Origin of the sequence: Agrobacterium sp. ST15.13.015 (genome assembly GCF_027871645.1) — a bacterium.
GTDB classification, from domain to species: Bacteria; Pseudomonadota; Alphaproteobacteria; order Rhizobiales; family Rhizobiaceae; genus Agrobacterium; species Agrobacterium leguminum.
On record NZ_JAQAHF010000015.1, the window covers coordinates 1 to 56,596 of the forward strand.

The 56,596-nt window shown below is 58.0% G+C and carries 56 protein-coding genes and 6 pseudogenes (1 of these 62 cut by a window edge); 30 read left to right on the plus strand and 32 right to left on the minus strand.

Annotated features, from left to right (window positions below; genetic code table 11):
* Both PIB16_RS20825 and PIB16_RS20830 read left to right on the plus strand, forming a co-directional pair.
* On the plus strand, positions 1-326 hold a 326-nt coding region (locus PIB16_RS20825; RefSeq protein WP_271046302.1), incomplete at its 5' end, for a hypothetical protein.
* A gap of 13 nt (positions 327-339) precedes the next feature.
* Positions 340-582 carry a hypothetical protein gene (locus PIB16_RS20830; RefSeq protein ID WP_139102958.1) on the plus strand — a complete coding sequence of 81 codons (243 nt, stop codon included), beginning with the start codon at positions 340-342 and terminating at the stop codon, positions 580-582.
* Positions 583-661: 79 nt separating this feature from the next.
* On the opposite strand, the gene PIB16_RS20835 is transcribed toward PIB16_RS20830, so the two are convergent.
* The 6 genes from PIB16_RS20835 to PIB16_RS20860 form a co-directional block, all read right to left on the minus strand.
* A complete protein-coding gene (locus PIB16_RS20835; protein ID WP_065654876.1) occupies positions 662-1,195 on the minus strand; it encodes a hypothetical protein in 534 nt (177 codons plus the stop codon).
* Positions 1,158-1,466 carry a hypothetical protein gene (locus PIB16_RS20840; protein ID WP_158662940.1) on the minus strand — a complete coding sequence of 103 codons (309 nt, stop codon included), beginning with the start codon at positions 1,464-1,466 and terminating at the stop codon, positions 1,158-1,160. Before PIB16_RS20840 ends, PIB16_RS20835 begins: the two co-directional genes overlap by 38 nt.
* Positions 1,467-1,836: 370 nt before the next feature.
* The gene (locus PIB16_RS20845; RefSeq protein WP_104679844.1) at positions 1,837-2,226 is read right to left on the minus strand and encodes a response regulator; all 390 of its coding nucleotides are present in this window, start codon (positions 2,224-2,226) and stop codon (positions 1,837-1,839) included.
* A complete protein-coding gene (locus PIB16_RS20850) occupies positions 2,223-4,535 on the minus strand; it encodes a GAF domain-containing protein (RefSeq protein ID WP_065654878.1) in 2,313 nt (770 codons plus the stop codon). Before PIB16_RS20850 ends, PIB16_RS20845 begins: the two co-directional genes overlap by 4 nt.
* 9 nt (positions 4,536-4,544) lie before the next feature.
* Entirely contained in the window at positions 4,545-4,991 is a 447-nt protein-coding gene (locus PIB16_RS20855) for a response regulator (RefSeq protein ID WP_065654879.1), read from the minus strand.
* An 11-nt stretch (positions 4,992-5,002) separates the two neighbouring features.
* On the minus strand, positions 5,003-6,112 hold the full coding sequence (locus PIB16_RS20860; RefSeq protein ID WP_065654880.1) for a PAS domain-containing protein: 1,110 nt from the start codon (positions 6,110-6,112) through the stop codon (positions 5,003-5,005).
* A gap of 68 nt (positions 6,113-6,180) precedes the next feature.
* Here PIB16_RS20860 and PIB16_RS20865 point away from each other — a divergent pair, with 68 nt between their 5' ends.
* From PIB16_RS20865 to PIB16_RS20880, 4 genes are all read left to right on the plus strand, one after another.
* Positions 6,181-6,309, plus strand: a complete 129-nt coding sequence (locus PIB16_RS20865; protein ID WP_271046303.1) for a hypothetical protein — start codon at positions 6,181-6,183, stop codon at positions 6,307-6,309.
* A gap of 87 nt (positions 6,310-6,396) precedes the next feature.
* Complete coding sequence (locus tag PIB16_RS20870; protein ID WP_065654882.1) at positions 6,397-6,687, plus strand: hypothetical protein; 291 nt, start codon at positions 6,397-6,399, stop codon at positions 6,685-6,687.
* A gap of 166 nt (positions 6,688-6,853) precedes the next feature.
* The gene (locus PIB16_RS20875) at positions 6,854-7,327 is read left to right on the plus strand and encodes an Hsp20 family protein (protein ID WP_065654883.1); all 474 of its coding nucleotides are present in this window, start codon (positions 6,854-6,856) and stop codon (positions 7,325-7,327) included.
* Positions 7,328-7,405: 78 nt separating this feature from the next.
* Positions 7,406-7,705, plus strand: coding sequence for a DUF982 domain-containing protein (locus PIB16_RS20880; protein ID WP_081307784.1), 300 nt, complete (start codon positions 7,406-7,408; stop codon positions 7,703-7,705).
* Positions 7,706-8,217: 512 nt separating this feature from the next.
* Here the strand turns inward: PIB16_RS20880 and PIB16_RS20885 are convergent.
* Entirely contained in the window at positions 8,218-9,135 is a 918-nt protein-coding gene (locus PIB16_RS20885; RefSeq protein ID WP_065654958.1) for a LysR family transcriptional regulator, read from the minus strand.
* 119 nt (positions 9,136-9,254) lie between these two features.
* On the opposite strand from PIB16_RS20885, the gene PIB16_RS20890 reads away from it, so the two are divergent.
* Entirely contained in the window at positions 9,255-10,121 is an 867-nt protein-coding gene (locus tag PIB16_RS20890; protein ID WP_065654884.1) for an aldo/keto reductase family oxidoreductase, read from the plus strand.
* An 82-nt stretch (positions 10,122-10,203) separates the two neighbouring features.
* Here the strand turns inward: PIB16_RS20890 and PIB16_RS20895 are convergent, their stop codons facing one another.
* Entirely contained in the window at positions 10,204-11,217 is a 1,014-nt protein-coding gene (locus tag PIB16_RS20895) for a LacI family DNA-binding transcriptional regulator (protein ID WP_065654885.1), read from the minus strand.
* Positions 11,218-11,336: 119 nt separating this feature from the next.
* Here PIB16_RS20895 and iolG point away from each other — a divergent pair, with 119 nt between their 5' ends.
* Genes iolG through PIB16_RS20915 form a run of 4 tightly spaced genes read left to right on the plus strand, consistent with a single transcriptional unit; the run spans position 11,337 to position 15,542 of the window.
* Positions 11,337-12,344 (plus strand): inositol 2-dehydrogenase, encoded by a 1,008-nt coding sequence (iolG, locus tag PIB16_RS20900; protein ID WP_065654886.1) that lies wholly within the window; start codon positions 11,337-11,339, stop codon positions 12,342-12,344.
* Positions 12,345-12,362: 18 nt separating this feature from the next.
* The gene (gene iolE, locus PIB16_RS20905) at positions 12,363-13,277 is read left to right on the plus strand and encodes a myo-inosose-2 dehydratase (RefSeq protein WP_065654887.1); all 915 of its coding nucleotides are present in this window, start codon (positions 12,363-12,365) and stop codon (positions 13,275-13,277) included.
* A gap of 14 nt (positions 13,278-13,291) precedes the next feature.
* On the plus strand, positions 13,292-14,464 hold the full coding sequence (locus tag PIB16_RS20910) for a Gfo/Idh/MocA family protein (RefSeq protein WP_174000427.1): 1,173 nt from the start codon (positions 13,292-13,294) through the stop codon (positions 14,462-14,464).
* A 31-nt stretch (positions 14,465-14,495) separates the two neighbouring features.
* Complete coding sequence (locus tag PIB16_RS20915; protein ID WP_065654889.1) at positions 14,496-15,542, plus strand: Gfo/Idh/MocA family protein; 1,047 nt, start codon at positions 14,496-14,498, stop codon at positions 15,540-15,542.
* A 142-nt stretch (positions 15,543-15,684) separates the two neighbouring features.
* Here PIB16_RS20915 and PIB16_RS20920 read toward each other — a convergent pair whose 3' ends face one another.
* Positions 15,685-16,479 (minus strand): SDR family NAD(P)-dependent oxidoreductase, encoded by a 795-nt coding sequence (locus PIB16_RS20920; protein ID WP_065654890.1) that lies wholly within the window; start codon positions 16,477-16,479, stop codon positions 15,685-15,687.
* A 10-nt stretch (positions 16,480-16,489) separates the two neighbouring features.
* The gene (locus PIB16_RS20925; protein WP_065654891.1) at positions 16,490-17,659 is read right to left on the minus strand and encodes a zinc-dependent alcohol dehydrogenase; all 1,170 of its coding nucleotides are present in this window, start codon (positions 17,657-17,659) and stop codon (positions 16,490-16,492) included.
* Positions 17,660-17,841: 182 nt separating this feature from the next.
* Here PIB16_RS20925 and PIB16_RS20930 point away from each other — a divergent pair, with 182 nt between their 5' ends.
* Both PIB16_RS20930 and PIB16_RS20935 read left to right on the plus strand, forming a co-directional pair.
* On the plus strand, positions 17,842-18,039 hold the full coding sequence (locus PIB16_RS20930; RefSeq protein ID WP_065654892.1) for a hypothetical protein: 198 nt from the start codon (positions 17,842-17,844) through the stop codon (positions 18,037-18,039).
* A 23-nt stretch (positions 18,040-18,062) separates the two neighbouring features.
* Positions 18,063-18,268, plus strand: a pseudogene (locus PIB16_RS20935) (sigma factor-like helix-turn-helix DNA-binding protein); the annotation flags it as partial.
* Here the strand turns inward: PIB16_RS20935 and treZ are convergent.
* Both treZ and glgA read right to left on the minus strand, forming a co-directional pair.
* A complete protein-coding gene (gene treZ / locus PIB16_RS20940) occupies positions 18,248-20,053 on the minus strand; it encodes a malto-oligosyltrehalose trehalohydrolase (RefSeq protein ID WP_236761332.1) in 1,806 nt (601 codons plus the stop codon). The pseudogene PIB16_RS20935 and the gene treZ sit on opposite strands and share 21 nt — an antisense overlap.
* Complete coding sequence (gene glgA, locus PIB16_RS20945) at positions 20,053-21,606, minus strand: glycogen synthase GlgA (RefSeq protein ID WP_065654893.1); 1,554 nt, start codon at positions 21,604-21,606, stop codon at positions 20,053-20,055. The genes treZ and glgA overlap by 1 nt, the downstream gene beginning before the upstream one ends.
* Positions 21,607-22,329: 723 nt before the next feature.
* On the opposite strand from glgA, the gene PIB16_RS20950 reads away from it, so the two are divergent.
* Entirely contained in the window at positions 22,330-22,509 is a 180-nt protein-coding gene (locus PIB16_RS20950; RefSeq protein ID WP_065654894.1) for a hypothetical protein, read from the plus strand.
* A 128-nt stretch (positions 22,510-22,637) separates the two neighbouring features.
* Positions 22,638-24,408: pseudogene (locus tag PIB16_RS20955) on the plus strand (thiamine pyrophosphate-binding protein).
* Between the two features lie 266 nt (positions 24,409-24,674).
* Here PIB16_RS20955 and PIB16_RS26800 read toward each other — a convergent pair.
* From PIB16_RS26800 to PIB16_RS21010, 11 genes and pseudogenes are all read right to left on the minus strand, one after another.
* A pseudogene (locus PIB16_RS26800) lies at positions 24,675-24,827 on the minus strand (isoprenylcysteine carboxylmethyltransferase family protein); the annotation flags it as partial.
* A gap of 388 nt (positions 24,828-25,215) precedes the next feature.
* Positions 25,216-25,914, minus strand: a complete 699-nt coding sequence (gene gst, locus PIB16_RS20965) for a glutathione S-transferase (RefSeq protein WP_065654960.1) — start codon at positions 25,912-25,914, stop codon at positions 25,216-25,218.
* A gap of 163 nt (positions 25,915-26,077) precedes the next feature.
* Entirely contained in the window at positions 26,078-27,835 is a 1,758-nt protein-coding gene (gene ggt / locus PIB16_RS20970; protein ID WP_271046304.1) for a gamma-glutamyltransferase, read from the minus strand.
* A gap of 307 nt (positions 27,836-28,142) precedes the next feature.
* Positions 28,143-29,024, minus strand: a complete 882-nt coding sequence (locus PIB16_RS20975; RefSeq protein ID WP_081307780.1) for a carbohydrate ABC transporter permease — start codon at positions 29,022-29,024, stop codon at positions 28,143-28,145.
* The gene (locus tag PIB16_RS20980; RefSeq protein ID WP_065654897.1) at positions 29,021-30,109 is read right to left on the minus strand and encodes a carbohydrate ABC transporter permease; all 1,089 of its coding nucleotides are present in this window, start codon (positions 30,107-30,109) and stop codon (positions 29,021-29,023) included. Before PIB16_RS20980 ends, PIB16_RS20975 begins: the two co-directional genes overlap by 4 nt.
* Positions 30,110-30,122: 13 nt before the next feature.
* The gene (locus PIB16_RS20985; protein WP_104679853.1) at positions 30,123-31,391 is read right to left on the minus strand and encodes a sugar ABC transporter substrate-binding protein; all 1,269 of its coding nucleotides are present in this window, start codon (positions 31,389-31,391) and stop codon (positions 30,123-30,125) included.
* An 83-nt stretch (positions 31,392-31,474) separates the two neighbouring features.
* Positions 31,475-31,842: pseudogene (locus tag PIB16_RS20990) on the minus strand (EAL domain-containing protein); the annotation flags it as partial.
* Between the two features lie 26 nt (positions 31,843-31,868).
* Entirely contained in the window at positions 31,869-32,174 is a 306-nt protein-coding gene (locus tag PIB16_RS20995) for a hypothetical protein (RefSeq protein ID WP_065654962.1), read from the minus strand.
* 120 nt (positions 32,175-32,294) lie between these two features.
* Positions 32,295-32,687, minus strand: a complete 393-nt coding sequence (locus tag PIB16_RS21000; RefSeq protein WP_078052893.1) for a GFA family protein — start codon at positions 32,685-32,687, stop codon at positions 32,295-32,297.
* Between the two features lie 84 nt (positions 32,688-32,771).
* Positions 32,772-33,134, minus strand: coding sequence for a hypothetical protein (locus tag PIB16_RS21005; protein ID WP_065654901.1), 363 nt, complete (start codon positions 33,132-33,134; stop codon positions 32,772-32,774).
* A gap of 36 nt (positions 33,135-33,170) precedes the next feature.
* Positions 33,171-33,383: a hypothetical protein gene (locus tag PIB16_RS21010; RefSeq protein WP_139102961.1), complete on the minus strand. Its 213-nt coding sequence runs from the start codon at positions 33,381-33,383 to the stop codon at positions 33,171-33,173.
* Between PIB16_RS21010 and PIB16_RS21015 the strand changes: the two genes are divergently transcribed.
* Positions 33,370-35,058, plus strand: a complete 1,689-nt coding sequence (locus PIB16_RS21015; RefSeq protein WP_065654903.1) for a dihydroxyacetone kinase family protein — start codon at positions 33,370-33,372, stop codon at positions 35,056-35,058. The two genes, PIB16_RS21010 and PIB16_RS21015, sit on opposite strands and share 14 nt — an antisense overlap.
* Positions 35,059-35,113: 55 nt before the next feature.
* On the opposite strand, the gene PIB16_RS21020 is transcribed toward PIB16_RS21015, so the two are convergent.
* Positions 35,114-35,572 carry an Lrp/AsnC family transcriptional regulator gene (locus tag PIB16_RS21020; protein WP_003521846.1) on the minus strand — a complete coding sequence of 153 codons (459 nt, stop codon included), beginning with the start codon at positions 35,570-35,572 and terminating at the stop codon, positions 35,114-35,116.
* 123 nt (positions 35,573-35,695) lie between these two features.
* On the opposite strand from PIB16_RS21020, the gene PIB16_RS21025 reads away from it, so the two are divergent.
* The 3 genes from PIB16_RS21025 to PIB16_RS21035 all read left to right on the plus strand — a co-directional run bounded on the left by PIB16_RS21025 (position 35,696) and on the right by PIB16_RS21035 (position 39,181).
* The gene (locus PIB16_RS21025; RefSeq protein WP_065654904.1) at positions 35,696-36,979 is read left to right on the plus strand and encodes a cystathionine gamma-synthase family protein; all 1,284 of its coding nucleotides are present in this window, start codon (positions 35,696-35,698) and stop codon (positions 36,977-36,979) included.
* A 175-nt stretch (positions 36,980-37,154) separates the two neighbouring features.
* On the plus strand, positions 37,155-38,552 hold the full coding sequence (locus PIB16_RS21030; RefSeq protein WP_065654905.1) for a cache domain-containing protein: 1,398 nt from the start codon (positions 37,155-37,157) through the stop codon (positions 38,550-38,552).
* Complete coding sequence (locus PIB16_RS21035; protein WP_059761235.1) at positions 38,549-39,181, plus strand: response regulator; 633 nt, start codon at positions 38,549-38,551, stop codon at positions 39,179-39,181. The genes PIB16_RS21030 and PIB16_RS21035 overlap by 4 nt, the downstream gene beginning before the upstream one ends.
* A 63-nt stretch (positions 39,182-39,244) precedes the next feature.
* Here the strand turns inward: PIB16_RS21035 and PIB16_RS21040 are convergent, their stop codons facing one another.
* The 6 genes from PIB16_RS21040 to PIB16_RS21065 form a co-directional block, all read right to left on the minus strand.
* Positions 39,245-40,357, minus strand: a complete 1,113-nt coding sequence (locus PIB16_RS21040) for a TRAP transporter substrate-binding protein (protein WP_065654906.1) — start codon at positions 40,355-40,357, stop codon at positions 39,245-39,247.
* Positions 40,358-40,425: 68 nt separating this feature from the next.
* Complete coding sequence (locus tag PIB16_RS21045) at positions 40,426-41,931, minus strand: TRAP transporter large permease (protein ID WP_065654907.1); 1,506 nt, start codon at positions 41,929-41,931, stop codon at positions 40,426-40,428.
* Positions 41,932-41,949: 18 nt separating this feature from the next.
* The gene (locus PIB16_RS21050) at positions 41,950-42,498 is read right to left on the minus strand and encodes a TRAP transporter small permease subunit (protein WP_065654908.1); all 549 of its coding nucleotides are present in this window, start codon (positions 42,496-42,498) and stop codon (positions 41,950-41,952) included.
* Positions 42,499-42,718: 220 nt separating this feature from the next.
* The gene (locus PIB16_RS21055; RefSeq protein ID WP_065654909.1) at positions 42,719-43,648 is read right to left on the minus strand and encodes an MYG1 family protein; all 930 of its coding nucleotides are present in this window, start codon (positions 43,646-43,648) and stop codon (positions 42,719-42,721) included.
* Positions 43,649-43,805: 157 nt separating this feature from the next.
* Entirely contained in the window at positions 43,806-44,024 is a 219-nt protein-coding gene (locus tag PIB16_RS26805; protein WP_423748618.1) for a hypothetical protein, read from the minus strand.
* 58 nt (positions 44,025-44,082) lie between these two features.
* Positions 44,083-45,327 (minus strand): MFS transporter, encoded by a 1,245-nt coding sequence (locus PIB16_RS21065; RefSeq protein ID WP_065654911.1) that lies wholly within the window; start codon positions 45,325-45,327, stop codon positions 44,083-44,085.
* A 92-nt stretch (positions 45,328-45,419) separates the two neighbouring features.
* Here PIB16_RS21065 and PIB16_RS21070 point away from each other — a divergent pair, with 92 nt between their 5' ends.
* Entirely contained in the window at positions 45,420-46,277 is an 858-nt protein-coding gene (locus PIB16_RS21070; RefSeq protein ID WP_065654912.1) for a LysR family transcriptional regulator, read from the plus strand.
* Positions 46,278-46,378: 101 nt separating this feature from the next.
* Positions 46,379-47,302 (plus strand): dihydrodipicolinate synthase family protein, encoded by a 924-nt coding sequence (locus tag PIB16_RS21075; protein ID WP_020812371.1) that lies wholly within the window; start codon positions 46,379-46,381, stop codon positions 47,300-47,302.
* Between the two features lie 62 nt (positions 47,303-47,364).
* Here PIB16_RS21075 and PIB16_RS21080 read toward each other — a convergent pair whose 3' ends face one another.
* Positions 47,365-48,498, minus strand: a complete 1,134-nt coding sequence (locus PIB16_RS21080) for an ROK family transcriptional regulator (RefSeq protein ID WP_065654913.1) — start codon at positions 48,496-48,498, stop codon at positions 47,365-47,367.
* Between the two features lie 288 nt (positions 48,499-48,786).
* Between PIB16_RS21080 and PIB16_RS21085 the strand changes: the two genes are divergently transcribed.
* From PIB16_RS21085 to PIB16_RS21100, 4 genes are all read left to right on the plus strand, one after another.
* The gene (locus PIB16_RS21085; protein ID WP_065654914.1) at positions 48,787-49,779 is read left to right on the plus strand and encodes an ABC transporter substrate-binding protein; all 993 of its coding nucleotides are present in this window, start codon (positions 48,787-48,789) and stop codon (positions 49,777-49,779) included.
* A gap of 102 nt (positions 49,780-49,881) precedes the next feature.
* Positions 49,882-50,979, plus strand: coding sequence for an ABC transporter ATP-binding protein (locus PIB16_RS21090; RefSeq protein WP_233282700.1), 1,098 nt, complete (start codon positions 49,882-49,884; stop codon positions 50,977-50,979).
* Positions 50,976-52,661 carry an ABC transporter permease gene (locus PIB16_RS21095; protein ID WP_065654915.1) on the plus strand — a complete coding sequence of 562 codons (1,686 nt, stop codon included), beginning with the start codon at positions 50,976-50,978 and terminating at the stop codon, positions 52,659-52,661. Before PIB16_RS21090 ends, PIB16_RS21095 begins: the two co-directional genes overlap by 4 nt.
* An 81-nt stretch (positions 52,662-52,742) precedes the next feature.
* Entirely contained in the window at positions 52,743-53,705 is a 963-nt protein-coding gene (locus PIB16_RS21100; protein WP_065654916.1) for a hypothetical protein, read from the plus strand.
* Positions 53,706-53,758: 53 nt separating this feature from the next.
* On the opposite strand, the gene PIB16_RS21105 is transcribed toward PIB16_RS21100, so the two are convergent.
* On the minus strand, positions 53,759-54,058 hold the full coding sequence (locus PIB16_RS21105; RefSeq protein ID WP_065654917.1) for a response regulator transcription factor: 300 nt from the start codon (positions 54,056-54,058) through the stop codon (positions 53,759-53,761).
* 62 nt (positions 54,059-54,120) lie between these two features.
* On the opposite strand from PIB16_RS21105, the pseudogene PIB16_RS21110 reads away from it, so the two are divergent.
* The 5 genes and pseudogenes from PIB16_RS21110 to PIB16_RS21130 form a co-directional block, all read left to right on the plus strand.
* Positions 54,121-54,288: pseudogene (locus PIB16_RS21110) on the plus strand (phenazine biosynthesis protein PhzF); the annotation flags it as partial.
* A gap of 28 nt (positions 54,289-54,316) precedes the next feature.
* A complete protein-coding gene (locus PIB16_RS21115) occupies positions 54,317-54,913 on the plus strand; it encodes an NUDIX domain-containing protein (protein ID WP_065654964.1) in 597 nt (198 codons plus the stop codon).
* A 186-nt stretch (positions 54,914-55,099) separates the two neighbouring features.
* Positions 55,100-55,723: pseudogene (locus PIB16_RS21120) on the plus strand (LysR family transcriptional regulator); the annotation flags it as partial.
* Between the two features lie 44 nt (positions 55,724-55,767).
* Complete coding sequence (locus PIB16_RS21125) at positions 55,768-56,379, plus strand: carbon-nitrogen hydrolase family protein (protein ID WP_271046314.1); 612 nt, start codon at positions 55,768-55,770, stop codon at positions 56,377-56,379.
* A gap of 15 nt (positions 56,380-56,394) precedes the next feature.
* A protein-coding gene (locus PIB16_RS21130; protein WP_003521976.1) for an RraA family protein crosses the window boundary here: on the plus strand, positions 56,395-56,596 show its 5' portion. 464 nt of this gene lie beyond the right edge of the window; 202 of the gene's 666 nt are visible here — the first part of the coding sequence; the start codon lies at positions 56,395-56,397; the stop codon falls past the right edge of the window.

The window sequence follows — 56,596 nt, forward strand, 5'->3', positions numbered from 1 at the left end:
GTATCGAAGCGGCTTTCTTCAATCGAAATGATTTGCAGCACCGCACTGCCGCCCGGTTTCAGGCATCTTTTCAGCGTTTCGAAATAGCTCGGCCAATAGGCCTCGCCGACTTGTCCTGTCTGCCACGGAGCTTTCCGTGGTGCAGTTTCTTTCCATTCGGCTCCTTCCCGGAAAGCCAATATTATTCGGACGCCGACCTGGTCGTGCTAAACGCCGCCGCGACGCGCGCCATGGCGCTCAAGATGGAAGTTGTCACGACCCTACCGGAGGAACTTTTCCTGCTCCAAACCATGGGTGCGCGAGACGGTGCGTGGTTGGATGTCTAATTCTCGACTGTAGTTGTCGCGCAAGCAGCGCTGGACGTTTCGTCAGCGGCTGCGACGCAAAGCCCATCGCGATATGCTGGCCGATATTAAGGAGCGTCAGGACCAGCAGGCCAAGCCGACGATAAAGAGTAACAGCGACAAGAATGGCTACGTCAAGCATGCCCGTAGGCCGGGCCGACAGACGGATATCATGAGCGATTCAACGGTGATTGCAGAACGAAAGAAGGCGCTGTTGCCACCCGATGCTGCCGAATAGCGCATCGATAAATTGTCTCAAAGCGAAAGCCGGAGGGGTGTATCTACCACCCGCCCCGATCTGACAAGTCTCCGTGGATTCAGGCCCCCGCAACCACTGAGACTTGAATATTTGACCATTCAAGTCGTTTAACAGAAAGCTCTTCGGCATAAGCCTCAAGGAGCTTTTTTTGTTTGTGCTTCATGTCCAGTTCGCCGTCGCGCGGCTTCTCCAGGTAATCATGCTGCTTGAGTGCCTCGAACTGTTTTTCCAGGATCGTTGCCGCTTCCATCGCGGCGAGGATCGACGCCATGCGACCGTGGACCTGAAGCGATGCCTGCTGATGGCCGGGGGTCTTGCCGATCACCACCTTCTGGATGAACTGGCGCACGATATTGATGAAGGGCTGCTTCGTCTCCGTGTCGGCGTGTTCGCGTAGGTAATAGAAGGCAGAGTTGATGACCAACTCGACGGCGTCCGGGCTGACCTCGGCCTTCAGCTTCTTGATCTTCTCCCCGAAATCTTCCTCCGCCGGCGCCTGCTTCAGCCGCGCCTCGAGGCCGGCACGGCGTTCCTCAAGCGTATCGAGCGTATCGTTAAGGGCAGCCAGACGGGGCCGCCCCCTCGGCCGCACGATCGCTGATCTGCTGGATGATCTGGCGCTGTTCCTGTTCGGCACCTTTCAACTCCCTGGAAATCTGCTCGCGCTCGTCGGGTTCGTGCTTGATGGACGCTGCGAGGTTATGGCGCGCCTGTCCGGCGACGTCGTCGAATAAACCCATTCCGAAGAACGCAGCGGGGAGGCAGGACAGAACCCGATCCTCGAGGTTCTTGTGCAGGATGGTCTTCTGGTTCGTACAGCAGGCGCCATCGAGGCCGTCGATTGGCAGTCCCCTGAAGGCCAATGGTCAATTCAAGTTGCGCGCGCTCACACGCGATCCGAGCAAGTATCAAGGCCTTGCTGACGAAGTCGCCGCCGCGGACAAGCGTCGTTCTTGTGCGTTGCGCAACGATGGATGGATCATCATGGCGACCCGTGCACGATATACTGAAGGCGGCCGGAATTGAAGTCGCCGTTGTTCGGCTTCCGTTGACGAGCCTCAAAGCAGACGTTTATGCGACTTTGCTGTGCATTGCGCGGCAGGTAGGAAAGTGGCCTGCTGACGGTTCAGGGTGTCGGTGCATTACTCGGCAACATCGTTGCAAGATGGCTAACGAACATCGGCGGACATGCTTTGGCCTAGTGTGTGCATGGCAAACTTGGCTCTTATCGAATTACGCCTTCTGTTGAAGCAGCTGCCTAATAGTCTCGACGATCTGCTCTTCCCGGTAAGGCTTGGCGAAAAATACCGTTTCAGCAGGAATCCGGTCGCCAGGGTCCTGGATATGTCCAGAAACAACGATCACCTTGATCGGCGGCCACCTATCACGAATGATCGCCGCAAGGCGCATGCCGTCGAGGCCGCGCGGCATATCGACGTCGGTAAACACAATGCGAATATCGTCGCGTTCCTCCAGAATAGCCACGGCTTCTGTCGCATCTGCCGCGGCAACCGCTTGATATCCTGCCGCCTCAACGAGGTCGACGGCAGCCAGGCGCAACAGCGGTTCGTCTTCGACTACCAGGATGATCGCAACTTTGTTCATAATGTCAGCCATCATCATGAGTGCCTCAGTTGCGAAACCAATGCCTGCATCGTCACTCGCAATCCTTCCGGATCGTAATTGATTTCGACACCGCCTGTTCCCATCAATCCAAGTCGTATGAGTTTCGATCCAAAACCTTTACCTGATGGCGTAACCACCGCGGGGCCATCATGCTCCTTCCAGTCAAGATGAAGCGCAGTATCTCCGTTGCACTCCTGCGTTGTCCAACGAACGGTAACGGTACCCACGTCGTTCGACCATGCTCCATATTTCAGGGCGTTGGTGCCAAGTTCATGCATCAAAAGAGCCAGAGAAAGAGCCGAGCGCGGTCCAAGCTCCAAGTCTTGACCTGACATCGAGTAACGGTCGGGTAGTGACAGCTGGCGCAAAACAGAATCAATGACGGCCTCCATACGCGCGGAAGACCAATCCTGCACGAGAAGGACCTCGTGGGCTTTGGAGAGCGCGTGGAGACGGTTGGTAAAGGCCTCGACTGGCCCTCGATCTGTCACCGGACGCAAGGTCTGCGTTGCAATCGCCTGGACCATGGCCATCGTGTTCTTCAGGCGATGACTGATCTCGTGGTTCAACACCTGCTGTTCCTGTTCGGCTAGTATCCTGGAGATGGCTTCGCGCGTGCGGTCGGCAATTGTGCGGACAAAATCGCGCTCTTCCGTCGTGAAGTGATGGGGTCTGTCGTAGTGAACGAACATCACTCCCACAAACGCGCCGTGCTCAACGATCGGAACATTGACGAGAACCGAGATTCCGATCGAATGAAACAGCTCGGCCGAGTCTGACGTCCGGGGATCTTTTTCCACGTCTGGGATAATCACCGTCTCGCCGCGCTTAAGATCCTCGATATATGATCCATAGTTACGAAACTGATGTAGGCCAGCGACGGTCGAGACCCCTTCTGCTCGCCAGTCTGGCAGCATTTCAACGGTCTCGGCAATCGGGTCCACAAGGCCGTAGCCTGCTCTTGTGGCGCCAGCCAGGTTTCGTGCCATAATCTCGGCTGCAGCAAATGCTACATCTGTGACATCGTCCAGTTCACGAATTTTGTCACCTAGCTCCAGAAATGCCAGCTGTCGGTCTTCCGCAACTTTTTGCGCCGTAGCATTCCGTGCGACCTTGATGAACCCGGAAATCGGTGAAGCACCTCGGCTTGGAAGCGGGCGAAGGGTCCCGTCGAGAAACACCTTTGATCCGTCCGCTGTCTGGTGCCATCGCCGATCGACTGCGAGGCCTTCTGCTGCGGCTTTCCGCACTTCCCTAGCCGGAACGTCTGCCGCGCGATCCTCAACCGTAAAGAGCTCTGCGAACGGCCGGCCGAGCATCTCCGCTTCCGACCAGCCAAACGTTTCCTGTGCCCCGCCAAACCAGCTGGTAATGCGGTGCTCGTTATCCACTGTCAGAATTGTGTAGTCTTTCGCCCCCTCGACGATGAGCCGCAGTTTTGTCTCGCTCTCCTGAAGTGCCTCCAGCGCCCGCATTCGGTCTGTCACCTCGACAAAGATGATGACAAACTTATCATTACCGGTGGCTTGTACGTAGCCATCGAACCAGCGGCCAAGCGAGCCAACTTTCCGGGTAAACCGTTTATTCTGGCCGGTTTCGACCACGTCTGCGACGTCGGAAACCCACTCCTGTTCAAAACTCGGGAAAATCTCACACATTGTACGGCCTGACACGTTTTGGTCAGGATAGCCTACCAGTTCACTCCAAGCGGGATTGACCGTTTCATACCGCCAGTCGACGATCTTGCCATCGATATCCCGAACAACTGAGCCGACGATAATGCCTTCCTCGAGCTGCTCGAAAAGCGAACTCCATCGACGCTCGGATAGAAAAGTGGCGATCTGGTTCGAAACCAGCTTGCCGATCCGACTGAGCAACTCGAGCTCGCTCTCCGTCCAAGTACGTGGCTCACCATCGATCGCAGCCAACGCCCCGATCACCATTCCGTCCGGCAACGTAACTGGAACCCCCATGTAGGAGATCACGCCAAGATCCGTGATGGCCAGATTGTTCCGGACAAGATCGTGGATCGTTGCGTCACCTATGATCAGAGGCTGTTTATCGCGGACGACATGTTGACAGAATGAGTGCGTCAGGGGGGTCTCAGCCGCCTCGGCCCATTTTTCCGGCAAGCCGAGGTGAGCGATGAAAACCTGACGATCTTCATCGAGTATCGACACAAGCGCCACAGGACAGTTCAGCCCCGCTTTGACGACCTCGATAATGTCCTGGAATTCCGACTGAACCGGAGCTTCAAGCAGACCTGAATCTCGAACAGCGCCGATGCGCTCCGATGGTGAACTCACTGGGTTTCCTTAACCGCGCGGACGCGAAGTTGATCGTGAAGCTAGAGCCGCAAGGACGGCGGGCGAAAGGACAAGGCTCGGCGGAACTACGGACGTGGGGCCTCCATCGACAAAACTTTGAAGAAACTGCATGGCGTTCTGCAACCCGTTCATTGTGTAAGGCTTCTCGATCGCCCCGAGTCCTCCGGCAAAATCGTCTGGTATACGCTTGAGATTACCTGACACGAAAACGAAGGGTATTGTTTTCTCCGACAGGTAGCGGCCGACATCGATGCCTGTCGGGCCGTCGAGCAACTGAATATCGACAAAAGCAAATTGCGGCGAGGTCGCTTCAGCGAGTTCGATTGCTTCCCGGCTGTCAGCGGCCGTCCCGACGACATGATGGCCGGCATCTTCCACTTCGCTTTCCAGCTCCATAGCCAGGAGGACCTCGTCCTCGACAATCAGAATATTCAAGACAAATCCTCTCAGTCTTTCACCGACAGTTCGACGCTAACGTCTGTTTTGTGACCGGTAATCTTCCGGTCCATCTTGGCGCGAAGTTGCAGGAGACACGCCTGAAGCATCTTCTGGCTGAAAGCCTCCTCTTCTTTGTCTACCTCTACTAGCGAAACGGTGTCGATGACCCGCATCAAGAAGTGCCCGTTCAGCCGCCTTATCTCGAGATGGATTTTGCCACCGCCGTCACTCAGACCCCTGCGGATGGCGTCGCCGACGAGCTCGTTTATGATCAGGGCCAGCGGAGATGCCTTAGTCGCCGGGACTACGACTTCGTGAAGATCTGTCGTGAGCTGGATGTCGGGGCGCTTAAGCGCACCTATCTTGTCAAGCATAAGGGTGTTTGCGAAATCTGCGACGTCGAAATAGCCGACCTCTTCGTCGTTCAAGAGTTTACGCTGAACCGTGCTTAGAGCTTCGACCCGATTGAGCACTGACATGAGTGTTCGCTCAACGACATCATTCTCAGTCATACGCGCTTGAAGTTTCACGATCGACGCAATCGTCAGCAGGTTGTTTTTCACCCTATGATCGACCTCGTGAACCAAGGCCGTTTTCGCTCGAAGAGCATCTGTCAGAGCCGCGGTTCGCAACGCAACTTCTTCTTCGGCGGTATGACGTGCCTGGGCGAGCTTCGCTTCCTTGCTCTTGATATTTGTGAAGTCGAGTTGCGAGGCGAAGAAATAGATGACCGTTCCTGAGGCATCGCGAACCGGACTGACGAAGAGGGCGTTCCAGAATTCTGATCCATCTTTCCGGTAATTTAGGATATCGATTGACAGATCCTGCGCTGCCGCAACGGCTTCGCGAAGCTTCTGCACAGCTTTCGGATCGGTATTCGGTCCCTGAAGGAGACGGCAGTTCTTTCCGATTAGCTCCTCGTTGGAATAGCCGGTCAACTTAGAGAACGCCGTATTACAGAAGATAATCGGGTTGTCAGGTTGACGCGGATCGGTGATGAGCATGGGCATACGCGTGGCTTTGAACGCCGCCGCGAATGGATCTTCAGAAGCATGACCAGCAACGAGACGGTTCCCTGCATCTCTGGCGTCTTGTCGGGTCTGAGGGTCATCTGTCATGAGGATTCCTGATTTTGCGGCAACTAATAATGTGCGGCTCCCATATTGGTTCCATGGCAGGAGCTCGTTTGGCAGGAAAGCGTATCTTCATCCGCGCATCTGTTAAGGCGCTTCGTCAGACGATGTTCGAGGCTGGGTTGGACGCCGCCGCAGAATGGCGGCGTGTCGACGGTGAGTTCAAGCTGCACCAGGCTTGAATCGGACATGTCCACTTCCTAGCTCACCCGGCGATCGGGGCTTGATGAGCCCGGTCGCTTTCCCACGTCTGTATGGAGTGAGACCAAATGGAAGAGGACATTAAGATCATCAAGGACGCTAGCATCGCCGAGAGGGAAGAGATTATTGTCGATTTTGCGCGATGGCTTGAGACCGCCTCGCAGGAGGCCCTTGTCTACGGTGAGGGGCGATTTGCATTGATGTCTGCGAATATGGCGGAAGCCATCCGCGTAAACGCCGATGAACTGGCACGCGACACTCCCGAAACCGCCGAGCGGGTATTGCAGCAAGCTTGCGAGATGATCTCGCAGTTCAAGGCGGCTTATCCGCATCGTGTTCTCAGTCGATCGGTACATTGACAGCCGGATAGTGCGAATTCGGTAAATTTTTTCCGCAGCAGATCTTGAATCGGAAAATCACCAAAACCAAATCGTCTGCCGCCAGCCGCTTAAGACAGGGTTGGCATTGCCGGGAGCGCCGCTTTTGGCACTCCCGTACCCATGTTGCTTCAAGGAGGATATGGCTATGGCAACATCTTACGACTATGCACCACTCTACCGCTCGAGCGTTGGTTTCGACCGGATCTTCAATCTTCTGGAAAACGCTCAGCGTGCCCGTTCGACGAACGACTGGCCGCCATATGACATCGTCAAAACAGGGGACGATTCATATCGTATCTCGATTGCGGTGGCGGGCTTTGCCCAAGATGATCTCGACGTCAGTTTCCAATCCAACCTGCTCACTGTTGCTGGCAAGAGGCAGGAGGCACCCTCGGATGGCTACCTGCATCGCGGCATCGCTGGTCGCCCGTTCGAACATCGTTTCGAACTCGCCGACCATGTCCGTGTGAGCGGAGCGGGTTTGAATAACGGTCTCCTGTCGATCGAGCTTGTCCGCGAGATTCCCGAGGCATTGAAGCCGCGCAAGATCTCGATTCAGTGCACGCCCACGCTGACGTCGGCGGCGCCGGCACAGATTGAAGCACAGAAGGCGGCTTGATCTGTAAGTTTGTCAACTAAGTCCAAGGGCGCCATTGCGATGGCGCCCGTCAACATGACGGGTTGGAAGGAGAGAACGATGAAACCCGATATGTTCAGCAAACCAGTTACTATTCTTGTCGGCTTGGGATTCCCGACGGAAGTTCGTACCTTAATGGATGCTTACCGACACCTAGCCGAGTGGCCGGTGTCACTCAGAGACACCGCTCATTCCGTTGCCTTAAAAGCCTGTCAGGCAGCCCTTCGTGGCGAGATTGAGGCAGAAACGGCGCGTGGTCTGTTCACAGCGTTTGCTGAAAAGCATGAACTTCTTGCCCCGGAAACATCTGCGGTTTTGGCTTCTCGCCGGTATCGCGATAGAGATCCACACGTGGGGTGATGCAGCTCGAGAGGTTCACTTCGGACGAAGATAGTTCCACCAACTTAAGGTGGGCTGTATTCCGAGAGGTCCCATTGAGTAGAGGCAAGACTACCCGATGCCAGACCTTCGGGCGAGGTCGTCGATGTTAACCCTGAGCTTTGGCGTGGCTTCCATCGGTTCCGTCTCCCGGCCGTCCAACGTCGTCGGGACAACAGTTCATGTAAGCCAGCACGCGGGTTGAACCCGTGTTGACTCCAGCAGGGATGGTTTTCGAACTCTTCCTTCGTTCCCCGCAAAGGCTTGGCCTTCACGAGTATTTCGGCCCCGTTCGCTGGTTCGCCGTCAATGCTATTGAGCGTCGGTATGGAGCGTTGCTCTTTTTCGACACATGATCGCTGTTTCACCGCATGTCCACCATGGTGGACGCTCGACATATCGTTGGAAACCGAGCCTCCCTTAAAAGCAGTGTCGCCGGTTCGATTCCCATCAAGAGCGAGGACCGACCTTCAAGTTCAAACCGAAGCGTCCGCTCATTCTGCCCCGATCCATACCTTGTGCGATTGCCTCACGAAATCGATAAATGCGCGCAATGGCGCGGGCACAAGGCGCCGCCCAGGGTAATAGAGGAACGGACCCGAAAACTGCAGCCACCATTCTTCCATCACCGGCACCAGATCTCCTCGATCAAAGTGTGGCCTTAGCCAGTCCTCGAAAATATAAATCATGCCAGAACCGGCAATGGCTGCGTCGATGCCAAGATCGGTGCCGCCGCCGAACTGGACCACGAGGTTACCTTTCGGATTTATGATGACTTCCTCCCCATCGCGTTCGAATTCCCAAGAGGGGAGTGCACGCCCCGAAAACCGCCCTAGAATACAATCATGCGAAAGCAGGTCTCGTGGATGTTGCGGTCCACCCCTCCTTGCGAGATAACGCGACGACGCGGCAAGGGCGTAGCGCTGCTGACGCGGGCCGATCGGCAAAGCCACCATATCCTGCTCGAGCCGTTCGTCATAACGGATGCCAGCATCGCAGCCGCTTTTTATGATGTCGACGAAATTCTCGTCGGTCACGATTTCCAGCCTTATGTCTGGATAGGCCGCCAAGAACGGCGGCACGATCGCAGGCAGGACCAGCCTTGCCGCGCTCATCGGGACATTTAGCCTGAGCTCCCCCGAGGGGCGGCCACGGCTGCTTCTTACCTCGTCGAGTGCCGATGCGACTTCTGCAAACGCAGGTCCGGTGCGCTCCATCAAGAGACGTCCGGCCTCCGTCGGGAGTACGCTGCGAGTGGTGCGATTGAATAGCCTTACCCCAATGTCCTCTTCCAGGCGTTTTACCGCATCGCTCAACGCGGAGGAACTGATGCCACTTTCGCGCGCGGCCTGCCGAAAACCTCTGGATCGAGCCACCAGCAGAAACGCATTGACGTCCGTAATGTCCGACATCCTGTTCTCCAAACCATGAGGCTGATTGTCCGTTAGGGCGGACAGCTTGTCCTGATTATAGCTTCTTGTGCCACATATGCCAAACATCTATTTCTGAGGACTACAAAGGAGATACAGCCATGAGCACTATCGAAAATACAGGAACCTTCAAGCTTGGCGATCGTGCGGTGCGCCGGCTGGGTTATGGCGCGATGCAGCTTGCGGGCAAAGGCGTGTTCGGCCCGCCGCGTGATCGTCGGGAGGCCATCGCCGTTCTGCGCGAGGCTGTGGACAGTGGCGTCAATCACATCGACACCAGCGACTTCTACGGTCCGCATATCACGAACGAGATCATACGCGAGGCCTTGCATCCCTATGGCAGTGACCTGGTGATTGTCACGAAAGTCGGCGTAGTCAGGGGAGCTGACGCCTCGTGGAACGCGTCATTTTCACGTGCCGGCCTGACGCAGGCCGTTCATGACAACCTCCGCAATCTCGGGCTCGATGTGCTCGATGTAGTGAACCTCCGCGCCATGTTCGACGTGCATGGTCCCGCCGAAGGCTCGTTGGATGAGCCGCTTCAGGTTCTGGCGGAGCTGAAGCAACAAGGCCTGATCCGGCATATTGGACTGTCTAATGTCACGGCCAAGCAGGTTGAGGAAGCCGGCAAGATCACCGAGATCGTCTGTGTGCAGAACCAGTACAACCTTGCGCATCGCCGGGACGAAGCCTTAATCGACACGCTCGCCTCTCGAGGCGTGGCCTATGTCCCGTTCTTTCCTCTTGGCGGCTTCTCACCGCTGCAATCCTCGACCCTGTCGAGCCTCGCCGCCCGGCTTAACGCCACGCCGATGCAGGTGGCCCTTGCATGGCTTCTCCAACGATCGCCGAATATTCTCCTGATCCCTGGCACTTCATCACGAGTCCATCTACGGGAAAACCTCGCAGCGGCCACGATAGAGCTTCCCTCGGAGGTACTGTCGGAACTGGATAATGTTGCTGCCTAATGCCGTTTGTTTAGATCTGAGGAACCTGTGAAGGTTGATGGTTCAGGGGATGTTCCAGTTCGTCTCAAACAGCCTGCCCATTTCAGCAGTTTTCAATTGTGTGGATCTGGACCGGCGTTATGAGTGAGGGTGGTGGTCTTTCCTGTCGCCCAAAGAAAGCTGCAAGCGCACCAATGGCAGTCTGCACCTCGAAAGCGGGTCCTTGATCGATGATGATATCGATCAAGCCCTGTCGCAGCAACTGCCGTCTCTCGTCCGTCAATTCATGGGTGATGAACACTATTTCATTCGCTCGTCCTACAGCATCCACGGCATTCAGGACGGTTGATGCGCCAGCTGACGCATTGTAGATCCCGCGAATGGCGCTGTTGCGCTTCAAGGCGCTAAACACTAAGTCGCCAGCCAGTTCAGCCCGCTCGTAGCTTTCAAGCACCTCGGTCACATGACAATCGGGATAGCGTTCATTTAGCACGGCACGGAAACCGGCTTCACGCTCCTCATGTCCCATCATGCTGAGCATTCCAGAAATCACAATGACGTCTCCACCGTCTCGCCCCAGAAGGCGGCCCATCAGATCGCCGGCAATCCTGCCTGTCTTGACGTTGTCGGGACCAACATAGGCAAAGCGCTCCGAGCCCGCGATGTCAGTGACAAGCGTGATAACCGGCTTGCCCGACGTGCCAAATTCTCTCAATGCGGCAGCAATATCGGGATCCGCTGCGCTGACAATCACCATCCCATCGCATGTCTTGATGAGGCTGCCGATCAGGCCGGCTGTCGCACGAGGCTTTACCGGATCGATATGATGGATTCTAAACTGCAGATTGAACTGCGGAAAATCTCGCGCTGCCGCCTCGAAGTTTGCCTGGACTGAGGCGTGAAACGGGTTTTCGGGACGCTGAAGCAGAACGGCAATCCTGAGGGTTCGTGCGGCCCGCTGATTGAGCGCGCGATCAATCTTGAGCTTTCGAGCCCATTCGATAACGCGTCTTTCCTTCGCGTCGGTGACGCCGCCACGATTGTTAAGAACACGGTCAACGGTGGAAAGCGAAACGTTTGCTGCCTTGGCGATGTCCCTTGCCGTGATTTTTCCCATTCCAGGTGGCCCTATTTTGACGAGATCTCTTCAAGAATAGAATACCGCATCAAGAACCTAACGCTATCATCTTTCTCATTCGAACGGCATGGGCGTTTCGAAAAAGGGAGGTTACAAACATGATTGAGCTCGCCGTCTTTGGCGCAGGCCGTATTGGGCAGGTGCATGCCCTGAACGCGGCTGCTCACCCTTCAGCGCGCCTGAAATACATCGTTGACCCCGTAGCAAGCGAGCATCGCGAGCATCTCGTAATCCAAACCCGAGCCGTGCTGTGCGAGCCGGAAGAAGTCTTTGCCGACCCAGATATCACAGGCATCGTCATAGCGAGTTCCACTGATACCCATGCGGAACTGCTTTTGCGAGCGGCGCAGGCAGGCAAAGCCGTGTTCTGTGAAAAACCGGTCAGCCTTGATTTTGCAACCGTCGTAGATGTCACAAGCAAGGTTGAAAACGCCGGTGTGGCCTGCCTACTTGGATTTCAACGCCGATATGATCCGGATTATCGTCTGGTGCGTGACAGGATTGCGAGTGGTCAGGCAGGCCGCTTGGAGCACATCGTCATGCACACCCGCGACCCGTCGCCCCCGCCACGTTTCTACGTCGAGCGGTCGGGTGGCATGTTTCGAGACCAGGCGATCCATGATTTCGACATGGCCCGTTATCTTCTTGGAGAGGAAATCGCAATTGTCTACGCGGTTGGAAAAAGCCTGATCGACCCCGAAATCGAAGCGGCGGGCGATATCGACACGGCAATGATCACACTGACATCGGTTTCTGGTCGCTTCGTTCAGATGATAAATTGCCGGCGTGCGCCATTCGGTTACGATCAGAGGTTGGAGGCCCTGTGCTCGAGCGAGGTGCTCTACGTCGAAAACCGCCCGCAACGGGGCGTCATGATCGCTGACGCCAATGGTTTTCATTCGTCGATACCCATGAACTATTTCATCGAACGTTTTGCGGGTGCCTATCTCGCGGAAATGCACGCCTTCATCGATATGATCGAGAAGGGTACCAAACCCCTCGCCGGGATAAGAGATGGCTTGGAGGCGCAACGCCTTGCCGAGGCCGCGATCGTTTCGATGACAACCGGCTCACCCGTCCACATCAGTGCCGACTGGCATCCTTGAGAAAGGAAGGCAACGACTATGACAACCACCGATCTCCTGCCAGAAGGTGTCAGAATTGCCGTCAGCCCGTTGTCATGGGTAAATGACGTGCTTGAGGATCTCGGACGCGACATATCGCTTGAAACCTGCCTGAACGATGCGGCAGCAATCGGCTACCAAGGCGTAGAGCTGGGTCGCAAGTTCCCCCGAGACGCCGCCGTGCTTCGTCCGCTTCTGGACAGCCGCGACCTGCAACTCGCATCAGGCTGGTATTCCGGCGAACTTGCCGAGCGCGGCGTCGATGCGGAGATGGCAAGCGTCGCCGCGCACGCTGCCCTGCTGCGGGACATGGGCAGCAGTGTGCTTGTCTATGGCGAGGTGGCGATGATGACACCAGGCGCGCCGCTCGATGCGCCGATGTCGAAACGCCTGACCATGCCGGCGGATGATATTGGCGGTTACGCCGCGAGACTGACAGAGTTCGGCAAGCGGCTTGGCGGAGAATACGGGCTGGTGCTCGCCTATCATCACCACCTGATGATGGTCGCAGAAACCTTCGACGAGATTTCGTCGCTCTTTGACAAGACGGGAGCGGAGGCTGGGCTTCTGCTCGATACCGGCCATGCCGCCGGTGGTGGTTTCGAGTATGAACGGCTGATCGAACGTTTCGGCGATCGCATCAACCACATTCATCTCAAGGATATGCGCACTCCCGTGATGACGGATGTTCGCAGCCGCGACCTCAGCTTTAACGACGGTGTTCGTGCCGGCATGTTCACTGTTCCTGGCGATGGTAACGTCGATTTCAGTCCGATCGTGCGCTTTGTTCGCGGCGGCTACAAGGGCTGGCTCGTGGTGGAGGCTGAGCAGGATCCCGCCCAAGCGCCGCCGCGTCCTGCCGTCACTCGCGCCTTCTTTCACATGCACGACCTTTTCGCAGCTAGACCAGATTGAAATGGAGAGAGGCCATGACCCCAAAAAAACTCAATATCGGCCTGATCGGTTCAGGCTTCATGGGCCAGGCCCATGCGGACGCCTACCGTCGTGCTGGCGTGCTGTATCGTGATCTGGCGGCCATCCCGCATCTCTATATGCTCGCCGATGCGAGCGATGAAATGGCTGCCGATGCCGCCGCCCGATATGGTTTCGAGAAAAGCACCGGAGACTGGCGGCGACTGGTTGAGGATCCCAATGTCGACATCGTCGACATCACCTCGCCAAACGTCATGCACCATGAAATGGCGCTTGCAGCGATAGAAGCAGGCAAGCACGTCTACTGCGAAAAGCCACTTTCCGTGACGCTGGCAGAGGCAGAGCAAATGGCTGCAGCTGCCCGAAAGAAAGGCGTCAAGACGATGGTCGCCTTCAACAACATCAAGACACCGGCGGCAATGTTGGCCAAGCAATTGATCGACAGAGGCGATATCGGACAGCCCATGCGCTTTCGCGGCTGGTTCGATCAAGGCTTTTTCAATGATCCCGATTTGCCATTTTCGTGGCGCTGTACGCGTCGCGATGCAGGATCAGGGGCGCTGGGCGATCTCGGCAGCCACGTAATTTCCGTTGCACAATATCTGCTGGGTCCGGTTGAAAGCGTCATCGCCCAAAGTCAGACGTTTTTTCCAACGAGGCCCGTGCCACGGGGTGGTTCGGGTTACGGTGCAAAGGCGGGCAATGATGCGCCTCGCGCGATGGTCGAGAACGAGGATCAGATCCAGGCGCTGGTCCGCTTCAAATCCGGCGCAGGTGGCACCATTGAGGCATCCCGCGTAGCTGCTGGCAAGGTCTTTGGCGTCTACTGGGAAATATCCGGGACAGAGGGCACAATCATCATGGACGGAGAGCGCTTTAACGAGCTGAAGATATCGCGTTTCAACGACCCAAAGCCTGACCGCGGATTCAAGACGATCCTAGCGGGAAGCCAAGTACCGCAGTTTTCGGCATTTTTCGGCTTTGATTTCGCTGGCGGTGGCCTCGGCTACTTCGACGTCAAGGTTATAGAGGTACGTGACCTGATCGAAGGCATCATGCGCGATGCCGACTGTTACCCGAATTTCGAATTCGGGCTGGCCAACGAACAGATTATTGACGCCATGGAGCGGTCTCTGGCAACGGGCCAGTGGGAACAGACGGCGTCCTGAGCAATCGAGAGGCTTTTTGAGGAGATTTAAGATGACATTTCCAACCGCTCTTCCACCGTCCCGATTGCGAGCACCCCTGGACGCTCCTCCACTGCGCTGGGGCATTTGGGGGACTGGCTGGATAGCGGCAAAGTTCACAGAATCGGTAAAGGCACACACTCGGCAAGTAATCGCGGCCGTGGGTTCGAGATCGGAAGAAACTGCCAAGCGGTTTGCATCTGAGTGGGGTGTCGAGAACGCTTATGGAAGTTACGAGGCGCTCGTTCAAGCACTCGATATCGATATTATCTATGTGGCTACCCCACATGGTTGGCACCATGAGCACGTCCTGCTCGCGATCAACGCCGGTAAGCACGTGCTCGTCGAAAAGCCGATGGCGCTGAATCATGCCCAGGCTGCCGAAATGGTCACTGCTGCTCGTAAGAAAGGCGTCTTTTTTGCAGAAGCGCTCTGGACGTATTTCCTGCCGAAATTCGACATTGTCCAGCAGGTCCTTGATGCGGGCGTTATTGGGGACATCAAATCGGTCTACACGGAATATGGCGAGTATCTTCCGCGTGACCACCGCATCTTCAACCCAAAACTGGCAGGCGGGCCGCTGCTTGATCTAGGTACGTATCCAGTGTCGTTAATAAGCAAGCTGCTTGGCGTTCCTTCCAAGGTCGTCGGCGTTGCAAGTCCCGATCCGGCCGGAGTGAATGGGCAGCTGGCTGTAGCCATGATGAATTCCCGGGGCTGCCAGGGGACCATGGCAACGACCCTTTATGGGTTTACGCCAACCGGCGCGACCATGGTCGGCACGGAGGGCTCGATCCGGTTTGTCAACGAGTTCCATTTGCCAGGCGCGTTCGAAGTGTGGTCGCTGGACGGGACTGTCAGGTTGAAATACGCGGAACCTCGTGGCGCGCATTTCGAAGGGCTTTACCATCAGGCTGCTGGGGTCGCTTACAGTATCAGCGACGGCGACCTTGAAAGTCCTTGCAGACCGCTTGATGCATCACTTGACACGATGAAAACACTTGATGCGATCCGTGCAGCGCTCGATATCGACTTCAGGAAAGCAGGGTTGTCTGAATGACCGCAAGACTGGTCCGATAGTCGTTGTAATCTTGCGCGAGATCATGAGCCTGGCGAAACGCGCCGCGGGTATGGCGACGCTCTTTGGACCCCTCCCTCCGCAATCCACTCTGCGGTTCACAGGATCCTCTTAAGCCCCAGCGTCACTTTCCTTCCCGGGCAGCCATTTTGCGGTGCTGTTTCGCGAGAATATCCGAAGGGGTCACGTTTGCCGCGGCCGATATCAGCTTGTTCTTCCAGCCGGACACGACGTCTCCGTCACCATTCATCATCGCATCGTAGCCGATTTGTGCAACGAAGCCGGGATCGTCTTTCTTCTGTTTGCCAACCGCCGTGTCGAGCATGTCCGCGCGCTCGAAAAACGCTGTCTCGGTCGCGCCGGGCATCAGGCACGTGACGGTGACCCCGGTGCCATCCAGCTCTTCGCGAAGTGCGAATGAGAAGGAATTAATGAAGGCTTTTGTCGCGTTATAGACCGCCTGAAAGGTGCCGGGCATGAAACCGGCAATGGAGCCCGTGAGTAGAATCCGGCCGCTGCCGCGCTGGCGCATGCCGCTGCCGATCGCATGCACCAGCGCAACGGTACCGCTGATATTGGTGGCTATCACCCGCTGGACCGCATCCATTTTCTGATCGAGAAAACCGTTGCCCAGCCCCTGTCCCGCGTTCGCAAACAGCAGATCGACCGGCCACTCTTTCGTCGCTATGCGGGAGAGAAGTTTTTCCACGCCTGCCTGTGTCGAAAGGTCGGCTTGCACGGCCTCCACTTCCGTTCCCGCTGCCCGCAACTGTGTCGCCGCCGTTTCGATTTCCGCCTCGTCAGCCACGATGATGAGATTGTAGCCGTCCCGCGCCGCGCATCTTGCCAGTTCGTAACCGATGCCTGAGGAGGCGCCGGTGACGACAGCAAGGCCTTTGATTGATTTTTCCGCAGGCATGATTCTTCTCCTATGGCTTCAGGACGACTTTGATACAGCCGTCGTCGCGGTGGCTGAATGTTTTATAAAGATCAGGACCTTCATCGAGGGTGGCGCGGTGGGTGATGACGAAGGAGGGGTCGATCTCTCCCTTCTCGATCCGACCCATAAGGGTGGGCAGATAGGCCTGCACCGGTGTCTGAGCCATCCGGAATGTCAGGCCGCGATTGATCGCGGAGCCCATCGGGATTTTGTCGAGAAAACCGCCATAGACGCCGACGATCGAGACTGTGCCGAAGTTGCGGCAGCAATAAATAGCCTGCCGCAGCACATGCGGGCGGTCCGTCCCCATGAATGTCGCCACCTTGATACGGTCAAGACGGGAATCCCAGCCGGCGGCCGGATCCGGTTCCGTCCCCACGGCGTCGATGCAGGCGTCTGCGCCCCGGCCATGGGTTAATTCCATGATCTGCTCGTAAATATCGTCATCCAGATAATTCAGTGTGAGCGCGCCGGCGGCGGCGGCAAGGGCGATCCGTTCCGGCACGGAATCGATAGCGATGACCCGTTCCGCACCCAACAGGAAGGCGGAGCGGATGGCCATCTGGCCGACAGGACCACAGCCCCAGATCGCGATCGTATCGCCGGGCTGGATATTACAGAAATCCGCCGCCATGTAACCGGTCGGGAAAATGTCTGACAGAAACAGCACCTGCTCGTCTGTCAGCCCGTCGGGAACCTTGATAGGCCCGACATCGGCATAGGGAACGCGCATATATTCGGCCTGGCCGCCGCTGAAACCTCCCAGAAGGTGCGTGTAGCCGAACAGCCCGGCGGGGGAGTTTCCCCACATTTCCCGGACCTTATGGGGGTTGGGGTTGCTGCGCTCGCAGCCGGAGTAAAACCCTCTTTTGCAGAAGAAACACTCTCCACAGGCAATCGTGAAGGGAACGACAACCCGGTCTCCGACCTTCAGCGTCTTATTGTCCCTACCGACATCGACGACTTCGCCCATAGTCTCGTGGCCCATTATATCGCCACCATGCATGTCGGGCATGATCCCGTTGTAGAGATGAAGATCGGAACCGCAGATTGCGCAGGCGGTCACCTTGATGATCGCGTCGCGGCCGTCCTCGATTTGCGGATCAGGGACGCTCTCACAGCGAATGTCGTGTTTGCCGTGCCAAGTCAGTGCCTTCATGATCGGTGTTCCTTCTGGATCGGTGGAGCAGCGGGTGCGCCGGGTTCACGCCTAACCCGGCCCCATCGTCAAAGTTCCGGGGCTGTTCGAGCGATGGCGGCTGGCGGTGCGCCGTTAGAGAGGGAACAAGCTTGCCGGAGCGAAGTTAGACCGCCTATCTTTCCACGATCCGGAGGCCAGCCTTGACCCAGCCAGTTGAGTACGAAACCAGCAACAGCCTGAACATCGAAGCTGCGACCCCCAAGGTGATCAGGATCATTGTAGACGAACGCACCGTGCTTGAGGGTGTTTTGAACACCGGCAGCGTTTTGACGGTGCAGACGAAAGATGGCGCCGAGCCACAATCCATCGAACTTGTGATCGAGGACCTCGCACGGTGAAGATTGTGGTTTGCGGCCGGATTACCCCTGCCAGCAAGGAATGGCGTGTGCGGCATCAGGAGGTCATGCGGCTATCCGCCATCTCGACAAGGACCAGAAAAAAGCTCTGCTGCTCGTGGCGGCAGGGACGGGTTATGCCGATGCCGCCGCCATCTGCGGCTGCCGGGTGGGCACCATCAAAAGCCGTGTCAACAGGGCGAGGGAGTCGCTACGTCGAAATCTGGACTGAGCGCGGTCCGTCAACTGCAAACTGTGCCGCATAACCTCCGTAGTTTGTGTTATTGATGCTGCCATACTGGTGAAGGAGTTTTCCCTTTACCGGCGGCAGCTCACATGTGTTTGCCGAAAGATTTGCCCGCATCTGGAGCCGTCCCATTTGGAAATGCCAGTCGATTGCAAGGCATTTTGACTCACATTCGAGGACAACACCTTTCTCGAAGTGAGAGCAAAGGAGAGGCCAGATGTGCCAGCGCCGTTTTGAAAGCAACGCGGTCATCCTCGCCCTTGCCAGTTTTCCATCGGTCGTTTCAGCCCCTTGCCAGTTCAAAGTCGAAAGCTGCATCGTGTGGGGATCGTTTGGATCACGTACCAGCTGCCGGGCATTGGGTGGGAGTTCTCCCTGGAACATTTCCGCCTGTTTAAGCCGATTTTCTATTTCCTTTTCTCGGTCGTCATCCGGATGGTCGGAGAAAAAGAAAAAAGGGTTGGCCGAGCCATGGTCGTCACCCATGAAAATTAACGGCGTCTGTGGGGAAAGGAGTAGAATTGTTTCAAGCGTCTCAAAGAGGGGCAGCGCAATAAGGGCACGAAGCCTTTCACCGCGTAACCTGTTTCCGGCCTGATCATGGTTATGGAGAAAATTCACGAATCGTTGCGGTGGCAGATGGTCACTCGGTTCTCCGCTGCTGCCAAAATCCCGGGAAGGGCGCGGTTCGCCCTGGTAGACAAAACCGGTCGCAAGCGAGCGGCAAAGCTTGTCATAGGGCCGTGCCGCGAAGTCGCCATAGATGCCGCCCTTTTCCTTCGTGGTCGCAACATGGACGACGTGGTGAAAGTCATCGTTCCACGGCGCATCAATCAGGACGGTGCCATCAGCCAAGGGCGTCATTGGCGAGGCCGCGTTTCTCGCGTCCTCTATGACCAGATGCACATGCCTGTTTCTTATTGTCCGCTTCACCTCTCGCGCCATCTCGATGAGGAAATCGACCTCTCCGCCGCCGCCAGCGAGATGATCAGCGGCATCGATCCGCAATCCGTCGAAGCGATAGGTCTCGAGCCAGTAGAATGCGTTCTGAAGAAAGAATGACCGAACTTCGGCCCGGTTGAAGTCCGGCGCCGGTCCCCATGGTGTCTCATCCTTCTTGAAAAATGCCGGCGCGTAGGCCTGAAGCGTATTTCCTGCGGGGCCGAAGTGATTGTAGACGACATCCAGCAGCACCATGATACCGTGGCCATGGGCTTGATCAATGAAGGCCTTGAGCTCGTCTGGGGAGCCATAATCCCGTTGGGGTGAAAATTGCAGGACGCCGTCGTAACCCCAGCCGCGACTTCCAGCAAAGGTCGCAAGCGGCATGAGTTCGATCGCGGTAATGCCCACGTCTGCGAGATATTCAAGTTTCTCCGCCGCGGCCGCAAAGGTGCCCTCGGGTGTAAAAGTCCCGATATGGAGCTCATAGACGACTGTTTCGTGCCACGGTCGGCCCTTCCAGTCCGGGTTTTTCCAGGCGAAATCATGGTTGACGATCAGGGAGGGGCCAAGCGGGCCTACCTGTTGCTGATTGGAAGCGGGATCTGCAACCCTCGTCCGGTCGGCCAGCACGAAGCAATAGCGATCGCCGGGGAGGGCGCGTTTTGTGATGTGGTGCCAGCCATCACTAGCCGTTTGCATGTCGAATTCCGCATCGTTCAGCCACAGTTTCACCGCTGCTGAGGCGGGTGCCCAGATGCTGAAATCCGTGTCGCCGGATTGATTGCGCTGCGCGCCCCATTTGCGGTAATTCGCTGCATTCATCATCAAAGCCTCCTGTTGCCAGTGGCCTGACCTGTTGGTGATCCCAGGGTTCCCGCCTGCCGTCTGTCAGCTCTTATCTTTGCAAAAGTCTCGGGCCTAATATCGGCGACAGCACCCGTTTTGGGCCTGTTGTCGCCGACAAGGCTTTCAAAAAGCGCCATATACTGTGCGGCACTCTTGTCCCAGGAAAAATTGGCCCGCATGGCTTGTGCCTGAAGCCGTCTGAAAAGTTCTCGGTCACTATAGGCACTGATGGCACGATCGAGCGCCGCGCGTAGATCGTCCTCATTTGCGGGCTCGAATTGAAAGCCTGTTGCCACGCCCGCCTCAATGGCTGCGTCATTCGCATCGATGATGGTTTCCGCTAGCCCACCAGTGCGGCTGACGATGGGCAGTGCGCCGTATCGCAGGGCGTAAAGCTGTGTCAGGCCGCAGGGTTCGAACCGTGAAGGCTGGATAATGAAGTCTGAGCCAGCCTGAATCATATGCGCCAGACGCTCATCGTAACCGATATGGGCGCAGACCAGTTCAGGATAACGTTTTGCCAGCGCGCGCAAGCTGTCTTCCAGTGCGGTGTCGCCTTCTCCGTGAATCACCAATCTTCCTTTTCTCGCAATGATAAGTGGAACGACCTGAGGGAGGAGGTCGATGCCCTTTTGCCAGGTCAGACGGCTGACCACACCGAAAACAGGGCCTTGGGTCGGGGCGAGGCCAAGGGCCTGAAGCAAGGCATATTTGTTAAGGCTCCGGCGCGTGGCCGTCGCAGCCGTGAAATTTGTAAGAATGTAGGGGTCTGTTGCCGGGTCCCAGACTTCCTGGTCGACACCGTTGACGATGCCACGCAGGTCCTCGCGCCGCGTGGCAAGCACGCCGTGCATACCCATTCCCATTTCCGGTGTCAGAATTTCTCTTGCGTAAGTGGGGCTTACTGTCGTTACGGCCGACGCGGTCGTCAGGCCACCCTTTAAAAACGACAGGTCGCCATAATATTCGAGGCAATCGACGGTACAGAGATGTTGGGGCAACTCAAGCATACCCGCCCGCTCGAGTGGATATTGTCCCTGAAATGCGAGATTGTGAAGGGTGAGGACGGAGGGCACCGTCGCCGCCGACTCCGCGATATAAACGCAGGTCAAGGCCGCGTGCCAGTCATGGGCATGAACAAGATCAGGCTTCCAGTCGTCAATCGCGCCGAGGGCAATTTCCGCCGCCGCCTTGGACAGGACCGCAAAGCGCAGATCATTGTCGGCAAAAGGTTTGCCATTCATGCCATAGGGAGGACCTTCCCTGTCAAACAGGTCTGCCGCTTCAAGAAGCAGAAGCTTGTGACCGTCGGCGTCAAGGGAGTAAACCGATACCGCTTGCTTTAGAATATTGGCGACCAGACACGGCTTCTTGCCGCGGACGAGCGGCGTGAGCCTACGGTAGAGGGGTAGCAATGTACGAACTTCCGCGCCGTGTCTTGCTAGTGCCTCCGGCAGAGCGCCTGCCGCATCGGCCAATCCGCCGGTTTTGACGAATGGAAACATTTCGGCCGTGACGGCAAGAATCCGCATTTGGCGCCTCCAGGGAACGTATTGATCTCAGACTGCGAGGAGCCCGGAAAAAGGTTGGTGCAACCAGCTCGCCTGCCCGGAACAGGGGACCCTACCTGTCCTGCTGCTGGCCTTTATGTGTCGTGTCTGTTTTGATGTTGCCTATCGGTTTGTCTGGGTGTTGTCGGAAGAGGGATCTTCTGTGCTCTGACGGCCATTGTCGCCGGGATCGTGATGGCTGCGGTTTTCTTCAGGAATGCAGAGCGTTTTCCTGGTCATGTTACACCTCTCCGGGTACAGGTTCCGTGGAGCGACCCGAACCTTGCTTGCAGAGGTTTGTTCCCGTCCGCCGGCTACGTTTTATCCTGCGCGCAAGTAATTTAGGGATGCACCGAAATATAGAAACGCCGCAAGCTCCGACGGCGAGGTGCTGGGTCGGGCGACGTCTGCACGGCGTAGAGCAGGGTCGTGTTCCGCGGACACAACAGTGTTGTCCGCTGCCTTAACGATATTGCTGTCGTTCAGGAAAATTCCGGCTACAGGGAAACCTCCAAAGGTAGACGTACGCAAGTGTACAGACGGCGATTGCGACGGCCCTGCGCGCGACAGCCGGGCTCGGGGCCGTTCCGTCAATAGCTCCTCACGAAATATTAAATCTCGGAACTCCCGTGGCGCGGCATGGTTGGTCTAGGGCGCGCCACAGGGTGCGCAAGTGAAAAATCACCATATGAGGAGTGACATATCATGCCAAATCAAGGTGGTACGCACGAACAGCACGTGAAGGCCGGCCAGCAGAGCCACAAGAACAGCGACAAGCGTTCGCAGTCGGCATCGGCCTCCAATAATGACGACAATGGCAAGACCCGCGGTGGCACGCATGAGCAACATGTGAAGGCGGGTCAACAGAGCCACAAAAACTCCTAACGCTGACAGACTGGAAATCCCCGCGCGTCGTGGGGATTTCCTTGTTTTACTCCCTGACGGGACAGGACGTTTCATGACCGCTTTCGATGGCCAGTCTGGAACGACCGCCGAGAGTTGAGGAACTGATCATGACGACCGCAGCAGACGTTCTGGTGGAAACCTTGATCGAATGGAAGGTCGACACGATCTTCGGCCTTCCGGGAGACGGCATCAATGGCGTCATGGAGGCGCTTCGCAAACGTCAGGATGCGATAAGGTTTGTCCAGGCCCGACACGAGCAATCCGCTGCCTTCATGGCGACGGCCTATGCCAAATGGACCGGCAGGCTCGGCGTCTGTCTTGCCACTTCGGGTCCCGGTGGCACCAATCTTCTGACCGGTCTTTATGACGCCAAGCTGGACCAGGTTCCTGTCCTCGCGATCACCGGGATGCAATATCACGACCTGATCGAAACTTTCATGCAGCAGGACGTCAACCTGACCCGCGTTTTTGAGGATGTCAGCATTTATAACACCGTCGTCAGCGATGCTGCGCATATGGAAAATGTCGCCAGCCTCGCCTGCCGCACGGCGATCGCGCGGCGTGGCGCATCTCTCGATAGCAAACGACACGCAGGAAAAGCCAGCCGAGGAAGGACGGTCTCGCCGTAACCTGCCCAGGCATGTTCCGAATGACTGGTTCGCGTATCGTCCGAAACCCGCTGACGAACTCATCCACGAGGCGGCATCCTTGCTCAATCGTGGCAGTAGGGTTGCGATACTTGCCGGACGCGGTGCCCTTGGCGCTGAGAAAGAATTGAAGCGAACAGCCGAACTGCTTGGCGCGCCGGTGGCGAAAGCTCTTCTGGGCAAGACGGTCATGGATGATGACGACCCCTTCACCACCGGCGGAATTGGCATTCTGGGAACCTCCGCCTCCCAGGACATCATGAAAAATTGCGATACCCTGCTTATCGTGGGGTCGACATTTCCTTACATCGAATTTTATCCCGATCCAAATACAGTCAAGGCGGTTCAGATCGATCTTGACCCGCAGCGAATCGGACTTCGGCATCCCGTGCAGTGTGGCCTGGTGGGTGACGCAGGTGACATACTGAACCGGTTGAATTCCCTGCTGGAAAAAAAGAGCGACCGGAGTTTTCTGGAAGCCGCGCGGAAAGGGATGCACACCTGGCGCGAACAGATGGACGCCCTGACATCGGAGCAATCAACACAGTTGAAACCGCAGCCAGTGGTGCGTGCCTTCGGCAGGCGTATCGATGGAGACGGAATGCTTGTGACCGATTCCGGTCAGAACACGGAACTGGCTGCGCGTCACATCGACTTGAAAACCAGCAACGCCTTTGCCGTTTCGGGTGCGCTCGCCTCGATGGCCTCCGGCTTGCCCTACGCCATTGCCGCCGGATTGGCCTATTCCGGGCGTAACGTATATGCGGTTGTGGGCGATGGCGGGCTTGCCATGCAACTCGGCGAATTCTCCACCGCCGTCCGGCATCGGTTGCCTCTGAAGATTCTGGTTATCTGCAATGGGATGCTGAATCAGATTGCATGGGAGCAGATGATGTTCCTCGGCCATCCGCAATTCGCATGCGAACTCGCACCCATAGACTTTGCCAAAGCGGCCGATGCAATGGGTGGAAAGGGTTTTACGATTTCCGGGTTTGACGAGATAGAACCGGTCCTTGACGCGGCGTTCGCCGAGGATGGCCCTGTTATTATCCAGTCAATTGTCGATAAATACGAGCCGATGATGCCGCCGAACATGCCGGGCGACTATGCGGCGAACTTCAAGAAGGCGCTGCCCGATACGCCGGGGCATCGGCAGATAGAAGAGAATATGGCGCGCGAGCCGCTGCAGACAATGATGCTTGGAGAAGGTCTGCCAAAAGCTGACCCGTGATAACCGGTGGCATATCAGCTGTCCGACGCGACAGAGCCATGGTGGAGCAATCATCTCTGCGCGCTGCCAATCCTTGCGCTGAGGCGTTCGTCGATTGCGTTCATTCGCTCGATTTCGACCCGCTGGCCACGGGAAATTTCCGAACAGAACGCCATCAGTTCCGGGCAGTGATCGCCGCTTTCCGGCACGCCGACCGCCACGTCCACTGTAGCGGTCGGCCGCACTGGCGAGGATATTGTTAGTGCGCGCTCGGACCGACATGGGTTTAAAGCAGCGTTCACAACTATCAGCCGCCAGTCAATGTCGAACGAGCCCGGCGCGCGACGAAACGCTCTGCCGCCAACCCCCAACAGCAGCGCTCCTAGATGGATGAAGGGCGGAGGGAAGTGCACACCCGCGCTGTCTGGTTCGACGGCCATGCTCATCTCCAATCTTTCTCAAACCAGCATCGACTGCTGGGCAAAGGTACACGCCATCGCGCCTTGCCATGTACAGATCGATGCAGGCCATCGCGCGGATCAGAGGACGACAGACACTTCAGACCCATTCCGTCAAACGGAGTCTGCAGCCTGCTGAGTGACAAATGGATTGTGCCGGTTCTTTGGCGTCGTTCTCTCGCGGAAGATCATCGGCTCCGCTTTTGAAAAGAGGTAGGCTTGCGCCATCGGACTTCTGTAATGACATTGGTGTTGGTTCGGGTTCCTTTCAACTTCGTGGCTGTGAAATGGTGCGTCGGGGGTGCGTATCTCTTCAAGACTTTTGTCCGGCTGGATGGCAGACAAAGCGATGGCGCCGCGCAGACGTGAATCAACCCGTTACCTTTCGGAGCGATTTCTCAATCTCTCCTCCGCAATAAGCGTTGCCGTATTCCTCGAAACTTTTATCGTTCAAGGCGGCCAGCGAAGTTGTGGCTACCACTCTTCTGGAAAGGCCCCAGATTGTAGGTGACGTATCCTCAATGATGCCCTGAATGACAGGGAACCGGTCGGCGACCGTAGTCCAAAGGATTGCAGTCGCTATATCTGCTACGCCAATCTTTTCTGTTCCGAGCATAAAGCCAGAAGTAGGGCTTAAGCCGTTTCGTGCCCCGGTATCCGCGAAAATACGGATCCATTTTTGCAGGCGTGGGACGAACCCTTCCCATTTTTCAGGTGTCCACATTTCGCGCCCGCCGTTGAGAGTCAACTCATCAAGGACATCGTTGGCATCGTTAACGATCTTGGCGCTGAGTGCGCGGCGCTCAATAGTTGTCGGCAACATATCCAGCCGCTCACCCAGGTAGATGGCGATCGCCGGCATCTGGGAGATCGCGAAATTGCGCTCACGGTCAATCAGAACCGGTGGCCCCATGAAGGCAACCGGCTGCTTTTCCACCGCACAATCCATAATATTTTCAATCGCATCGGCATCGTGTTCATCCCAGGAGTACCCACAATGGGCTAGAATTCCGCGGATGAACTGACCTCTAAAAGGAACTGGCCAGTAATAAAGGGCGAAGTTTTTCATGCCTTCCTCCATTGGTCGTGCAAACATCGAACGGCGTTGGTTGTTACCAGTTCCCCGACGATTTCCTCGCTAAAACAGAACACCCTGCGGGGTAATCATCTAACCTCCACACGAACGCTATGCTCAGTCTCTTCAGGCCGCCGTTTTTCCGCAGGCTGAGCGTTCACTCCCCCATCACCACTCCCTCGCGTCGTGGGTCGGCGCTGCCGGCCAAGCCTTCGGCGGTGATTTCGACAGCATGCAGACCGGAATTCATCTCACCCGGTTTCACCTCGTAACCAAGCGCCTTCAGCGGACCGGCCAGTTCTTCCGCGCTGGTGCCGGCCTCGATGTCATAGGTACCGAACCGGTTGATGAGATGCGGCTGGGCGACGATCACTTCCACCGGCATGCCCCAGTCGATATAGGCGATCAGCGCCTGCGCCACATAGCCGATGATCTGGCTTCCTCCGGGCGAACCAATGGCGAGCAGCGGTTTTCCATCCTTCATCACGATAGTGGGGGCCATGGAGGAGCGCGGTCGTTTACCGGGTTCGACGCGGTTGGCGATCGGCAGACCACCGTCATGCGTCTTGAAGGAAAAGTCCGTCAACTCGTTGTTCAGCAGGAAGCCATTCGTCATCAGACGCGAGCCGAAGCCGCTTTCGATCGTCGTCGTCATCGAGACCACGTTGCCTTCCTTGTCGACGATGACGAAATGGCTCGTCGACGGCAACTCAAGCGCGGCATCCCGGCCGAAAAGCAGCGCGTGGTCCCATTCCGGCTCACCGGCCTTGACCGCGTCTTTGGCCAGCGCCTTGTCGCCGTCGAGCAGCTTTGCCCTCTCGCCTAGATAGGTCTTGTCCAGCATGCCCTTGACCGGTAGCGGCACGAAATCGGTGTCAGCGACGTAACGCTCGCGGTCGGCGAAGGCGAGACGCTGCGCGTCGCCGATAATGCGCCAGCTTTCGACATTTTTCGGCCCCAGCGACCTGAGATCGAAATTCTCCGCCATGCCGAGCATCTGGCCTATGGCGATGCCGCCTGACGATGGCGGTCCCATGCCGCAAACGTCAAGTGCACGATAGACAAAGCACACTGGCTCGCGCTCGATGACGCGATAGTTGGAAAGATCGGAAAGCGACAGCACGCCAGGATTGTCGGCTGCCTCGCGCACGGTCTTGACGATCGCCTCGGCAATTTTCCCCTTGTAAAAGGCATCGGCGCCGCCCTTGGCGATCGCTGCAAGCGTCTCGGCATAGGCCGGGTTCTTCAACCGAGCACCGGCCTGCAGCGCGGCCCCGGAGGTGTCGAAGAAATAGGACCGTGCCTCTGGATATGTCTTCAGCCGGTCACCCTCTGATGCGATCAGAGAGGCAAGGCGCGGCGACACCTGAAAACCTTCGGTCGCCAGCGTTTCCGCAGGCTTCAGCAAGCTTGCCCATTCGGCCTTTCCATAGCGTTTGTGAGCTTCCTCCAGAAGTCGCACCGTTCCCGGCGTGCCAACGGAACGACCGCCGATGACTGCGTTCATGAATTTAAGCGGCTGACCTTTGTCATCCAGGAAGAGCTTTGGCGTGGCTTCCAACGGTGCCGTCTCCCGGCCGTCCAACGTCGTCAGCCTGCCGCTTTTAGCGTGGTAATAGACGAGGAAGGCGCCGCCGCCGAGACCGGAACTCTGCGGTTCAACGAGGCCCAGCACAGTCTGCACCGCCACCATCGCATCTATGGCGTTGCCGCCCGCGGCGATCACGTCGTGCCCCGCTTTGGTCGCGAGCGGATTGGCTGCGGCGACCATGAAGTTCTTCGACTCGACACGTTTGGCGGTGGCAAGCCCGGTTGCCTTTTCCGGCGCCACCGTGTCGGACGCCTGCTGGGCGGAGGCGATTGCGGTGGAAAACATCAAGGCAACAACAGCCTCACAGAAAAATCTCATTTTCATCGGCCTCATCCTTCAGAGCGGCGCAAACCATGAATGTGAGAAGGGCAAATCTCGCAGGGCGCTTAAGATCAACTCTCGGGCGACTGCTCTTCCCGGTCAAACATTCGATTTTAATGGCAGTGTAATCAGCCAATCTGGAACGACGATCTGCCGGGCGCCGTTCAGCGTTCAAGTTCGTAAGAAAACACAACAGCCTCCGGGTTGGCCAGAATATTCGGCGCTAATGGAATGCAGCAAGCTCCCGCAAGTCCCAGTGTATTCTCACTAAAGCCCTGTGTCAGGCCTTCACCCCGTGCAGGATGAGGCGCTATCCCTTTATCCCGCTTGCCGCGATACTGGAGATGAACAGCCTCTGCAGGCAGAGATAAAAGATCAGCACCGGCAGCGTGATGATGGTGAGATAGGCCATCACCTCACCCCAGGGTGTGTTGAGCTGGAAGAAATACTGCAGCCCCACCATCACCGGCCTGTAGGCCTCGGACTGGGTAACGAGAAGCGGCCATAGATATTGCTGGCTGTACATGACGAGAAACTTCAGGATCGCAGCCGTTGCGATGACCGGGCCGCTGAGCGGCATCACCACCTGTGCGTAAATCCGCAGCCAGCCGGCCCCGTCGATGCGCGCCGCCTCCAGCAATTCCTTCGGCAGATCCTTGAAATATTGCACGAAAAGGAAAATCGTCAGCCCGTCTGCGATCCATGGGATGATCTGCACATGCCACGAATTGAGCCATCCCCAGGTAAACCCGTTGCTGCCGATCCATGGCAGATTGTTGACTTCCAGCAGCAGCGGCACGGCAATGGTTTCAAAGGGAATGATGAGCGTGGCGAGGATGATCGAAAAGAGAACATCCTTTCCGCGCCAGTTCAAAAAGGTGAAGGCGAATGCGGCAAGCGAGCCAAGCAGCAGGGCGAGAAACACGGTAACGGCCGTTACCAGAACCGAGTTGAATATGAAGGTCGCAATCGGCGCCCGGGCGAAAGCCGCGGTGTAGTTTTCAAGCGACAGATCTCCAACCGGCAGGAAAGCGCGTATCGAGGTCGCATCACTGAGCAGCTGGTCGTTCGGTTTCAGCGACGAGAAGCCCATGAACAAGAGAGGCAAAATGAAGATCGCCGCGAAAGCGAGCATGAGCACATAGTTGCCGATGAGAAAAGCGAGGCTCTTGCGTTGTCCGGCCTGCATCATTGCTTCTCCCTTGTCAGGTATCGTTGGGTCAGTGAGATGCACAGGACAAGCAGGAAGAGGACGACCGAGATTGCCGAACCTGCCGCGATGTCCTGCTGTCGATATCCCCGCTCAACCGCCTGATAGACGATGCTTTGCGTCGAATCGCGGGGGCCGCCTTTGGTCATCACATCGATCTGCGCAAAAAGGGCAAAAGCCTGCATGGTAATGACGATGATAATTAGCACGGCCGTGTTGCGCAGCAGCGGCCAGGTTATCATGCTGAACTTCTGCCAGCGGCTCGCGCCTTCGATATCGGCTGCCTCGTAAAGATCCGGAGAGATAGTTTGCAGGCCGGAAAGCCATATGACCATGTGAAAACCGACCCCCTGCCAGACGGACATGACGAGGATGGCCCACAGGGCGGTATCGGTTCTGCCCAGCCAGTCGACTGGCTGGAACAGCCCGAAGCTCATGTAACTCAAAAGGCTGTTCAGGAGCCCGTTATCCGCCGCATAAATAAACCGCCAGAGCAACGCCACCACCACAACCGACAGCACGACGGGCATGAAGTAGACCGCGCGGAAAATCGTGACGCCGGGAATCTTCTGGTTCACCAACAGGGCAAGAAACAACGCCAGCGCCGCCTGAACCGGGGCAACGACCGCCACGAAGGAAAGCGTGTTGACGAGCGCTGTCAAAAACACGACGTCGCGCGCCAGAATGACGATCTGGTTCTCACCCCAGCTGAAGCTCTTATATTCCCGCATCCCGTCCAGATGGGGATAGTCTGGATTGTTGCGGGTGAAAGTGCGAATTCGCGGATAGGAGGTTGCGCCATCCGCATCCTGCTTGAGGCTCCCATCCGCCTCCCTTTCCGGCTCAAGCTTCAGCACGCCGATACCCAGCAGCCGGGTGTAATTTTCAACGCCGACAAACTCGGTTGGATTGGGAGATGTCAGCCGCTGGTTGGTGAAGGAAAACCCGAGCCCCAGCAGAAAGGGCGTGATCAGGAACAGCCCGATCAGCGCCATCGCCGGTGCGGCCATGAACCAGCCCGTAAAGCTGTCCCGGGTCAATTTCCCCTTTGAAGACAAGAGCGCCATCGACAACCTTCCCCTATTTGGGTTGGTAACCGGAATTGCGTTCTATGTTGTTGTTTATCTCGTCGGCCGCGTTGTCCAGCGTATCGGCGACATCCGCGCCATTGGCAATGTCTGACACCGCTTTGGAAAACACCGGCGAGATGAAGGCGTAGGCCGGCGTCACCGGGCGCAACGTTCCCTGACGCTTGGAGAGCTCGAAGAAAACTTCGAGCGGGCCGCCCTGTTTATAGTTCTCCGTCATCTGGGCTGCCGAAGACGTGGCCGGGATAAGGCCGATCGCATCGGAGAACTGCGCGAGATATTTGTCCTGTATGGCGAACTCGATGAAGGCGGATGCGCCTTCGGGATGCTTGCTGGTGGCCGATACACCAAACTGCCAGGATCCTGCACCGATCTTCGGACCGTTCCCGAAATCAGGGGCAGGCAGGAACAGCAGGTCGTCTCCATATTTCTCCAGAGCCTTCACCGCAACCCAGTTGCCCATCCATTGCAGCGCGTGACGGCCTTCCAGAAAGCCGGTTTCATGGTCGGCAGGCGATTGCGATGTTCCGGGTGCCAGTTTTTTCTGGAACAGGGACTGCCACCATTCTCCGAACTTGATGGCATTGTCTCCGTTAAGGGCGTTCTCGGCGGTTTGATAATTTTCCTTGTCGATCAGGCTTCCGCCGAAGCTTTCCAGAAATGGGCTGAAGGCATAGCTGTACCATTCGGTTTTATCGGCCATACCGAGGTCGATCGCATATTCGAACTTGCCGCTGGCCGCGAGCTTTTCGAGCGCGGCATTAAATTCCTCGCCGCTCCACGGCCGGTCCAGCGTTGGAATGCGAATGCCATTTTCATCGAGAACCGATTTGCGGGCAAAGACCGCGACAGCCGCGTCCCACAGGCCGACCGAATAGAGCTTGTCTCCCCACTTTCCCACCGCGCCGGGCAGGAAATTGGCAAGCTTTGCCTCGTCGATCTGCAGTGGCTGCAGATAACCGGACCAGGCCCAGTTCGGCATGTTCGGGCCGTCGACATCCAGAATGTCTGGCAGCTTGTTGGAGAGCGCGGCGGCGGTGACGGATTCGTTATAGGCGGTTTGGGGAAATTCCTGAAGCGAGACCCGCCAGTCCGACTGGGACGAATTGAAGTCCTCGATGATGCCGGCCAGAATCTTGCGTTCTTCCACATTGCCCGCGCCGTGATACCACATAGTCAGGTCGGTCTGCGCCAGTGCCACAGTGGAAAAAAGCGTCGTCAAGGCAGCGGCTGCCCCCACAAAAATGGCTTTGGTGATCATAGATTGTCCTCCTCCTGAAGAAGAGTAACTTCAACATCTACCGATTGTTCCGCAGAAAATTTGCGTTCTGGCGCTGCACCTTCTCAAGAACGCGACCAGAAGAAGCGTTCGAAAAATAAACAGCACGGAGAAGTGAAGGAGCCGAGCGAAAGCGTTTCGGGGGCAGGCCGGGCCCTCGAAAAAAGCCAGCCCTGAGCGAAGTCCACGCCGTGTTCCCGCAGATGGGCTGCCTGCTCCTCCGTCTCGATACCTTCGGCGACGGTGAACAGGCCAAGTTCACACGCCATTCCGGCAATATGCAGCGTAACGGTGCTAGTTGCGGATTTCCTGCCAGTCGTGTCGACGAAGGACTTGTCGATCTTCAGGGCATCCATGGGGAGCCCTGCAAATATTGAAGGCTGGAATAGCCGGTGCCGAAATCGTCTATCGCGATGGAATGTCCCGCCTTGCGCGGGCTCATTGCTTTGGCGTTTATCCTCAGATCCCGGACCCATCAAGCTCCCGGGCATCGTCACCTTCCCAGGGAGCGGGCATCGCAAGGCCATCGGTATTGGCTGAGGGCATAGGCATCCAGCACTTCAATTCCGGCTCCGAGTATTCGATGATCCGCCCTGGCGACGAGTCTGAGGCACGCCAGCCTTCTGAACCGTACTGGTCGCCCTTCGACCAGTACGCAAGGTCTACTTGGGATGGCCCTTGTTCGGACGGACGTATCGTAATGAGAATCCGATCTCCGTTTTTCGGCGCGCTTGCCATATGGCGCCATCGGTGTGGTTGATCCATCATTTCCCCCATCGTTCAGGCATTCAAGTCTCACCTCACCGTCCAAGAGGGTCAACTCAAACTTTGTATGACCCTGTATCGATCCGACGGAATTCGACGTCCCTGCAATGAATTTGCCCGTTAACGTTTCTCTCCAGAATCTCGAAAAGAAAGGGAAACCCAAGCATGGCGGGTCTCCTCATAAACGCTCTGAGTTGGTTCCATAGCGCTTGCATCTTCAAAACAGCCCAAGGCGATGGCGACGAGATTGGGCCGAAATTCCGGTATCCAATAGACGGTCGATCCACAGACGGGGCAGAAGCGGAACTCCAGGCTCTTCCCGCTATCTCCGGGCCGCATGTAGGTTTGGTATTCTCCCGACGCAGTAACTTGATCGGCTTCATAAAATACCGCGACACCGAACGCTGAGCCGGTACGATGCTGGCACGCACGGCAGTGACAAACGGAGACCTTGCGGGGTTCTGCGTTTGTCACGACAGTTAGCTGACGACATGAGCAATGGGCCAAGCGCAAACTGTTGCTCCCAGTTCTAAATCCCCGAAATATGGCTTTCGAGGCCCCTCCACCACTCACCGGCAGGAACCGCCCCTCCGGATCTCAGGCTTCGACAGCTTCGCTAACATCATCCAGAAGAAAATGCACGATCACATAGCGTGTCGTGTATTTCTGACCGCTATCGGAGACGCTTTCGATGCTGCCGCCGTCGGAAGGGTGCCATTTCTGGTAGTGGGGGTTGTTGGCGATCAGCGTAATCGCCTTGTCAGAGAACCTGCCGTTCAGCCGGTAGCGGGCCTCTGCGAGATGCCAGATATTTTCAAAATCCTGCTGGCTGATCCGGGCTTTCAAGGCCTTTCTGGATATTGTTTTTCCGGGCGAACCATCGTCATGCGCCGTCGATGGAATATGTAGGTCAACCTCTTCTGCACCGTCCAGCAGAAACGCAAATTCGTCTGGCCACATCCGTCTCACGTATCGCTCCTCCCAAAGCTTACCGTCCTACAGCGCGATCATGATAGCGCCTCCGCCGCGAGAGGCAATGGCGGATATGCACCTGTGTTTCCCTCGCGCGCCCTCAATCGATGTCGCGAGTTCGAATAGCTGGAACTTGAAATTGGCCGGGAGATCGTGCTTGTTCACGGTCAGCAGGGGCACGTGCGCGTCCCGCCGGTCGACGAACTGCATCGAGGAGTAAGGCATGAAGAAGCTCATCAACGATCCAGCCACCGTCGTGCGGGACATGCTCGAAGGCGTGGTGGCCCTCAGCCCCGCGACGGTCCTGCTTGCGGATGAGAATGTCGTTATCCGGTCTGGCCTTCAGGCCCCGGAAAAGCGCAGGGTGGCGGTGCTGTCGGGCGGGGGCAGTGGGCATGAGCCAGCCCATGCGGGTTATGTCGGCGCGGGCATGCTAACCGTTGCGGTGGCAGGCGATGTCTTCACCTCGCCAAGCACCGATGCGGTTCTTGCCGGCATCAGGGCTGCGGCCGGACCCGCCGGCGCTCTGGTTATCGTCAAGAACTACACGGGCGACCGGCTGAATTTCGGATTGGCGGCCGAGCTGGCGCGAGCTGAAGGAATTCCGGTCGAAATCGTGGTCGTTGCCGATGATGTCGCCTTGAAGGACACAGTTCCCGACGACCGCCGCCGGGGTATTGCAGGCACAGTGCTCGTTCACAAGCTCGCCGGCGCGGCCGCGGAGCAGGGACTTCCCCTTCAAGAGGTGGCTCGCATCGCCCGGGAAGCCGCCGAAAAATTGTCCTCCATGGGAATATCGCTGGGCTCCTGCACGCTCCCTGCCGTCGGCAGGCCGGGCTTCGTCCTTGGTGACGCTGAAATCGAAGTCGGGCTCGGCATCCATGGCGAGCAGGGCGTCCGGCGGATGTCCATCGCATCGGCGGACGAGCTTGTGAAGCTGGTCCTCGAGACGATCGAAGCCGATGGCAGGCTGAAGAGCGGAGACCGGGTTGCGCTTCTGGTCAACGGACTGGGATCGACGCCGCCAATGGAACTTGCGGTCGTGGCGCGATCCGCCATCACACGCCTGGAAGCAAAGGGCGTCGTGGTCGAACGGGCATGGGCCGGTACCTTCCTCTCCGCCCTCGATATGCCCGGCTTTTCTTTGTCGGTCATGCATGTGGACGACGCAATGCTCAACCTCATCGATGCGCCGACCGACGCCGGCGCATGGCCGCGCGGCGGTGCGGTGAACCGCAACCGCGTCTTGCCTTCGGCAGGTGTCGAGAAGAGCGTGACTGCGGAAATCGAAATAACAGCAGCCGGTGAACGACTGCGTTCCGCGGCGGAGCGGGTCGCCCGAGCCCTGATCGCTGCAGAGCCTAAACTGACGCAGCTCGACAGTGTTACGGGCGACGGTGACCTTGGGACAAGCATGGTGCGAGGCGCCGAAGCAATATTGGCGCTGCCGGGGGAGAGCTTCGCAGATGTGTCCGGTGGCTTGATGGCGATGGCGAATGCGATGCGGAAGGCAATCGGCGGAAGCTCGGGCCCCTTTTACGCCACGGGCCTGATGCGCGCTTCGCGCCATCTTGCCGGGATCGAAAAGCCGACGGACCAACAGATGGCGGAGGCGTTCGTGGCTGCCGTTCTTGCCGTCTCGGAACTCGGTGGTGCGAGACCGGGGGACCGTACGATGATAGATGCGCTTCATCCGGCGGCGGAAACGTTCCGGGACAGGCTCGCAGCCGGAGCTTCTGCCGACGAGGCCTGGCGATCCGCCTCGGCGGCAGGCATCGCAGGCGCCGAGGCGACGACGTCGATGAAGCCGCGGCTCGGGCGCGCGAGCTATCTTGGCGAGCGGGCTATAGGACATCCCGATGCGGGAGCTGTCGCCGTCAGCATCTGGCTTGAAGCAATCGGGAACGATTAGCGCCGATGGGCTGCGAGCCTGATGAGAAAGCGGGTTGCCGCCGTGGCCGCGAAGCTCAGATGCGCCGCGCCTTGATGGTGTTCATGACGAAGCTGGTCTCGATAGTCTCGACGCATTTCAGCTTTGCAATCTTGTCCTTGATGAAACGCTCGTAATCCTCCAGCCCACCGCACATGACCTTGAGCATGTAGTCCCTCGGACCCGTGACGAGATGACATTCGAGAACCTCGTCCCAGTCAAGAACGGCTGCCTCGAACATCCGGATTTCGTCATCGTGCTGGCGGCTGAGGCGGACGGACGCAAGGGCGGTCATGGTCCATCCCTCGATTGCCGGATTGATGATCGCGGAGTACCCTTTGATGGCGCCCATCTCTTCTAGGCGTCGAAGCCGCCGCAGGCACGCCGATGCCGACAGTCCGACCCGCTCGGCAAGTTCGTTGTTCGTGATCCGCGCATCGGCAGACAATTCCTTGAGTATCCGCCTGTCGATCGGGTCTGCAATTTTTTGCGACATAAATGACCGTTCTCCGCAATATATTGCTTCATGAGATAACTTGACGCTTCAGAATGCAAGGTATTTTGGTTTCACTGCGTGTAACCTGCGGGTAGTTCAACGCCAGCTCAGGGATCATCGGAAATGACCGCGCCGCATCCGTCCAAAACCCATATCGGCAACCACGCTCTCCATCCTGAAACCCAGATGCTCAATTACGGTTATGATCCGGAATTGTCGGAGGGCGCCGTCAAGCCTCCCGTGTTCCTGACATCGACCTTCGTTTTCAAATCGGCGGAAGACGGGCGCGACTTCTTCGACTACGTCTCCGGCCGCAAGGAGCCGCCGGAGGGCAGGGGCGCGGGCCTCGTCTATTCGCGCTTCAACCATCCAAACAGCGAGATCGTCGAGGATCGTCTTGCGGTTTATGAGCGCACCGAGAGCTGTGCGCTGTTCTCCTCGGGCATGTCCGCCATTTCGACAACGCTTTTCGCCTTTGTCCGGCCCGGTGACACCGTGCTGCATTCCCAGCCGCTGTATGGCGGCACGGAGACGCTGCTGGCCAAGACCTTCCATAATTTCGGCGTCTCGGCGGTGGGTTTCGCCGATGGTGTCAGCGAAACCTCGGTGATGGCTGCCGCAGAAGAGGCGATGGCGAAAGGCAGGGTCTCCGTCATCCTCATCGAGACCCCCGCCAATCCGACAAACAGCATTGTCGATATTTCGATGATGAGCCGGGTCGCCGATGTGATCAGCGAAAGGCAGGGGCACAGGCCAATCATCGCCTGCGATAATACGCTTCTCGGCCCGGTGTTCCAGCGGCCCATCGAATACGGTGCGGACATCTCGCTCTATTCGTTGACGAAGTATGTTGGCGGGCATTCCGACCTCATTGCCGGGGCAGCGCTCGGCCGGAAGGATGTCATGAAACAGGTGAAGGCATTGCGTGGAGCAATCGGCACGCAGCTCGATCCGCATTCGTGCTGGATGCTCGGACGTTCCCTTGAGACGCTGCAGATCCGGATGGAGCGGGCGGACAGCAACGCCAGGGTCGTGGCGGAATTCCTGAACACGCATCCCAAGGTCGAGAAAATCCATTACCTGCCGTTCAGCGATCCGGCGTCCGCGGTTGGCAGGGTATTCGCTGCTCAATGCTCCGGCGCGGGATCGACCTTCTCGTTCGACATCGTCGGCGGGCAGGCCGCATCTTTCAAATTTCTCAATGCGCTCAACATATTCAAACTCGCGGTAAGCCTCGGCGGCACGGAGTCTCTTGCGTCTCACCCTGCAACGATGACGCATTCGGGAGTTCCTGCCGATGTCCGCCAGCGCATCGGTGTGCTGGATTCCACGATCCGGCTGTCAATCGGCATCGAACATCCCGACGATCTTGTCGCCGACCTGACGCTTGCCCTGGATCAGGCCTGACGAGGGAACGCGGCTTACCCCACGCGCCACAGAAATGATTGAAAGCTGCCCTCAGGTTGCAAACCGGGATAGGGTCACTCACGGTCGCGTCGCGCGGCTCGCTTTCCAACGTCGCCGATTTGCGGCATTAAGTGTTGTGAAGTGAAGTGTGCAAGATGAATGTGTCGGGGGGCGCATGAAACTCAGGAGCCAGATTCTCGCATTGGCCATCGGGCCTCTCGTTCTTGCGATTATCGTCATCACAGCGCTGATCACGTGGCAGTCCATGACGCTGGCGCGCACGAGCATCGATGCGTTCGAACGAAACATGCTCGCGGCAAAGGAGGCTGAACTCCTTAACCTCACCAATCTTGCCCTTTCGGCGATCCGCTCGGTCTATGACAGGGCAGGACCTGATGACGAGGCCGCGAAGGAAGAGGTCAAGCGCATCCTGACCGGTCTCGACTACGGCACTGACGGCTATTTCTTCGTCTATGACTATGACGGGCTGAACGTGGTCCATCCGCGACAGAATTTCCGTCCGGGGAACAATTGGCTGGATCTCCACGATCCCGATGGCAACCGGGTGATCTACGATCTGATCGTCGAGGCGAAAAAGGGGGGAGGGCTGGTCCAGTACAAGTGGGAAAAGCCTTCCACCAAAAAAATGGCCGACAAGCTTTCCTTTGCGGCCGGCCTCGACAAATGGCGCTGGATGATCGGTACCGGCGTTTACCTCGACGACGTTTTTGCGACGACGGCAGCGGCGAAGGAGGAGTTGCGGCATTCGATCACCTGGAACTTCCTGATCGTCGCCCTGTTTGCGGTTCCCGCCGTATTGCTGGTGTTTGCCACCTGCATGTTGCTCAATCTGCGCCAGCAGCGGCTGGCGGATGGGCGGCTCAAGGAATTGATGCAAAGGATCATCGATACCCAGGAGGAGGAGCGTCTGCGCATTGCCCGGGAGCTGCATGACGGCATTTCCCAAAATCTTGTCGGCGTGCGTTTTGCGATCGATCTCGCGCGGCGCAAGGTCACGCCGGATAATGTCGGCGCTGTCGAGGCAATCGGCAAAGGCGCCATTGCGCTGAACGAAGCGATCAAGGAAGTTCGCCGCATCTCGCACGATCTTCGCCCGCGTGTCCTCGACGATCTGGGGCTGACGGCGGCTCTGGAATCCCTGATCTCGAGTTTTTCCGAACGCACGGGAATCGCGGCGACGCTTGAATCGGTAGCCTTCAAGCATATGCTTGTCCCGGAGGCACGGGTTGCGCTTTACCGTGTCGCACAGGAGGCGCTGACCAACATCGAGCGCCATGCCGACGCAACGCAGGTCGCCATCCGGTTTTCCAGTCGCGACGAACGGGTCCAGATGGATGTCAGCGACAATGGCCGCGGTTTTCCTGCCGTTCGGACAGAAAACGGGATGCCGGCGAGCAAGGGGCTCGGTTTGAGAAACATGCAGGAACGCATGACGCATTTCGGGGGCAGGCTGGATGTCGAAAGCTCCGCCAGGGGAACCGTTCTGCGGGCAGTGTTGCCCATTACCGCCATGAAGGATCGCAATAGCGGCCTACAGGAGGCCGCCGAGTGACCGTTCATCCGATCCGTGTGTTGTTGATAGACAACCATCCTCTGGTTCTGGATGGGTTGAGGGCCGTCCTCGAGACTTACGAGCATCTCGCAGTCGTCGGAACCGCCGTGTCCGCCATGGCCGGTATCGACGCGGCTGTCGCCACGCGGCCAGATGTGGTGCTGATGGATATCAACATGCCGCAGATCAATGGCATCGATGCCCTGGAGCTGTTTAAGGAAAAGCAGCTTTCCGCCCGGGTGCTGATGCTGTCGATGCATGACAGCCGGGAATATATATCGACATCGGTCATGTATGGTGCGGCCGGTTACATTCTGAAGGACGTGGCGACCGAAGAAATAGTCGCCGCAATCGAAACCGTGGCTGCCGGCGGCACCTATTTTTCCTCTGGCGTTCGCGATGTGCTGATGGAGGGGTCTTCGGGCAGGCTGAAGGCGCTGACGACACGCGAGCAGGAGGTTCTGCTGCTGATCGCGCGCGGAAAGAGCAATCGCGACGCTGCCCTGGCGCTCGACATCGCCGAGCGCACGATGGAAACCCATCGCAAGAACATCAAGAGGAAACTGGATATAGCGACGACCGCCGGTCTCATCCGCTATGCGATCGATAACGGGCTTATCAAAGAATAGCTGCTAGAGGCCCGAGGCCCCGGAATGTCGCCATTCGGGGGCCTCGGTAGAATCTATGTCGGCTTATTTGCCGGCCGTCTGCATGGCATAGCCGTAGCTGTCATAGGTATATTCGGCGACGCGGAACCATTCGAAGCTCTCATCGCGGAACTTCTTCCAGCCCGGATAGATCTTGGCCCATGCGGGATGCTTCTGGGTGTACTCGTCATAAAGCTCGAAGGTCGCCTTATAGGCGGCGTCGAGCACATCGCGGGGCAGCGGGCGAAGCTGCGTGCCCTTGGAAACCAGCGAGCGGATCGCATCCTTGTTCTTGACGTCGTACAGCGCCTGCATGTTGATGTTGGCGGCCTTGCAGGCGGTGTCGAGCGCTGCCTTGTATTCATCAGGCAATGCTGCGTACTGGTCCTTGTTGACGAAGAAGTGGATCGTCAGTCCGCCTTCCCAGAATGCGGGATAATAGTAGTATGGCGCGATCTGGTAGAAGCCGAGCTTTTCGTCGTCATAGGGACCGACCCATTCCGCGGCATCAATGGTGCCCCGTTCCAGCGCCGGATAGATGTCGCCGCCCGGAAGCTGCTGCGGCACCGCGCCAAGCTTGGCGAGCACCTGTCCGGCGACGCCGGCAATACGCATCTTGAGGCCCTTGATATCCTCGAGGCTCTTGATCTCCTTGCGATACCAGCCGCCCATCTGGGCGCCCGTTGCTCCACCGGGAATGCCGATGACGCCGTAGTCGGAAAGGAATTCGTTGTAAGCCTCGTTGCCGCCGCCGTGGTAGAGCCATGCGTTCTGCTGGCGGGCGTTCAGGCCGAAGGGGATGGTCGAACCGATGGCGAATGTCGGATCTTTCCCGGTGAAATAGTAACCGCAGGTATGGGAAATCTCGACGGTATTGGCTTTTACGGCGTCGATGGCCTGGGCGCCGGGAACGATTTCACCGGCCTGGAAGACCTGGATTTCGAACTTTCCGCCTGTAATCGCCTTCAATGCATTGGCCATGACGACGGCGCCGCCATAGATCGTGTCCAGATTGTTCGGGAAGCCGGACGTGAGACGCCAGCGAACGGTTGGCAAAGACTGGGCTATGGCGGGTGTCGCAAGTGCCGAAGCAGCCGCAGCAGCCCCTGCAAGTACGCCGCCCGACAAGAGTTGTCTGCGACCTGGGTTGACCTTCATAGATTACCTCCTCCTATTGAACGTCAGCGATTTTTGTTGCGGCGGGCGCTTTTGCGCCCGGCCGATTGTCATGGGGTGGCAGGCTTTCCGAAGCTCGGTGCGCTGTTGCCAGGTGCCGAGAAAGGATTGGCGAAGGGATCGGCGTCCGTTCCCGCACTCGGCATGGGAACGTTGATATGGACGGACGAAGGATCCGCCACCTTGGCGCCTGACTTGTAGTGCATCACGATGCCGGGGAAGGCGATGATGATGACGACCATGGTCAGCTGGATGAACAGATAGGGAATGGCGCCCAGGTAGATCTGGGACGAGGTGACCGGCTGGATCGTCTGTCCCGTGATCCGGTCCTTGTAGGCGCGCGTCGGTGCGACGGACCGCAGGAAGAACAGCGAAAAACCGAAGGGCGGGTGCATGAACGACGTCTGCATGTTGACCGCCAGCATCACGCCAAACCAGATCAGGTCGATGCCGAGCGCATCGGCGACCGGCGCCAGCAGCGGGATGATGATGAAGGCCAGCTCGAAATAATCGAGGAAGAAGGCCAGGAAAAAGACCAGCAGGTTGGCGACGATCAGGAAGCCGATCTCGCCGCCCGGGATCGATGTCATCAGATGCTCGACCCAGACGTGGCCGTTCACGCCATAGAAGGTCAGGGAAAAGACGCGCGCGCCGAGCAGGATGAGCAGCACGAAGGACGACAGCTTCGCCGTGGCGTGCAGCGACTGCTGGATCAGACCGAAATTGAGCTTGCGGTTGGCAAGCGCAAGGGCAAGCGCGCCGACAGCACCCATGGCCCCGCCTTCCGTTGGGGTGGCGATCCCAAGGAAGATCGTGCCGAGCACGAGGAATATCAAGACGAGCGGCGGCACCAGCGAGGTGATGACCTTGAGCAGCAGCTTGGTGCCGCGCAGGGTTCGCGCCTCCAGCGGCAGGGCCGGGACTTTCGTGGGGCTGATGATCGACGTCACGATGATATAAAGCGCATAGGCCGCCACGAGCATGAGACCCGGAACGAGCGCGCCCTTGTACATGTCGCCCACCGAACGGCCAAGCTGGTCGGCGAGCACGATCAACACGAGGCTGGGCGGGATGATCTGCGCCAGCGTGCCGGAAGCCGCGATCGTGCCGGCGGCGACCTTGCGGTCATAACCATAGCGCAACATGATGGGAAGCGAGATGAGGCCCATCGAGATAACCGAGGCGGCGACGACGCCGGTGGTGGCGGCCAGAATTGCCCCGACGAAGATCACGGCAAACGCAATGCCGCCGCGGACCGGTCCAAACAGCTGGCCGATCGTGTCCAGCAAATCCTCCGCCATGCCGCTCTTTTCAAGAATGAGCCCCATGAAGGTGAAGAACGGTATCGCCAGCAGCGTTTCGTTCGACATCTGGCCGAATATGCGATCGGGAATGGCCTGGAACAGCGTCGCTGGCAGCAAGCCGAGTTCGATCCCGATGAAGCCGAAGAAAAAGCCGACAAAGGCTAGCGCGAAGGCCACGGGATAGCCGAGCAACAGCACGATGATGAGCGCCGCAAACATGATGGGCGCGAGATTTTCCGCAATGAATGCCATTGTTGTTTTTTCCTTCGATCAGAGCATTGCCGCCGCGGCGTCAGCCTCTGCAACGGGATCGGGGATATCGCCGCGCAGGATCGCGACACGCTTGATGAGTTCCGAAACGCCCTGGATGGCGAGAAGGCTGAAGCCAATCGGTATCAGCGCCCAGACCGGCCATTGAATGAGGCCGCCCGTGTTGTTTGAAACCTCACCGGAAGCAAGTTTCTGCAGAAACACCGGCCAGGAGAGATAGACCGTGATGAGGCAGAAGGGCATGAGAAAGAAAATTGTCCCGAGAATGTCGACCCACAGCTGCCCTTTGCGCGGAAGATTTCCGTAGACCAGATCGACCTTCACATGCTCGTTGTTAAGAAGCGTGTAGGCGGCGGCGATCAGAAACACGGCGGAAAACAAATACCACTGCGATTCAAGCCAGGCGTTGGAACTCATCGAAAACGCCTTGCGCATGACGGCATTGATGGCGCTGATGAAAATAGCCGCGAGAAGCAGCCAGGAAATGCCTTTGCCAATGGCTGCATTCGTGGCATCGATGGCGCGCGAAACGGCCAACAGAAACTTCATGATATCCTCCCCGAAAGCGGCCGCGTACTCCTCAATACGTGTGTGACCGCCATAATTCGGGCAGGATAACCATGGGGGCCTGCCGCTCAAGGGCGCGTGCCGGCGAATTTCCTGAGACGTACCGAGAACTGGGTATGGGCGAGATTAAAACCCGCACCCGGGCTTAATTTCGCCTCCTGCTGCCGGGCCGAATGCGTGGTTTGCATGGTCGGCTGCGATGTCACTGTTTGGCTGCGGTCGCCTCTTTTACCGCCAGCTCCGCCATGGCCAGTGCCGCATCGCGGGTTCTGGCCGCCGCGACAAATCGGCCGTTGTGGCAGAAACTCGCGCCTTGGACGCCGCAAACCGCTTCCAAATCTTTGTCCGTCAGGCCGGCCCAGGCCGCCGGCAAATCCGCCCGCAGTTCAAAGCCTTCATCCTCGCGGCGGATACCCGTCAGGCACCAGTCATTGTTGCGTGGATGAACGACGAAGAGCAGATGGTCGGCGCCCGCCTTCTTGATGGCGGGCCGAAACGGCATTCCCATCGGCAGTTCCAGAATATGTCCGTCGCCGGCATCCAGGATAGCCCGGCTCACGAGCGTTTCAGCCCGCAATTTCGCGGCGCTGTTGGCAATCTTTGCCTCCACGAAGCTGCGGGCGATGGCCAGCGCCGCGTGGAAACTGCGATTGTCCGCTTCGGGATCTGTCTCGTCGAAAACAGGTTTCAGAGTTTCCAGCAGGACGGGCAGGGTCAGCCCGGCGAGTGCCCCCGCGGTGGAGGGGCTGAGCGCGCCATTGTCGACCAGATCGACCGGCAGCACGAAGCTGGCATCGAAAGAGGCGTGAATGGTTTCGATATGGTCTTCAGGAACGCCGAAGGCGGCGAGATAATCGCGGCCGAAATGCTTCCAGATCAGTCCGAACGAACTATAGGGCTGACCGTCTTCGCGCAACGGCGCACCGCGCTGGTGGTGATCGAAGGCGCCCTTCGCCGCGTCATAAACACCGCCGACGTCGTAGACGATGCGGTCTGCGCCAGGTGCGATCCATTCGGGCGCCCTGCTGCGGATCAGGCGTGCCTGCGGGAAAAGCCGGGTCAGCACGACGCTCGACAGCAGTTCGTCGGCATGGAAGCCACCGGAATGGGTGACGAGGAAGTCCGGGATCATGTCAGGATGCGCCTTGTTGCTTGCGGAAGCTCCGCCTGGGAGTGGCACCTGATACCCTTTGCCGGACTGCATCTCAACCCGCCATTCGCCATGGAGGCCAAAAGCAACGATATGCTGGACTTCGTGATCCGAAGGAAAGGCGGTTTGTCACCGCGTTTCAAGCCGTCTTCAGGATCGACAGGTTGGGTGCCGACCGGTCATTCCCGCTCGTTTTCCAGCGGTGAAAGGCGGCGCGTCCGAGAATGGCAACGGAGGTGTCCTCATGGATGTCGTCGCTTGCCTCGGCAAGATATCCTGCCCTGTTGAGGTCCGCCGTGACCTGCGCGGTCACGTCATCCTGTCCAAGCGGAAAACGCCCGACTGTCACGATGCCCAATTGCGGCTCGCCGCGCACCACCACCTTGCCGGTTTCGGTGAACCGCGCCTATCCAGTTTCATGAAGAGCCGATCTGAGCCTTCGGCAGGCGCGGCGATGTGAGGGGCAGCGCTGTTGCGACCACCGGTACGATCAGTGCGGACCATGCTGCCCCGTAGCCAAGATGATCGACCAGAAGGCCGAATATATAGGGGCCGATTGCCATGACACCGAGGCAGATCGTGGAAGCGAAGGCAATCGTCGACGCTATTGAACCTTTCGGTGCGCTTTCGGCGATCTGCAAAAGATAAAGTGGAAACCAACCGATCCCGAATATTCCCAGCACGACAAGCACGATGAGGATAATCGGCGTCGGAACGCCGATGGGCAGTGCCGCGAGGATTGCGGCAGCGCCTGCGGCAATGACGGATACCAGGCCGAAGGATTGCGTACGAAGGCCGGGCCGGAAACGGTCGCTGAGCCATGGCAGCAAAATCCGGCCGGGAATGCCCGCAAGCTGCGTTGCGGCAAACATGGACGATGCGGCAAAAAGGCCAAGCCCCAATCCATCCGCCATGAAGCCGATGACGTGCGCGGTGAGGGTGAATTGAAACGCGGACATGGCGATACCAAGCCGTAATACGGGCCAGAAGCTCGAATTCTGCCCGACCTCGCGGGCGAGTCTTGCCAGGGGAAGCGGGCGCTCGGTTTTTGCGGCCACATCGCCTCCCTCGCGATAGAGACCCCAGAAGAGTGCGGCGCCCGTGACGGAAACACCGGCGCAGAGCCATGCTGCCGCATGCCATCCGTAACGAACCGCCATGAACGGGAGGAGGGCGGCCGCGATCATCGTTCCGAAAGGAACCGCAGCCTGCCGAAACCCAGTCGCTATGCCGCGCTTGGCAGGCGGGAACCAGCGCATGATCGCCCGCGTGCCGCCCGGTTGGACCGCAGCATAGGTGCCGCCCAGAAACGCGATGCACAAAAGCAGCGCCGGCAGGCTGTTTGCGAATGCCGCCGCGCAGGCCATCGCGAGCGCCATGCCGAGCATGGCAATGCCGACGATGCGGCGCTCACCGTGAATATCGATGGCGCGGCCGAGCGTGAACATCGTCACGATCTGCACACCGTTCATGACGGTCACGGCCAGTGATGCGGATGCGAGGGAGATGCCGAATGCTTCCCGCCAGAAGGGCACGAGGATGTAAATCCCCTGCGATACGAACGAGCCTGCGGTTTGCGTTGCGACGGCGACTGCGAGGACTGCCCAGATCCGGCGGTCGGTGGCGGGCGTGGGCGAGGTCGAGGAAATCTGTGAAGACACGAAAAGCTCCTATTGAGAGTTTTCGTGCAATAGCGCTCGCGAGAACCCGATAGAATTAGGGGGCTTGCGCATTTCAGCGATAACAGCTTGTTATGCAAAACATGCGCTCATTGGATCCCGAGGCCGTCGAGGCTTTCCTTCTCGTTGCCGAATTGCAGTCTTTCACACGGGTTGCAGGCGTGATGAACACGTCACAGGCTGCGATATCGCTGCGCCTGCGCCGGCTTGAGGACATGCTGGGGCATCGTCTCGTCGAACGGACGCCGCGTCGCGTGCGTTTGACGGCGGCCGGCGAACGCTTTCTGGAGCCCGCGCGGGCTTATGTTGCGGCCGGCCGGCGTGCGCTCGATGTCTTTGGGCAGGAGCCGACCCGCCTCGCAATCGGTTTCACGCATCATTTGATCGGGGCCGATTTGCCCCGGATACTCCGGGTGATCAGCGAGCGTGAGACGAGCGTTACGCTTCATCTGCGCACGGCCGGCACCAGGACGCTGCTTGAGCTCTACGATGCCGGCGCGCTCGATGCGATCGTCGTGTTGCGGCATGACGACATTCGCCGCGATGGCGAGTTGCTGTTTCAGGAAAGCTTCGGCTGGTACTGCAGCGCGGATTTCGATCTGCCTTCCAACCTGCCGGTGCCGCTGGTGCTTCAACCGGAGCCCTGCAATTTGCGAGCCATGGCCCTTCGCGCGCTGGAGGCGGCGGACATTGCCTGGCGTGAGGTATTCGTCGGAACCGGGGCAACGGCGGTGGGAGCGGCTGCCGAAGCCGGGATCGGCGTCGCACTGCTGGCGCGAAGTGTAGCGCCTGCCGGTCTGCGGGAGGTGAGGGAAGGCCTGCTCCCACAGCTTTCGAAACTGGACGTGGTGATGATTTCCGCGGTTACCGGCGATCACGCGAACGCCGTGCTGCGACGGATCACCCGGGCATTTCAGTCCCCTCGACCCTGAATGGCCTATTTTCGAATTTCATCTTCGACAGCTCTGATCCACGCCGGCAAGGCTTCCGCATCGAAATGCCGGAACCACATATGTTTGACAGGACGAAAACAATGACCAAGCGTATCGAAGGCATCATTCCCGTGATGATCACCCCCTTCAGGGGCGGCAAGATAGATTTCGAGGGCGTCGCCAATCTCGTGGAATGGTACATTGCCAATGGATCGGACGCGCTGTTTGCCGTTTGCCAGTCTTCTGAGATGATGTTCCTCACCCTTGAGGAGCGCGTGGAACTGGCTGCTTTTGTTAAGAAAGCCGCCGCCGGCCGCATTCCCGTCATTGCCTCGGGCCATATCAGCGAGGCGCTTGAAGATCAGCAGAAAGAGCTCAATGCCATCGCGCAGACGGGAGTTGACGGCATGGTGCTTGTCACCAACCGGCTGGATGCCCGGCAGCAGGGCGGCTCGAAGTTTCTCGACGATCTCGGCTGGCTCCTTGAGCGTCTGCCTTCCGACCTGCCGCTTGGTCTCTACGAATGCCCGGCGCCCTATCGCCGTCTCATGACCGATGCCGAAATTTCCTTCTGCGCCAATAGCGGTCGCTTCGTTATCCTGAAGGATGTCTCCTGTGATCTTGAAACGGTCAAGCGGCGTGTAGCGCTCACCGCGAATACGCCGCTCGCCATCGTCAACGCCAATGCGGCAATTGCATTCGACGCCATGAAGGCGGGATCGCGCGGTTTCACCGGGGTCTTCACCAATTTCCATCCCGATCTCTACAAATGGCTGCTGACGGAAGCCGGCCGGCAACCGGAACTGGCTGACGAGCTGTCGGTCTATCTGGCGCTCGCCGCCATGGCGGAGCCCATGGGCTATCCCAAACTGGCGAAGCTCTATCACCAGCGCCTCGGCACCATAAGCGACATCGAAAGCCGTGCGGTGACGTTCGATATTCAGGAGCGTTTCTGGGCGATAGAGGCTCTTCTGGACAAGATCATGCAGGGCACGGAGGAATTCCGGCGACGCATATCCAGATAGCGGCGCCCCCTGTCATCAACGGCCAGACAAATGCGGAAAACAGTTCTGCCCGCCATGGCATGTCATGCCCAGCCTTTCAGCGCCCGCCCGGAATAATAGCTGGGCGTGGTGGCGCGGTAGATCGGTATGCTGGCGGCGCCGAGATGAGGCAGGTCGCTCATGATCGATTTGCGTATTTCCGGAGGCTCGACGAAAAAATCTTCGCCGAGTATGTCCAGCGAACCGATACGCCGCACGATATGTTCGAGAATCCAGTCCGGCAGCGATCCACCGAAAATGATGGCTGCCGGATCCATCGTGCGGGCGACCGTCAGTGAAAGCAGGCGAAGCTGATCCGTTGCCCGCTCCAGCCACGACACCACGGCGGGATGGTCGGCATAACTCTCGTCAATGTCCTTCAGGCGTCGAATGCCGACGCCTTGAGCAGCCAGAGTGTCGCACAGGTCCTGTCCCGAGGGGCGGGGATGGGATTTCGGAAACAGTCCGCCGAACTCGCCGGCATTGCCATTGGTGCCGCGGTAGAGATGGCGCTGCACCACCAGGGCGCCACCGATGCCATATGTCAGCCAGATCATCGCGAAATTGCGAATATTGCGGCCTGCACCATAATAGAGTTCGGAAAGAATGACGGTGTTGCCGTCATTTTCGTGAAAGACCGGGAAATCGAAATAGGGCTGGAAGTCCTTTTCGACGTCGATATCGCGCCAGCTTTCGAACTGCTTGATGCGGAAGACATGGCCGCGATCCCTCTTGAAATGGCCGGGAAAGCTGATACCGCAGCCCAGCACATCTTTCTTTTTTATCTTCGCTTTTTCAATGACTTGCCGGGCGGATGCCTCGGCCATCTCCATAATATGCTCGAAACTGTGCCCTTCCAGTTCCGATCTGATTTCCTGCCTTATCGTGCCGTTGAGATCGGCCACGCAGACCCGCAGATCGTCTGGATTGAAGTAGACCCCCAGCGTGAAAAGCCCGTTCGGATTGATCTCGATGGCGGTGGAGGGTTTCCCCCGTTTACCGTCATTGCGTGCCTCCTCCGCCTCGAGGATGAGGCCGGATTCCAGGAGATTGGCCGTCAGGCGGGTCAGCGTGGGTGCGGAAACATCCATCTCCCGCGCCAGCTCGATACGCGACATGCCTCCCTTGCCGCGCAAAATCTCGAGCAGACGCCGCTCATTGTAGCCGAGATCGATCAAAAAAGTCTCCCGCGAGAAATTATGCCGGATGATTAGCGAAAATTACGCGATTGTACACGCGTTTCGCCGGAAATCCCGCCATTGAAATTGGGTGGCTGTAAGTCAAAATCAGGAAATAATGTGTTTTTTCAATATGATATTTTATTGTCATATTCGAAATAAATTCCGGCTTGACTAATTAATTTACGTAACGAAAATAAATCGCAGACGGCGGGTGGCGACGGCAAAATCAAAAAGAAATCATGTCGCAGGGCCGGTCTGTCAGGGAACAAAAAACGGAGCCCCCTTATGCGTCAATCATGCACTATTTTCGCGCGCCTTTTTGCCGGCGCCACTTTCCTTGCCAGCGCGGCTTTCGCTCATGCGGAAGGTACCGTCGTGGTCTATTCCGCCGCCCCGCAGCAGCTCATGGATGAGTTGTTGCCCATGTTCGAAAAGAAAACCGGCACCAAGGTCGAGCTTGTCAAAGCCGGGTCCGGCGAGCTGATGAACCGCATCAAGGCGGAGAGCGGCAAGGCGGCGGGCGATGTAATCTGGAGCGTCGACGGAACGGTTATCGATTTCTCCGCCGACCTTTTCGAGCCATACAAGCCGGTTGAGGCTGCATCGATCAACCCAGCCTTTTCACCGAGCGCGAACTGGGTGCCTTTCACGGCTGTCGTCACGGCCTTTATCGTCAATAAGGAAGCCTTGAAAGGCGCTCCCGTTCCGACGTCCTGGGCCGATCTTGCAAAGCCGGAATATAAAGGTCTGATTTCGTCGGCCCGCGCCGATCAGTCCGGCTCGGCCTATATTCAGATGGCGACGGTATTGCAGGATTTCGACAGCGAGGAAAAAGGCTGGGAAATTTATACCGGCATCCTCGGCAACTCGGTTCTTTCCACCTCGTCAGGCGCGGTGCCGCGTTTCGTCAACGATGGCGAACAGGCCGTCGGCATTACGCTGGAAGATGCCGCGCTGCGCTACAAGCTCGGCAGCGCGCCGGTCGAAATCGTTTATCCGAAAGAGGGTACGGCAATTGCGCCTGACGGCATGGCACTCGTCAAGGGAGCGCCGAATGCCGACAATGGCAAGGCCTTCATCGATTTCATCGTCTCCAAGGAAGCGCAGGAAATCGTCGTGAAGGCGGGTCGTCGCTCGGTTCGAACCGATGTTCCCGCCAATCCGGCACTCGTTCCGCTTTCCGATGTTCCAGACGCGAAATACGATTTCAAGTGGGCTGCGGACAATCGCGCGCGCCTGATGGAAAAGTGGAACGAGACATTGCTCGACGTTCAGTAAGATAATTGCCGGGGACGGCGCAGAAGCTGCCGTCCCTCTTTATCCCATTCACAATTCGCTTTTCGTTTGTCCAGCGTGGTCACCGGCCGTGCAGGATCTGTCATGGAGCAGCACATGGCCGCCGTGGAAATTACCAGCATCAAGAAGAGTTACCGGGATGTCGTTGCCCTCTCCGACATCAATATCTCCATCCCCTCGGGATCGTTCTTTACGCTTCTCGGTCCAAGCGGATGCGGTAAGACGACCCTCCTGCGCACGATTGCCGGGTTTCACCAGCAGGATAGCGGCAGCATCAGTATCGAAAGACAGGCGATCGAACATGTGCCTGCGCATAAGCGCGATGTCGGCATGGTCTTTCAGGATTATGCGGTCTTCCCGCATATTTCCGTATTCGACAACATCGCCTTCGGTTTGAAGCAGCGCAAGGCGTCTTCCGCCGAGATTCGTGAACGTGTCGGCAAGATTCTCGATATCGTGCAGCTCGCTCCCTACGCCAAGCGCATGCCGCATGAATTATCCGGCGGTCAGCAGCAGCGCGTCGGTCTGGCGCGAGCGCTCGTCATCAATCCGAAAGTGCTGTTGATGGATGAGCCATTATCCAACCTCGATGCGAAACTGCGCGTGGACCTGCGGCGCGAGCTGCGTGAAATCCAGCAGGCCATGAACATTACCACGGTTTATGTGACCCACGATCAGGAGGAGGCGCTTGCCATGTCCGATCTGGTCTGTGTGATGTATGGCGGCGTCATCCAGCAGGCAGCTGCACCCTGGGAGGTTTATAACAATCCCGCCAACCGTTTCGTCGCCTCCTTCGTGGGTGCGAACAATTTCCTGACGCTGGATCGTTCGGGCGGACAGACCTCCATTTCCGGGCACGTGGTGGCGCTACCGCAGGTCGACGCCATTGCGCCGCAACGAACGGTCGTTGCCGCCATCCGTCCCGAAGCGATTACCGTTGGCTCGCCCGCGACCGAAGATGAACGCCGCATCGAACTGCCTGTCACCATAAGGCAGGTCAGCTTCACCGGTCGCGAGATGAATGTTGCCGCGGTACTGTCGTCGGGAGAGGAAATCGAGGCGATCACCAAGCCGTCGCCCGATATCATCGCCCTTCAGCCCGGCCAGAAAACGATTTTCTCCTGGTCTGCGGGCGATACCAAGCTCTTCGGTGAGGGCGTTACCGGGGAGCGCCTGTCATGACGGATATGACCGCGACCGCAACGACGGGCGGCTTCCGCCTGAGACTGCCAGGCTTCTGGACCAGCGTGACGGCATTTGCCGTTGTCATATTGGCGATCTTTTTGATCCTGCCCATTTTCAGCGTGTTCTTCATCAGCTTCTTCGACGCCAAGACGGGTGATTTCGGTTTCGGCAACTATGTTCAAGTGCTGACGCGGCGTTTTTATACCGTGGCATTGTGGAACACGCTTGTCATCGGCGTGCTCGGCATGTTGGGGGCCTGCCTGCTCGGTATTCCGCTTGCCTTCTGCACCTCGCGTTACCGCATAAAGGGCCGCACCTTCATTGCGACTTTCGCTGTGCTGGTTCTGTGCGCACCGCCCTTCATCGGCGCCTATGCCTGGATCATGCTGTTCGGCGCCAACGGCGCGGTTACCAATCTCCTGTCTTTCGCCGGTATTTCATTGCCGACGATTTATGGGATACCCGGCATCGTGATGGTCTTCAGCCTGAAGTTCTTTCCCTATATCTTCCTGATGACGGAAAATGCGCTGAACACCATCAACAAATCCTATGAGGATGCGGCGGAAAACCTCGGCTGCACGGCGTTCCAACGGTTCCGCAAGATCACCTTGCCGCTGGTCTTTCCGGCAGTCAGCACCGGCGCGATCATCTGCTTCGTATTGTCGATCGCAGACTTCGGAACGCCGGCAATCCTCGGCAAGGGCATCAGGACGCTCTCGACCATCGCCTATGCGCAATACACCTCCGAAATGGCCGGCACGCCGACCATGGCAGTCACGATTTCCATGGTGATGATTGCGATTTCCATGGCCGCACTTCTCTTGCAGCGGCACATTCTCGCCAAGCGCCGTTATGCCAGCTCATTGACGAACCGGCCGGTAAAGCGCTCCATGCGCCCGCTGAAATCGTTTATCGTGCACGGTTTCTGCTATCTGGTCGTCTTTGTTGCCATGCTGCCGTCTCTCACGGTCATCTACACATCGTTCCTCGCAACGAACGGTCCCGTTTTCACCGGCGGTTTCGGGTTGGACAGCTATGCCCGCATTCTCCGCGATTCACCGCAGGCGATTGCCAACAGCTTCACCTTTGCGCTTGCCGCGGTGGTGTTGATCGCCATCGTTTCCGGCCTGCTCTCTTTCATCGTTGTCAGGCGAGACAATGCAGTATCAGGCTCGCTCGATCTTCTGTTGATGGTGCCCTATCTGATACCCGGTGTCGTCATGGCGATCGGTTACGTCACGACGTTCCGTTATCCGCCTTTCGACATTACCGGCACGGCATTGATCATCATCCTGCTGGTGTTTATCCGCCGCCTGCCTTACGGCGTCCGCTCCACCACCTCGATCCTGCGGCAGATCAAGCCTTCCATCGAGGAGGCCGCGATCAATCTCGGCGCTTCGCCGGCAAAGACGTTCATATCGGTGACGGTTCCGCTGATGTTGCCGGGTCTCATCATCGGTTCGTTGATGAGCTTCATCACCGCCATCAACGAATTGTCCTCGACGCTGATCCTCTACACGGCGCGGACAATTACGATGCCTGTGCTGATCTATATTCAGGTGATTGACGGCGAGTTCGGCACGGCAGCCGCACTTTCAACGTTGCTTCTCGTCAGCACCGGACTTTGCGTCTTCGTCGTCTTCCGGCTTTCGGAAGACAAGGAAGCCTCTTTCGTCTGAAGCCATCAAATATCATTCAAAACTACAGCAGCGGCGACCCCATGTGTCGCCGCCAGCCCCCTCTGCAAGGACACCAGAAAGATGAATATCGCGAGCTTTTCGCAATCGAAATACAAGAACGCCGCAAAGCCGGGGGACGATGTGGCGCTTCTCATTCCCGGACGGGTTCTGGCCGTTTTCGACGGCGCGACCGACCCGACCGGAGCAAGTTACGGCGGGCTGAGTTCCGGCCGCATTGCGGCCCTTGCCGCCGCCAATGCCGTGGCTGAGATGAGCCTTGACGGCAGGCTGGAAACACTCGCCGCGCCCGCGCTTTTTCAGAATATCAGCGATATCCTGAAAAAGGAGGCGCAGCGCATCAATGCCGGCCATCCGCCATCAACCACCCTGGCGATCGTCGCGGATATGGGCGACAGCTTCCGCCTGCTGCTTGCCGGCGATTCCGGCGTCAGGATCAACGGCACCCGTCTGTTTCAGCACACAAAGCTTATCGATACGGTAAGCACTTCGGCGCGTATATTCGTGTTCAAACAGCTTCTCGCCGCCATCGGCGATGGCGACGCGGCCGAGGCGCGCACGCGCGCGACGATCTTCTCAGGCCTGCGTTCGGCTGTCGCAAACGGTATCATGACGGCGCGGGATGCGGAAAATGTCGTTATTGCCGCGGCCGGGATGAGCGGCCTTGAGAACGAGATTGAAACGGTCGAGGAATTCCTGATGGGTGGAATCCGTGTCCAGCCGCAATTCGCAAACCGGCATGGGCATGTACTGGGTTACGCCTCGGTGAATGGCGGAACCGTCATGCAGGAGGGGACGGTTGACGTCCGCATCGCCAAAGACGGGCTCTCGAGTGTTGAAATATTCTCCGACGGCTATTTGTCCCTGCCGGCGGGGACGGATGTTACGGCCTGGGAAGCGGAATTCGCGCGTGTCGAGGCGGCGGATTTTCACAAGCTGCGTGAGTATCCGTCCGTCAAAGGCTCGACAACGGCGGAATTCAGCGATGACAGGACCGTCATTTGCCTCAACCTGGTTCAAGTGTAGTCCAGTGTAACAACCTCATGGGAACCGGCCGACATCGCATATCGATGTCGGCATCATTCGCGGTCGGTCAGCTTGAGATGTTTGCTGACGGAAACGGTCATGCCACGCCGGCTGACGCCAAGCTTCGCGTAGATGTTCTTCAGGTGGAATTTCACGGTCGCTTCCGAAAGGCCGAGATCGCGGGCCATTTCCTTGTTGCTGCGGCCTTCGGAGAGAAGTTTCAAAACGGTGGTTTCCCGCCCGCGCAGCAGTCCGGCGGAATGTGTTGCGCCGTCGTCATTACCGCCCAGCGGCATCACCATGCGTGGCTGGCGGCCAAGGCCGTGTCCGACGATGCGGCTTATGAATTCCATCGCGTTCGGGCTAAATATCTTCAGCCCGAAACGGCGCACAATGTGGTGGCAAGATAGTGCCGGCGCAATGGCTTTTCGCGAAGGGTGTGGTTGACGAAGACTATGTCGCGGCGCAGGGAACGTACCTTGGCCGCCACGGCCGCATTTATCTGACCCGCGACGATGCCGGCCAGATATGGGTTGGCGGCGAAACGCGCACGCATGTCGAAGGCCAGTTGCATGGCCTTTGAAAAGACAGACGAAAACGAGGTGAATTTGATGACTAGCAGTGTTTACCGCCCCATTTCCGAACGCGTATTGGCGGATGATTGGGGACGGCTGACCAAGTATGAGTATGAACTTCAGCTGAGGGACGGAAGCTGGCAACGGCAGACCCGGGAGGCATATGATCGCGGCAACGGCGCGACATGCCTTTTGTACAATCCGGCAAGCGACAATGTGCTGCTGACCCGCCAGTTCCGGTTGCCGGTACTTTTGAATGGCGGTCTGGAATCGCTGATCGAGACACCGGCGGGGCTGCTGGAAGGCGCTGACCCGGCGACGCGCATGCGTGCGGAGCTGATCGAGGAAACCGGTTATGAGGTTTCCGAACTTACGCATCTGTTCGATATCTATATGAGCCCCGGATCGGTCACGGAATATCTCGCCTTTTTCTACGGCGAATATGCCGAGAAACATAAGGTCTGGGCAGGTGGCGGTTCAGCGGACGAGGGCGAAGACATCGACGTGCTGGAAATCGCCTTGCCCGAGGCGATGCGGATGATCGGCCGCGGCGATATTCGCGATGCCAAGACGATCATTCTGATCCAGCATCTCGCCATCCGGCTCTTGCAGGAAAAGATCACGGCACGCTGATCCCCATCCAATGCCTCCATTCAGGGAGGCCGGCGCAATCACTTCAGAAAGGGAGGCGCCGGCTTTGATCGCTTGCCTATGGGCGCGCGCATCGGACATACTGCCCCTTGAACCACAAAGGCCAAGGGCAAGACGAAGCCAGAGACTTGGAGCTGGATCGCGGAGCCATGCGAGAAGATTGAGCCCATGAATACGCGATTCCTCGAAACTTTTCTCTGGGCTGCCCGATTGAGCAGCTTTTCGGCAGCCGCGGAACGTTTGCACACAACGCAAGCATCGGTATCCAACCGGATCGCCGCTTTGGAGCGGGAGCTTGGTGTCGTGCTGTTCACGCGCGATGTGCGCTGCGTCAACCTGACGCCCGCCGGTCGTCTGGCGCTGCAACATGCCGAAAAGATCGTCAACCTCACCGGCGAGTTCCGGCAGATCGTCAGTAACCGCGAGGCGCTGAGGGGTACGGTGCGGATCGGTGCCGCCGATACGATCGTTTATGCCTGGCTGCCGCTGCTCATCCGCCGAGTGAACGAACAATATCCCGGTGTCAGCCTCGATCTGACCATCGATACCAGCCTGAAACTCTCGCAGCGCATTCAGAACGGCGAGGTGGATGTCGGTTTCATCATGGGGCCGATCATGGCTGCGGATATCTATAACTCACCGCTCTGCACCTTCGAATCCTGTTGGGTCGGCGCCGTCGAGCTGCCGCTGCCGGAAACCGGTGTGACGCTTGAAGATATAGCGCATTTTCCGCTGCTTACCTTCTCGACCGGCTCACAGCCGCATCAGGCGTTGCGGGCGCTTCTCGATTCCCACGGACTGTCCGATAGCCGCATCTACAATTCCCCGGCGGCGAGATTTACTCGCTGCTTTCGGATCTGGCCAGAAAGCACGCGATCACGCTGCATGCCGGTTCCATCGTCGAGAAGGAAGGCAACCGCTTTTACAATTCGACGCTCGTTTTCGGCCCGGACGGCAAACAGATCGCCCGTTACCGTAAAATTCACCTGTTCGACGTCGATACGCCGAACGGCATCAGCTACCGCGAATCCGATTCCGTTGCCCGTGGCGAAGAGGTCGTGACCTACAAGGTTGGCGACAGGACGGTCGGCTGCGGCATCTGCTACGACATCCGATTCCCGGAACTGTTCCGTGCCCTGCGGGACAAGGGTGCAGATGTCATCGTTCTGCCGGCCGCTTTCACGCTGATGACCGGCAAGGACCATTGGGAAGTGCTGGCTCGCGCCCGCGCCGTCGAAACCCAGACCTATTTCCTCGCTGTCGGCCAGATCGGCACCCATGCGGGCGGCAAGAAGGCCTGCTGGGGTCATTCCATGGTCATCGATCCGTGGGGTCACATCGTCGCGCAATGCTCCGACACCGTCGGAACTGCTGGCGCCGCTCTCGACTTCGACTATTCGGCCAAGGTGCGCGCCAACGTGCCGGTGGCGAACCACCACGTTCTCTGATCGGAGAAAGACCCAATGTTTATCGTCAACCCCATGCCGGAACAGATCGGCGCCGACATCATCGAGCTTCTTGAAAAGGTCGAAGTCGCAACGATCGGACATGTGCTTCATTCCGGTTTCGTCGATCCTGAAATCCGGGCCGTTCTTCCGGGCAAGCGCGTGGCGGGCACCGCCGTCACGCTGCGCATCCCGAATGCGGATTCGACCATGCTCCACT

Excerpts from the sequence above, each read along its gene's own strand:
- iolE (WP_065654887.1), top strand. The coding sequence starts at position 12,363 with ATGACAACCACCGATCTCCTGCCAGAAGGTGTCAGAATTGCCGTCAGC.
- PIB16_RS21010 (WP_139102961.1), bottom strand. The coding sequence starts at position 33,383 with ATGAGCTTCTTCATGCCTTACTCCTCGATGCAGTTCGTCGACCGGCGG.
- ggt (WP_271046304.1), bottom strand. The coding sequence starts at position 27,835 with ATGAAAATGAGATTTTTCTGTGAGGCTGTTGTTGCCTTGATGTTTTCC.
- gst (WP_065654960.1), bottom strand. The coding sequence starts at position 25,914 with ATGAAAAACTTCGCCCTTTATTACTGGCCAGTTCCTTTTAGAGGTCAG.
- PIB16_RS21095 (WP_065654915.1), top strand. The coding sequence starts at position 50,976 with ATGACGGATATGACCGCGACCGCAACGACGGGCGGCTTCCGCCTGAGA.
- PIB16_RS21105 (WP_065654917.1), bottom strand. The coding sequence starts at position 54,058 with ATGGAATTCATAAGCCGCATCGTCGGACACGGCCTTGGCCGCCAGCCA.
- PIB16_RS21100 (WP_065654916.1), top strand. The coding sequence starts at position 52,743 with ATGAATATCGCGAGCTTTTCGCAATCGAAATACAAGAACGCCGCAAAG.
- PIB16_RS21020 (WP_003521846.1), bottom strand. The coding sequence starts at position 35,572 with ATGTCGCAAAAAATTGCAGACCCGATCGACAGGCGGATACTCAAGGAA.
- PIB16_RS20885 (WP_065654958.1), bottom strand. The coding sequence starts at position 9,135 with ATGTCGGACATTACGGACGTCAATGCGTTTCTGCTGGTGGCTCGATCC.
- PIB16_RS20845 (WP_104679844.1), bottom strand. The coding sequence starts at position 2,226 with ATGATGATGGCTGACATTATGAACAAAGTTGCGATCATCCTGGTAGTC.
- PIB16_RS21070 (WP_065654912.1), top strand. The coding sequence starts at position 45,420 with ATGCAAAACATGCGCTCATTGGATCCCGAGGCCGTCGAGGCTTTCCTT.
- PIB16_RS21015 (WP_065654903.1), top strand. The coding sequence starts at position 33,370 with ATGAAGAAGCTCATCAACGATCCAGCCACCGTCGTGCGGGACATGCTC.
- PIB16_RS20915 (WP_065654889.1), top strand. The coding sequence starts at position 14,496 with ATGACATTTCCAACCGCTCTTCCACCGTCCCGATTGCGAGCACCCCTG.
- PIB16_RS20950 (WP_065654894.1), top strand. The coding sequence starts at position 22,330 with ATGCCAAATCAAGGTGGTACGCACGAACAGCACGTGAAGGCCGGCCAG.
- PIB16_RS21075 (WP_020812371.1), top strand. The coding sequence starts at position 46,379 with ATGACCAAGCGTATCGAAGGCATCATTCCCGTGATGATCACCCCCTTC.
- PIB16_RS21045 (WP_065654907.1), bottom strand. The coding sequence starts at position 41,931 with ATGGCATTCATTGCGGAAAATCTCGCGCCCATCATGTTTGCGGCGCTC.
- PIB16_RS21055 (WP_065654909.1), bottom strand. The coding sequence starts at position 43,648 with ATGATCCCGGACTTCCTCGTCACCCATTCCGGTGGCTTCCATGCCGAC.
- PIB16_RS20890 (WP_065654884.1), top strand. The coding sequence starts at position 9,255 with ATGAGCACTATCGAAAATACAGGAACCTTCAAGCTTGGCGATCGTGCG.
- PIB16_RS21090 (WP_233282700.1), top strand. The coding sequence starts at position 49,882 with ATGGAGCAGCACATGGCCGCCGTGGAAATTACCAGCATCAAGAAGAGT.
- iolG (WP_065654886.1), top strand. The coding sequence starts at position 11,337 with ATGATTGAGCTCGCCGTCTTTGGCGCAGGCCGTATTGGGCAGGTGCAT.
- PIB16_RS21040 (WP_065654906.1), bottom strand. The coding sequence starts at position 40,357 with ATGAAGGTCAACCCAGGTCGCAGACAACTCTTGTCGGGCGGCGTACTT.
- PIB16_RS21030 (WP_065654905.1), top strand. The coding sequence starts at position 37,155 with ATGAAACTCAGGAGCCAGATTCTCGCATTGGCCATCGGGCCTCTCGTT.
- PIB16_RS20875 (WP_065654883.1), top strand. The coding sequence starts at position 6,854 with ATGGCAACATCTTACGACTATGCACCACTCTACCGCTCGAGCGTTGGT.
- PIB16_RS20995 (WP_065654962.1), bottom strand. The coding sequence starts at position 32,174 with ATGGATCAACCACACCGATGGCGCCATATGGCAAGCGCGCCGAAAAAC.
- PIB16_RS20925 (WP_065654891.1), bottom strand. The coding sequence starts at position 17,659 with ATGAAGGCACTGACTTGGCACGGCAAACACGACATTCGCTGTGAGAGC.
- PIB16_RS20880 (WP_081307784.1), top strand. The coding sequence starts at position 7,406 with ATGAAACCCGATATGTTCAGCAAACCAGTTACTATTCTTGTCGGCTTG.
- PIB16_RS21115 (WP_065654964.1), top strand. The coding sequence starts at position 54,317 with ATGACTAGCAGTGTTTACCGCCCCATTTCCGAACGCGTATTGGCGGAT.
- PIB16_RS21025 (WP_065654904.1), top strand. The coding sequence starts at position 35,696 with ATGACCGCGCCGCATCCGTCCAAAACCCATATCGGCAACCACGCTCTC.
- PIB16_RS20895 (WP_065654885.1), bottom strand. The coding sequence starts at position 11,217 with ATGGGAAAAATCACGGCAAGGGACATCGCCAAGGCAGCAAACGTTTCG.
- PIB16_RS21005 (WP_065654901.1), bottom strand. The coding sequence starts at position 33,134 with ATGTGGCCAGACGAATTTGCGTTTCTGCTGGACGGTGCAGAAGAGGTT.
- PIB16_RS20870 (WP_065654882.1), top strand. The coding sequence starts at position 6,397 with ATGGAAGAGGACATTAAGATCATCAAGGACGCTAGCATCGCCGAGAGG.
- treZ (WP_236761332.1), bottom strand. The coding sequence starts at position 20,053 with ATGATGAATGCAGCGAATTACCGCAAATGGGGCGCGCAGCGCAATCAA.
- PIB16_RS20975 (WP_081307780.1), bottom strand. The coding sequence starts at position 29,024 with ATGATGCAGGCCGGACAACGCAAGAGCCTCGCTTTTCTCATCGGCAAC.
- PIB16_RS20980 (WP_065654897.1), bottom strand. The coding sequence starts at position 30,109 with ATGGCGCTCTTGTCTTCAAAGGGGAAATTGACCCGGGACAGCTTTACG.
- PIB16_RS21085 (WP_065654914.1), top strand. The coding sequence starts at position 48,787 with ATGCGTCAATCATGCACTATTTTCGCGCGCCTTTTTGCCGGCGCCACT.
- PIB16_RS20985 (WP_104679853.1), bottom strand. The coding sequence starts at position 31,391 with ATGATCACCAAAGCCATTTTTGTGGGGGCAGCCGCTGCCTTGACGACG.
- PIB16_RS20860 (WP_065654880.1), bottom strand. The coding sequence starts at position 6,112 with ATGACAGATGACCCTCAGACCCGACAAGACGCCAGAGATGCAGGGAAC.
- PIB16_RS21050 (WP_065654908.1), bottom strand. The coding sequence starts at position 42,498 with ATGAAGTTTCTGTTGGCCGTTTCGCGCGCCATCGATGCCACGAATGCA.
- PIB16_RS20920 (WP_065654890.1), bottom strand. The coding sequence starts at position 16,479 with ATGCCTGCGGAAAAATCAATCAAAGGCCTTGCTGTCGTCACCGGCGCC.
- PIB16_RS20910 (WP_174000427.1), top strand. The coding sequence starts at position 13,292 with ATGACCCCAAAAAAACTCAATATCGGCCTGATCGGTTCAGGCTTCATG.
- glgA (WP_065654893.1), bottom strand. The coding sequence starts at position 21,606 with ATGCGGATTCTTGCCGTCACGGCCGAAATGTTTCCATTCGTCAAAACC.